We start from the raw sequence: 57671 nt of genomic DNA, 5'->3' as shown, positions 1-57671 counted from the left end.
CACCTCCGTCCTGCTGGCCACCCGGCGCGCCGACATGGTGCCGTTCGCGCTGCGGCAGATCGCCCGCCAGCGCGACGCCCAGCTCGAAGTGGTGCTCGCGCTGCACGGCGTCCCGCGGGAGCACCCGGACGTCGCCGCCGCCCTGGCCGACTTCGGCGGCCCGCTGACCGTGTACGAGGCCGACCCCGCGGCCGTCTTCGGCGAGGTGCTGAACGAGGCCGCCGCCCGGGCCTCCGGCTCGTTCCTGCTCAAGATGGACGACGACGACTGGTACGGCCCCGACTTCCTGGCCGATCTGCTGCTCGCCCACGCCTACTCGGGGGCGCAGGTGGTCGGCACGGTGCCCGAGTTCGTCTATCTGGCCTCGATCGACGTCACCGTGCACCGCAGCCAGGTCACCGAGCAGATCACCAGCTTCGTGGCGGGCGGCACGATCCTGGTGGAGCGTTCGGCGTTCCAGGCCGTGGGCGGTTTCCGGCCGCTGCGCCGCTCGGTGGACACCCAGTTCCAGGAGGCCCTCCAGGCGGCGGGCGGCCAGATCTACCGCACCCACGGCCTGGGCTACATCCTGCGCCGCGGCCCGGCCTCCGCCCACACCTGGCAGGAGCCCATCGGCACGTTCCTGCGCCGCAACCGGCGCCAGTGGCGCGGGTTCCGCCCGAACGCCCTGATGGAGCTGGAGGGGAGCAGCCGCCCATGACCGTCCCGCGCATCCGTGGCAACGACTTCGGCGTCCTCGACCCGCCCGAGCTGGGGGCCTGGGAGCCGGAGCTCGCCGTCACGGTCGTCATCCCGGCGCACGACCGCCAGGAGACCCTGGACCTGACGCTCGCCGCCCTGTCCGCGCAGAGCTACCCGGCGCACCTGCTCGACGTGGTCGTGGTGGACGACGGCAGCGCCACCCCCATCCGCCTGCCCGCCCTCGCCCCGGGCGGCACCAAGCTGATCTCCAGCCCGCCGGGCGGCTGGGGGCGCGCCTGGGCCGTGCAGGCGGGCCTGGACGCCGCCGCCGGCGACGTCGTCCTCGTGCTGGACGCCGACATGGTCCCGCACCGGCGGCACGTCGAGGCCCAGCTCCGGTGGCACCACCTGGCCCCGTACGTGGTGGTGCTGGGCTGGATCGACTTCACCTCGGCCGCCGAGCCGCCCACGCCGGAGCAGGTCGTCCAGGCCCTGCACGCGGGCGCCGAGGACGGCCTGTTCCCGCTGTCGCCGCACCGGCACGACTGGGCCGAGCAGCTCATCCACGACCACGACGGCCTGCGTACGGCGTCCGGCGCGACGGCCGCCCGCGTGCACGTGGGGGCCACGGCGTCGTACCCGGCGGCGCTGCTGCGCTCGATCGGCGGCCTGGACACCTCGCTGGTGCTGGCCGAGGACACCGAGCTGGGGTACCGGCTCGTCCAGGCGGGGGCGGTGTTCGTCCCGGACCCGCAGGCGCGGGCGTGGCACGTCGGCCTGCCGACCGCGATGCGCGACGTCGCCGCGTTGAAGCGGTACAACGACCCCTACGTGGCCGACCGGGTTCCCTACCGGCGGTATCTGCGGACGGACCCGGGGCGGCAGTGGCTGGTGCCGTACGTGGAGGCGGTGGTGCCGGCGGACGGCTACGAGGACACCCGCGCCACCGCGGACGCCCTGCTCGCCTCCTCCATCCCCGACGTGCGCCTCACCCTCACCGGCCCCTGGCCCGCGCTGCCCACCGGACGCCGCTCGCCCCTGCGCGACCCCGACCTGGACCTGCGCCTGCTCAAGGCCACCTTCGAGCACGACCCGCGGGTCCGCCTGGCCTCCGAACCACCCACCGGCACAACGGCCCCCTTCCGGCTGACCGTGCCGCCCGGCTGGACCCTCTCCCCGGACACGCTCGAACGCCTGATCGCCCACCTGGACGAGCACGACCTCGGCAGCCTGTGCCTGGCCCTGGACGAGACCCCGCAGGGCGTGGTCGCCGCCCGCCTCGACCGGACGGCCGCCCTGTCCAGAGCCGCCCTGGTCGCCGCCCCCGGCGACCACCCGGACGACCTGATCGACGCCCTGTACGGCCTGGAATGGGCGGACGGCGCGTCGTGGGGCCTGCGCCGCCGCCCCGACGTCTACCCGCCGCGCCGGCCGCCGGTCGCGGAGCTCGCCCTGCTCACCGCCCGCCACGAGAAGGAGCTGACCCTCCACCGCAAGCGCGTCGCCGCCCTGCGCGCCGAGATCGCCCAGCTGCGCCGGGAGGCCGCCAAGAACGGCAGGGACGCCTCCCGCTGGCGGGAGAAGGCCGAGAGCTGGCGGCGCGAGGCGGTGCGGCTGGCCCGCGAGCAGGACCGCACGGTCCTGAAACGGGCCGTGCGCCGCGTCCGCGACCTGGCCTTCCCCGCCCACTGACCGGGCGGGGCGGCGGGCGTCAGTCGTCGCCCTCCACGCGCATCACGCCGGCGACCGCGCGGACGATGTCGAGCTCGCGCAGCCCCTCCATGGTCGCCGTGAGGGCCGCGTCGGTGGCGCGGTGGCTGACGATGACGAGCTGGGCGTCGTCGCCGTGCCCCTCCTGGCGGACGGTCTGGATGGACACGTCGTGCTTGGCGAACAGGTCGGCCACCCGCGCCAGCACGCCGGGCTTGTCGGCCACGTCGAGCGCCACGTGGCAGCGCGTGACCGTGTCGCCCATCGGGTGGACGGCCAGGTCGGCGTAGGTGGACTCCTCGGGCCCGTGGGTGCCGGCCAGCCGGTTGCGGCCGACGGCCACGAGGTCGCCGAGCACGGCCGAGGCCGTCGGCGCGCCGCCGGCGCCCTTGCCGTAGAACATGAGCTGCCCGGCCGACTCGGCCTCCACGAACACCGCGTTGTACGCCTCGCGCACCCCCGCCAGCGGGTGGGTGCGCGGGATCATCGCCGGGTGCACCCGCACGCCGAACGAGCGGCCGTCGTCGGAGCGCTGGCAGATGGCCAGCAGCTTGATGACGTAGCCCATGGCCTTGGCGGAGGCGACGTCGGTGGCGGTGATCTCGGTGATGCCCTCGCGGTGCACCTTGTCGGCGGTGACCCGGCTGTGGAAGGCCAGGCCGGCCAGGATCGCGGCCTTGGCGGCGGCGTCGAAGCCCTCGACGTCGGCCGTCGGGTCGGCCTCGGCGTAGCCGAGCGTCTGGGCCTCCTCCAGGGCGTCGGTGAAGGACGCGCCCGAGGTGTCCATCTTGTCGAGGATGTAGTTGGTGGTGCCGTTGACGATGCCGAGCACGCGCTTGACGTGGTCGCCGGCCAGCGACTCGCGCAGCGGGCGCAGCAGCGGGATGGCCCCGGCGACGCTGGCCTCGAAGTAGAGGTCGCCGCCGCCCCGGCGGGCCGCCTCGTGCAGGGACGAGCCGTCCTCGGCGAGCAGGGCCTTGTTGGCGGTGACGACCGACTTGCCGCGTTCGAGGGCGGCCACCATGAGCGTGCGGGCCGGTTCGATGCCGCCGATCACCTCGACGACGATGTCGATGTCGTCGCGGGTGACCAGGGACTCGGCGTCGGTGGTCAGCAGCGCCGGGTCGACCTCGATGTCGCGCTTGCGCCCGAGCCTGCGCACGGCCACGCCGGCCAGCTCCAGCGGTGCGCCGATGCGCGCGGCCAGGTCGTCGGCCTGCTCGTGCAGGAGCCTGATGACCTGCGAGCCGACGACGCCGCAGCCCAGCAGAGCCACTTTCAGCGGTTTCACAGCTGCCCCCTCAACAGGTCGTCCTCGGTCTCGCCCGCCACGATCACCCGGGCCGTGCCGTCGGCGACGGCGACCACGGCGGGCCTGGGCAGGTAGTTGTAGTTGCTGGCCAGCGAACGGCAGTAGGCGCCGGTCGCGGCCACGGCGACCAGGTCGCCGGGCGCCAGGTCGGCGGGCAGGTGGAAGTCGCGCACGAGGATGTCGCCGCTCTCGCAGTGCTTGCCGACCAGGCGGCTGAGCATGGGCGCGGCGTCGCTGGCGCGGCTGGCGAGGGTGGCGGTGTACTCCGCGCCGTAGAGGGCGGTGCGCACGTTGTCGCTCATGCCGCCGTCGACGCTGACGTACGTGCGCAGCCCCTCGACGTCCTTGACCGTGCCGACCTCGTAGAGGGTGATGCCGCCCGGACCCACGATGGTGCGGCCCGGCTCGACGGTCAGGCGCGGCACCGGCAGGCCGGCGTCGGCGCAGACCTTGGTGACGATCTCGCGCAGGCCGTCGGCCAGCTCCTTGATGTCGGGGGCCTCGTCGCCCTCGACGTAGGCGATGCCGTAGCCGCCGCCGAGGTCGAGCTCCGGCAGGACGACGCCGTGCTCGTCCTTGATCTGCACCAGCAGCGTGGCCAGCCGTCGCGCGGCCACCTCGAACCCGGCGGTGTCGACGATCTGGGAGCCGATGTGGGAGTGGAGGCCGACCAGGTCGAGCTGCGGCAGCGCGAGGATGCGGCGCACGGCCTCGGCGGCGGCGCCGGTGTTGAGCGACAGGCCGAACTTCTGGTCGTCGTGGGCCGTGGCGATGAACTCGTGGGTGTGGGCCTCGACCCCGGTGGTCACCCGGATCATCACCTTGGGCCGCTTGCCGAGCTGCTCGGCGAGGTAGCCGAGGCGGGCGATCTCCTCGTAGGAGTCGACCACGATGTGCCCGACGCCGCACTCCAGGGCGCGGGTCAGCTCGGCCGTGGACTTGTTGTTGCCGTGGAGGGTGATGCGCTCGGGCGGGAAGCCGACGCTGAGCGCCACCGCCAGCTCGCCGCCGCTGGCGACGTCGAGGCCGAGGCCCTCGTCGGCCAGCCAGCGCACGATCTCCTTGCACAGGAACGCCTTGCCCGCGTAGTGGACCTCGGAGCCCTGGAAGGCCGTGGCGTAGTCGCGCATGCGTGAGCGTACGTCGGCCTCGTCGAGGACGTAGAGCGGCGTGCCGAACTCGCGGGCCAGGTCGCGCACGTCGACGCCGCCGACCGTGAGCGTGCCGTCGGTCCGGGTCGACGTTCGGGGCCAGATCGCGGGGTCGATCCGGTTGAGGTCGGCGGGCGCCATCGGGGGGCGCTCGTGGGGCAGCATCTCGGCGTGCCGGTCCCCGGCTGGATGGACGAAGCTCACCCGATCGAGGCTATCGGAACCGCCGCCCCTTCCAGGACCACCGCCCACGTATCGAGACGCGATCAAGGTCCACAAGCAACATTTTCACGATTTTTCGCGCTTTAGCCGGATATTTTACGATCCATCACAATCTTTCCGGCCCAACCAGTACCCCCCGGACGGCCTCCGCCAGCCGCAACCGCGCCGTGTGCACCGGCCGGACCGGCTCGTCCCCCATCGGGACGGCGGGGGCGTGCTCGTGGGCGTCGTGGTAGGCCAGCGCCAGCCGGACGGAGTAGGCGTCCCAGCCGGGGTCGCGGCTGAGGGCGCGTCCGGGCAGCTCGGCCAGCACCCGCAGCACCCGGCGGTCGTGGGGGCCGTCGAGCAGCTCGGGCCGGAAGCCGGTGAGCGGCACCCCCAGCTCCCCGGCCCACCGCAGCACCGCGCAGGCACGGGCGTGGGCGTACCGGACGACGAAGCCCGGGTTGTCCCACGTGCGCGGGAAGTCGGGCCAGCCGGGCTCGGGAAGGGCGGGCGGGTCCAGGGACTCGACCAGCCGTCCCGGCGCGTCCACGACGATGCGCAGGAAGCCGTTCGGCCGCGCCCGCGCCTCGGTCACCCCGTCCACCGCCCGCACCCGCGCGGCCAGCTCGGCCGGAGGGACGCGGCGGCGCAGCGCGGCGGCCGTCACGTAGACGGCCTCCCGCTCCCAGGTGCCCTCGGGCGCCGGCGGCTCCCCCAGCACCTCCGCCAGCGACTGGGCGAGCAGGTCGGTCATCGGCTCAGCGTAGGCGTCAGATCAGCGCGTGCGGCTCCGCCGAGCCGTACTCGACCAGGTGGGCCGCGCCGAGCAGCCAGCGGTCCTCGTCGCGCACCCGCACGTAGCCGAACCGGTCGGCGGAGAAGACCTTGACGCCGTCGGTGCGGCACTGGCGCATCATGACCTCGTCCCAGCCCTCGGTGAGGTCGGCGAAGCCCACCTCGCGCAGGGCGTTCCTGCGGGCGAGCAGGGTGGCCCCGGCGATCTCGGGGAGGTAGGCGTACTCGGCCTCGGGCTGCTTGAGCAGGGTCGCCTGGGGCTTGCGCAGGTGGGCGTAGAAGGCGGCCTTGCCGACGATGTCGGCCGTGCTGAACAGGAAGGCCCGGCGCAGGTCGGACAGGTAGTGCGGGCCGTAGACGTCCCGCGGGTCCATGACCGCGACCAGGTCGGACTCGCACAGGTCGAGGCCCTTGGCCAGCATCGCGCCCTCGCTCATGGCCGGGTGGGGCCGCCGGTACAGCACCTCGGCGTCGGTCAGCACGTCACGGGCGCGCAGCTCGGCCTCGGGCGGGCCGATGACGATCACCTGGGCCACGCCGGACTGCCTGGCGACCTGGGCCAGCGCGTGCTCCATGAGCGACGGGTCGAGGATCGGCAGCAGCACGGAGGTGTCGAGGGTGGCGCGGGCGCTGGGCAGGCCGATGGCCTCCAGCAGCTCGTCCACGCGCTCGGTCATCGTCCCCGTGCCGTAGGCCCGGCGCAGGGCCACGTGCGCCCGCCGTGAGTCCGGCTCGGTGCCGATCGGCGTGCCGCAGGCGGCGATCTCGGCCAGCCGCCACTGCGGCGTGCCCGGCGGGCAGTCGGCCGCGGCCGGCCAGCGGTAGGAGGTGAGCACGTCGGGATAGGCCAGGTGCGGCGGCAGCAGCTGGTCGAGCGTGAGCACCCGGTCGACCCGCCCGCCGGCCAGCGGCAGCGGGTTGTGCACCCGGGGCTGCACGCCGAAGTGCAGGCGCGGCCACGGGACCGTCATGTCGGTGGTGAAGCGGTGCTCGAACAGCTCGGCCGCGGCGGCGTAGTCGGCCACGTCGCCCTGGGTGTGCCAGAAGACGGTGCGGATGCCGCGCTCGGCGCACCAGGCCAGCAGGGCCCTGAGCCCCTCGCCCGGCTCGCCGGTCAGCTCCTCCAGCCACGGCCCCTGCGTGACGGACTCCACCACGAGCAGGTGGGGCACCTCCAGCGGCAGCACGCGGGCGAAGTCGCGCGGCGTGAACCCGGTCGTCTGGCGCCACTCGTAACGCAGCAGCGCCTCGACGTGCGGATCGGCGACGACGGCCGCGGTCAGGTGCGGGCGGGTGTTGGGCCCGGTGGGGATCCGGTACGGCTTGAGCTTGAACGAGGCCCCGCCCAGCGTCCTGGTCGTGCTGGTGGCCTGGAAGGACGCCCCAGGACGCGCCTCCTTGGCCCCCTGGACGGCCACCGGCCGGCGCTTGGGCGCGCTGGGCCGCTTGACCGGCTTGGCCGCGCCCTTGAGCCCCTTGGCCAGGCGCATCGGGTTGTTCTTGCCGCTCTTGATGGCGTCGCCGAGCCGGTTCCAGCGGGCGACCTTGATCGAGGACAGCTTCCAGTTGGCCACCTCGGCCTGGAAGCGCTGCTCGGCCAGCTCCTTGCGCAGCCTGTCGGCCGCGGCCCGTTCGGCCTCCAGCCGCTCCTCGGTCTCGCTCAGCTGCTCGGCCAGCTTCCTGGCCTCCTCGGCGCTCTCCTCGGCGGCCGCCAGCCTGGACTGCGCGGCGTCCAGCAGCCTGGCCAGTTCGGCCGCGCGCTCGGCCTGCGCGACAGCTTCCCGCAACGCCCGACGCGTGCTTTCCAGCTCGGTAGACAACCGGACCTCCGCTCTCTCAGCCCGGCAAAGGATACTCTTTTGCAGGAAGCGTCTCGAAGGGATGAGATCCGGTGCAGTTCAACGTGCGACCCTACGTATGCGGCGCTCTCGGCCGGATCGACACCTCCATACTGGGCAAACTCACCGCCGCGGGCCCCAAGGTGCGGCCCGCGCTCCAGACGGACGAGGCCGCGCTGTTCAGCTCCGCGCCGCTGCCGCCGTACCACCGGGCGGGCGGCGCGTTCGCGTTCTCGTGGGGCGAGCGCAAGCCCGCCGCCGCCGAGGACTGGATGACGGTCGCGGAGACGTACGAGACGCCCGGCCTGATCGGCGACGGCGCGCGGGTGACGCTGCACGCGGGCGCGCTCGGCCTGGTCGACGTCTACTACGTGCGCCAGGGCGACGCGGTCTACTTCTCCTCGCTGATCCAGCCGCTGCTCAGCCTGGTGCCCATCGAGATCGACTGGGCCGCCTGGGCCTCGATCATCCAGGTGACGTTCCCGCTGGGCGAGGCGACCCCGTACCGGGAGGTCAGGCGGCTGCCGGGGTCGAGCGCGCTGGTGTTCGAGCACGGCCGCCTGGCCACCGAGCGCCGGTTGCCGCGCTGGCTGCGCACCGAGCCGTACGAGGCGTGGACCAGCCCCGAGGAGATCGTCGAGCTGCTGCACCACGTCTACGAGGACTACGACGGCCGCAGGCTGCTCGTGCCGGTCAGCGGCGGCTACGACTCGCGCCTGCTGGCCAGTGTGGCCATGGCCCGCGGCGCCGACGTCGAGTCGTGGACCACCAGCCCCGACGACGGCACCGACACCGACATCGCCTTCGCCAGGGCGATCACCCGCGAGCTGGGCATCCCGCACCGGATCGTCACCCAGGACGCCGCCGCCTACCCCGCCGACGCCGCCGAGGTGGCCCGCCGGCTGGAGTACCTGACGCCGCACCACGCCTGGTACGCGCCGTTCGCCAAGGAGGTGCACGGCTCGGGCCGCATCCTGGTCGACGGCCTGGCCGGCGGCCCGCTGCTGAAGAACTTCATGGTCAGCGGCGCCGCGCTGGAGGCCAGGACGCAGGCCGAGCGGTCGGCGGCGCTGCTGGGCTCGCTGTCGCTGGGCGCGCCCGCGCAGCCGTTCCTGTCCAAGGCGGCCGCGCAGTGGATGGAGGAGACCGTGCGCGAGCAGTTCGCGGCGGCCACCTCGATGCTCCACGGCCACCGGGCCGAGCTGCCGCTGTCGGTGCTGCACACCAGGACCGTGCGCGGCATCGCGCGTTCGGCGGTCAACCTGGTGGGGCCGGAGGCGTCGTTCGCGGCGCCGTTCATCCATCCCGCCTTCTTCGACGCCGCGCTCAGCGTCGGCGTCGCGCGCAAGGACAAGGGCCGCTTCTACCGCGAGGTGCTGCACGCGGCCAACCCGAGGGTGGCCGCGCTGCCGTCCACGAACGTGGTCAAGCAGCCGCTCCAGCGGGTGCCCCTGCGTTCCACGGCCGCGCCGGCGCGGGCGTACTCCCACGCCATGCTCGAAGTCGTGGCCCGCCGCGTGCCCGCGATGCTCTCCGACGAGCTGCACGAGGTGATCGCCGGCGGTCCGGACGCGCTGACCCGGTTCAACGGCTGGAACGACCGTTTCTGGGTGCGCGGACTGGTGCTTTTCGGACTCTGGCTGAACGACTTCGAGAACGACCTCCCGGACGTCACCGCACCTTTTTAGTGAACTCTGGGTAACAGGGCGATTACATACGGATCTCGCGGGTATTACACGTCGCACAGCAGAAGCGGGTTCCGGAAAGCCACCGGGCTGGTAGTGTTCGGCCCGTAAGCGCCGCAACAAACGGGCACCAGATCACAAATCCGGTCTCGTTCGAGGGCATGGAGTTCGCAGGGATGACGACTCCACGCGGCGCGGTCACCAGCTAAGAACGCCGGGGTAACCGGTGACTTCGTCCTGCCCACATCTCTTCCTGTGAGCGACATCATGATCAACGCATCCCCATCACCTGAGTCGATCTCTGAGGCTTTCGTCTCGGAAGATCCGCGATGGTACAAGCGGGCGGTGTTCTACGAGGTTCTCGTCCGGGGGTTCAAGGACTCCAACGGTGACGGCACGGGCGACCTGCGCGGTCTCATCGAGAAGCTCGGGTACCTGGAATGGCTCGGCGTCGACTGCCTCTGGCTGCTGCCGCTGTACGAGTCCCCGCTGCGCGATGGCGGTTATGACATTTCGGACTATATGAAGATCCTTCCGGATTTTGGCGATCTGGGAGACTTCGTCCAGTTGATCGAGGCCGCGCACGAGCGGGGCCTGCGGATCATCACCGACCTGGTCATGAACCACACCAGCGACAGGCACCCGTGGTTCCAGGCCTCCAGGCACGATCCGGAGGGGCCCTACGGGGACTTCTACGTCTGGTCCGACGAGCCCACCGGCTATCCGGACGCGCCGATCATCTTCATCGGCGCCGAGGAGTCCAACTGGACGTACGACCCCGTGCGCAAGCAGTACTACTGGCACCGTTTCTTCCACCACCAGCCGGACCTGAACTATGACAACCCGGCGGTGCAGGAGGCCATGCTGGAGGTGCTGCGGTTCTGGCTCGACCTGGGGATCGACGGTTTCCGCCTCGACGCGGTGCCGTACCTGTTCGAGCGTGAGGGCACGGCGTGCTCCGGGCTGCCCGAGACGCACGCGTACCTGAAGAAGATCCGCTCGGAGGTCGACCGGCTCTACCCCGACCGGGTGCTGCTGGCCGAGGCCAACGGCTGGCCCGAGGACGTCGTGGAGTACTTCGGCGACCCCACCACCGGCGGCGACGAGTGCCACATGGCCTTCCACTTCCCGCTGATGCCGCGCATCTACATGGCGGTGAAGAAGGAGACCCGCGAGCCGATCTCCGAGATCATGTCCCGCACCCCCAAGCTGCCCGACACGGCACAGTGGGGCATCTTCCTGCGCAACCACGACGAGCTCACGCTCGAGACGGTGACCGAGGAAGAGCGCGACTACATGCACAAGGAGTACGCCAAGGACCCGCGCATGCGGGCCTACCTCGGCATCCGGCGTCGGCTGGCGCCCCTGCTGGACAACAACCGGGACCTGATCGAGCTGTTCACGGCGCTGTTGTTGTCGCTGCCCGGTTCGCCGGTCATGTACTACGGCGACGAGATCGGCATGGGCGACAACATCTGGCTGGAGGACCGCGACTCGGTCCGCACGCCGATGCAGTGGAGCCCCGACCGCAACGCCGGGTTCTCCTCGGCCGACCCGGGCCGCCTCTACCTGCCGGCCGTCATGGACCCGATCTACGGCTTCCAGGCGGTCAACGTCGAGGCCCAGCAGCGCCACGCGGGCTCCCTGCTGCACTTCACCCGCAGCATGCTGGAGATCCGCAAGAACCACCCGGTGTTCGGCCTCGGCGCCTACACCGAAATGTGGTCCTCCAACCCGTGCGTGCTCACGTACGTGCGCGAGGACCGCGACGACGTGATGCTCTGCGTCAACAACCTGTCGAAGTTCCCGCAGCCCGTCGAGCTGGACCTGCGCAGGTTCGAGGGCATGGTGCCGGTCGAGGCCCGCGGCGGGGTGCGCTTCCCGAAGATCGGTGAGCTGCCCTACCTGCTGACCCTGCCGGGCCACGGCTTCTACTGGTTCGCGCTGAAGCCCGGGGACTGAGCACAGGCCCCGAGCAGATCAGCGTGACGTGACGGGCACCTGGGCACGGGCCGCGCGGCGGGCGGGAATGAGCGCCACCGCGAGGGCCGTGCCCACTGCCGTCACCACGGCCACTGCCAGCGTCACCGGCGAGGGCGCGCGGCCGATGCCCGCGCCCACGCCGCTCGTGTGACCCTGCAGGTCGATCAGCCCCACCACCACCGACGCCCCCACCGCCGTGCCGGCGCCGACGCCGAGCACGACCAGCAGGCCGGTGCCGGTCACCAGCGTGGCCATGACCTGGCGTGGCGTCAGCCCCATGGCCTTGAGCACGGCCAGGTCGAAGGCGTGGTCGCGCAGGCCGATCGCGCTCGCGGTGAGCAGGTTGGCCAGGCCGATCAGGGCCAGCACGGCGATCAGCGCCACGATCACCACTCTGATGATCGACAGCCGGTCGGCCGGGTTGACCGCGGCCTGCACGTCGAGGTTCTCCCCCGACTCGGCCAGCAGCCTGGCGCGCACCTCCGCCTTGTCGGCGCCCGGCCGCAGGGCCAGCGCGTAGTACTGGGGCGGCACGGAGTCCTTGGCGGCCAGGCTGTCCAGGCCCACCGAGAGCACCTCTCCGTCCAGGTCGGGCTCGACGGTACGGCCCACGATCCGGACGATCAGCGGCGAGCCGCCCACGGTCAGCCGCACCCGGTCGCCGATCCTGACCCCGAGCAGGTCGAGCAGCCCCTGCCCGGCGACCGCCTCGCCGCGCTCGGCGTAGCCCCTGCCCTCCATCACGGGGAACGGGTAGGGGTCGGTCGAGCTGCCGACCGCCCGCACCCGGACCGACCGGGCCTCGCCCGGGGCCAGGGCGTTGACGTCGCTGCCCGGGTAGACAGCGCGCACGTCGCGGTCGCGCTCGGCGATGCGCTGGGCCTCGGCCGACTCCATCTGCTTGCCGGGGCGGACGTACAGGCCGGCGTGCTGGCCGACCTGTTCTGGGTGGCTGAGGAAGTTGTCGAGGGTGGCCCAGACGCCGAGGCCGATCGTGATCATCATCATCGGCACGGCCAGGCCGAACGCCGTCAGGAACGCCGGCACGCGCCGGGTGAAGGCGTCGCGGGTGCCCAGGATCAGGGCGGGCGGGAGGCGTACGAGCAGGCCGAGCCGGGCCAGCCGGGACAGGTGGCCGCGCGGCGGCGAGGCCGGCACGGCGGGGATCGGCGGCGTGCGCGCGCCCCGCCAGGCGGGCACCCCCACCGCCCCCAGGACGACCAGCGCCGTGCCCGCCACGATGGCCAGCACCGGCACCGGCGCGGCCGAGTACGTGCCGAGCACCACCGCCGTGGCCCCCCAGCCCGCCAGCGCGCCGAGACCGACGCCGAGCAGGCCGAGCGCGCCGTGCTCGACCAGGAGCAGCAGGGCGACCTGGCCGCCGGTAAAGCCCATCGACTTGAGCGTGGCCAGGTCGCGGAGCTGGCCGAGCACCCGGCCGCCGGCGGCGTTGGCCAGCGCGAGCGCCGCCGCGACCATGCCCACCACGCCGAACAGCGCGAGCAGCGTGCCGAGCAGCCGGTTGTCCAGCTCCATCGCGGCCCTGACCTCGCGCCAGGTGTAGACGCGCTGGAGCTTGTCCTCCAGCATCACCACGACGCGCTGGGCCACGACCTGGCTGGCGTCGGGGTCGGACAGGCGCAGCCCGGTGACCCATTCGCTGCGGCCCAGCATGGGCTCGACGCGGTCGAGCGTGGCGGGCAGCACCCAGGCCAGCCCGGGCGTCCATTCGGGGTAGAAGCCCTGGTCGGCGGAGTCGGCGATGCCGCGCACGTACAGGGTGTGGCGCTCGCCGTTGAGCGCGATGACGGTGAACGGCGAGCCGATCGCCAGGCCCAGCGACCTGGCGAAGGAGTGTTCGACGACCACGCCGTCGGGCTGCGAGCCGTCGAGCCACCTGCCCTCGGCCAGCACGGGATGGGCCACCCGGGGCGGCGAGGCGGGCATCGCGCGCAGCGACGCGGGCTCCTTCTTGCCCTCCTGCGCCACGGTGACGGGCGCCGAGCGGTAGGGGCCCGCGGTGCCGGTGACGCCGTCGATGCCGCCCAGGGCGACGTCGGGGTCGTCGTCGGTGTAGACCCAGACGTGGGCGCCGTCGGTCTGAGCCGACAGGCTGCGCCACGGGTTGGTGCCGTCCTCCAGGAGGGTCGCCGCGGTGATCAGGGCGGCCACGATCCCGGCCACGACCAGCACGGTGAGCACCGCCTGGCCCTTCCTGGCCCGCAGGTCGGCCTTGATCCACCGGCTTCCGGCCAGGGTGGTGCTCATCGGAGGTCGATCACCTCGCCGGCGGTGCGGGTGCGGCGGCGGGCGATGCGGCCGTCGTCGACGATCTCGCCGTCGAACAGCGACACCAGCCGGTCGGCCAGGCCCGCCACCCGGGCGTCGTGGGTGACCATGACGATCGTCTGCCCCTCTTTGTGCACGTCGCTGAGCAGGCGCAGCACGTCGCGCGTGTTGCGGCTGTCGAGGTTGCCGGTGGGCTCGTCGGCCAGCAGCAGGCTGGGCTTGTTGGCCAGGGCCCTGGCCAGCGCGACGCGCTGCTGCTCGCCGCCGGAGAGCTGGGCGGGCGAGGCCCCGGCGCGGTCGGCCAGGTTGAGCGCGCCGAGCAGGCTCTCGCGCCGCTCGCGGGCCACCTTGGGCGAGGCCCCGGCCAGCAGCGCGGGCAGCTCGACGTTGTCGCCGACGGTCATGTTGGCGACCAGGTTGAAGAACTGGAAGACGAAGCCGACCTTCTTGCGCCGCAGCAGCGCCCAGGCGCTCTCGGAGAGGGTGTCGACCCGCTGCCCGTCGAGCCAGATCTCGCCGCTGGTGCGCGCGTCGAGGCCGCCGAGCATGTGCACGAGCGTGGACTTGCCCGAGCCGGACGGCCCCATCACCGCGACGAACTCGCCCGGCTCGACCTGGAGGTCCACCCCGCGCACGGCCGGCACCGGCACTGCGCCATCTTGGTAGATTTTGACCAGATTGACCGTTTTTAGGACCGAGCTCATGCCAGATCCTCCTGGCATCGCTCCAGCCAGTCAAGATCGGCCTGAAGGTGCAGCATGGCCCCTTCGATCAGCAGCAGGGCCACCCGGTCGGCAGGCTCCGTACGGGAGAGCAGGTCGTTGAGGTCGCCCATGAGCGACAGGTAGTGGCGGCGCTGGCGGCTGATCAGCGCCATCCGGTCGGCGATGCCGGTGAGCGGCGCGAGCACGAGCTTCATGAAGAACTCGTCGCGCACCCTGGGCCCCTCGGTGGGCTCGTCGACCCAGATGGTGAGCAGGTCGCGGCCCTTGGCGGTCAGGTAGTAGACCTTCTTGTTCGGCCGGTTGGACTGTTCGACGTCGACGGCCCTGACCAGCCCGTCCTTCTCCAGCCGGCCGAGCGTCACGTATATCTGCCCGATGTTCGGGGAGGGGTAGGCGCTGCCGAACGTCTGTTCAAGGGCCTGTTTGAGCTCGTAGCCGTGGGCCGGTTCCTTGGCCAGGAGCGCCAGCAGGTGAAGCCGCACGCCTCACCTCCCCGCTTTGTGTTACGTGAGCGTTACGTAGGTATCCGTTGACCATCAGATTACAGGTGTGCATAACATGAATGCATCTACCTAACACGTATGTAACCCCGCTGATTGTGGAGGAAACAGAGTGCTGCGCCCGCTTTCGTTCGCTCTGGTCGTCGTGCTGGCGGCCGGATGCACGGTGGCGGGTGACGAGGGCAGCGGCGAGAAGGGGACGGGCGGCACAGGCCCGATCACCTTCGCCACCGGACGCGACACCACGGCGTACCTGCAACCCCTGCTGGACCGCTGGAACCAGGCCCACCCGGCCGAGAAGGTGACGCTGCTGGAGCTGCCCGAGGCCGCCGACGAGCAACGCGCCCAGATGGTGGCCAACCTCCAGGCCCAGAGCAACCGCTACGACGTGCTGGGGCTCGACGTGGTGTGGACCGCCGAGTTCGCGGAGAACGGCTGGATCATCCCCCTGGAGCGCGGGTTGTTCCCGCTCGACAGGTTCCTGCCGCCCGTCGTGGACACGGCCGTCTACAAGGGCAAGCTCTGGGCCGTCCCGTACACCAGCAACGCGGGACTGCTCTACTACCGGACCGATCTCATCAAGAAGCCGCCGCAGACCTGGGCGGAACTTCGCGATAAAGCGCGAGAAGTAACGAAAAAGCGGGACATCGGAGGCTATGCGGCCCAACTCCTGGCCTACGAAGGCTTGACCGTGAACTTCTCCGAGGCAGTGCAGTCGGCGGGCGGGCAGATTCTCAACCACGACGGCACGGAAGTGACCCTCGATCCGGCCAAGGGGAAGATCGCGCTCGACTTCCTGATGCAAGGGCTGCGGGAGCGCTGGATCACCGGCGACTCCCTGTCCTTCAAGGAGGAGGAGACCCGGCTGGCCTTCCAGGACGGGAAGCTGGCCTTCGCCCGCAACTGGCCGCACGCCTACGGCCCGGCCAGGGCCAAGCTGGGCGACCGCTTCGCGGTGACCCGGCTGCCCGGACTCAACGGTCAGGGATCCAGCTCCCTCGGCGGGATCAACCTGGCCGTCAGCGCCTACTCCAAGCACCAGCAGACCGCACAGCAGTTCATCCGCTACTTCACCAGCCTGGAGAACGAACGCCGCGTCCTCACCGAGGGCTCCTTCCCGCCCGTGTGGACCGAGCTGTACGACGACCCGGCCCTGATCAAGCGGTTCCCGTACCTGCCGGTGCTCAAGGAGAGCATCCTCGCCGCCAAACCACGGCCGGTGAGCGCCAACTACAACCAGGTGAGCCTGGTGATCGCCAGCTCGGTCGCCAAGGCCCTGGCCGACCCCGAGAACGAGTCCGCCGACGACGTCGCGGCCTCCATGAAGTCAGAACTCGAAGAGATCATCAGAACCCAGTGAGGCAAGCCATGCGTAAAGCCAGTGCAGCAGTAGTCCTGGCAGGGCTCGCGGTAGCCGTCGCCGCCTGCGGCAACGCCCCGACGACGACGACCCCCACCGCCTCGGAGTCGGCGCCGGCCAGTTCCGCCGCCGGCGCCAAGACGCTCGAAGGCGTCAAGCTGGAGGTCGCGGCCAAGTGGACCGGCGCGGAGCAGAAGAACTTCGAGCAGGTGCTCAAGGCCTTCTCCGACAAGACCGGCGCCACCGTCACCTACGCCTCCACGGGTGAGGACACCGGCGCCTACCTCGGCCCGCGCATCCAGGGCAAGAACCCGCCGGACGTCGCCATCCTGCCGCAGCCGGGTCTGGTGCAGCAGTACGCCAAGCAGGACGCGCTCAAGCCGCTGTCCGCCGAGGTCACCCAGGAGATCGACACCAACTACACGCCGTACTGGAAGGAGCTCGGCTCCGCCGACGGCAAGGTGTACGGCGTGCTGATCAAGGCCGCGCACAAGTCGCTGGTCTGGTACCGCTCCGAGGCGTTCGAGGAGGCCGGCGTCCAGGTGCCGACGACCTGGGACGAGCTGATCAAGGCCGGGCAGACCATCGCCGACTCCGGCACCCCGCCCTTCTCCCTCTGCGGCGCCTCCGGCTGGACGCTGACCGACCTGTTCGAGAACGTCTACCTGTCCAGCGCCGGCCCGGAGAACTACGACAAGCTCTCCAAGCACGAGATCCCCTGGACCGACGCCAGCGTCGCCACCGCCCTGGAGAAGATCGCGCAGATCGCGGGCAAGAAGGAGTTCGTGCTGGACGGCGCCTCCGGCGCGCTGCAGACCGACTTCCCGACCTGCGTGACCAAGGTCTACGGCAACAAGAAGGCCGCCATGGTCATCGAGGCCGACTTCGTCGCCACCCAGGCCACCCAGGACGGCGCCAAGGTCGGCGAGGGCGCCAAGTACTTCCCGTTCCCGAAGGCCGGCGACACCGCCCCCGTCGTGCTCGGCGGCGACGTGGCCGTGGTCATGAAGGACTCCCCCGGCGCGATGGCCCTGGTGCAGTTCCTGGCCTCCAAGGAGGGCGGCGAGATCTGGGCCAAGCTCCCCGGCTACCTGTCGCCCAACAAGAACGTCTCCCCCGACAACTACCCCGACGAGCTGACCAAGCAGCTCGGCCAGACGATCGTCTCCGCCGGCGACGCCGTCCGCTACGACATGTCGGACCTGGCCCCGAGCGCCTTCGGCGGCACCGACGGCAAGGGCGAGTGGAAGGTCCTCCAGGACTTCCTGCGCAACCCGAGCGACGTCAAGGGCGCCCAGGAGGCGCTCGAGGCCGAGGCCAAGAAGGCCTGGAAGTAAAGAGGTAAGGCCGTGACCGAACGGTTGGACGGCCCGGCGGCCCCGCCCGCGAAGATCGCGGGCGGGCCCTCCGCAGGACCGGCTGAAACCCCCCGTACGAGACGACGCCTCGGCCCATCGCCGGCGGTCGCCATCGCCTTCCTCCTGCCGGCGGCCCTGCTGCTCGGCGTCTGGGTGGTCTACCCCATCGTCTACTCCATCTTCCGCAGCCTGTTCGACGCCTCGGGCAGCGGGTTCGTGGGGCTGGGCAACTATGCCACGATCTTCAGTGACCAGGGCATGCTGGTCACGATCCGCAACAACCTCATCTGGGTGGTCGTGGCGCCGATCGTGGTCACCACGATCGGCCTGATCTTCGCGGTGCTGACCGAGCGCATCAAGTGGGCGACGGCGTTCAAGCTGATCGTGTTCATGCCGATGGCGGTCTCGCTGATGGCCGCGGGCGTCATCTTCCGCCTGGTGTACGAGGAGAGCCCCGACAAGGGCCTGGCCAACGCCGTGCTCACCACCGTGCACGACACGTTCTCCTCCTCCAAGGGCTACCCCGAGGCCCGGCCGCGCGGCGGCGACGAGTCTCCCGTGACCGAGCAGAACGGCGCGGTCGTCACCAAGGAGCCCGCCCAGGCGGGCCGGCCGGTGCTGATCCCGATCGTCGGCGTCAAGCCGCAGACCATGCCGTCCAACGCCCAGACCGCTCGCGCCCCCTCGGGCGACGGCCTGTCGGGGACCGTCTGGTTCGACTTCACCCAGGGCGGCGGCGGCAAGAGCGGCGCGGTCGACCCGACGGAGAAGGGCCTGCCCGGCATCACCGTCGAGGCGGTCCAGAACGGCAAGGTGGCGGGCACCGCCACCACCGCCGACGACGGCACGTTCCGCTTCGACGGCCTGCCCGCGGGCTCCTACGTCGTGCGGCTGCCGGCGTCGAACTTCCAGGCCAGCTACGGCGGCCTGACCTGGCTCGGCCAGACGCTCATCACGCCGGCGATCATCGGCGCGTTCGTCTGGGTGTGGGCCGGGTTCGCGATGGTGCTGATCGCCGCCGGCCTCGCCGCCATCCCGCGGGACGCCCTGGAGGCCGCCCGCATCGACGGCGCGACCGAGTGGCAGGTGTTCCGGCGGATCACCGTGCCGCTGCTGTCGCCGGTGCTGCTCGTCGTCTTCGTGACGATGATCATCAATACGCTGAAGGTCTTCGACCTGGTCTACATCATCGCGCCGGCCTCGGTTCAGCCGCAGTCGAACGTGGTCGCGCTGGAGATGTGGCGCGTGTCGTTCGGCGGCGGGAACAACCAGGGGCTCGGCAGCGCACTCGCGGTGTTCCTGCTCATCCTGGTCCTCCCCTTCATGATCATGAACATCCGCCGGTTCAGAAGGGAAGACACATGACGACCGCGACCGTGAAGGCGTCTCACCGGCTGGAGTCGGGCGCGCCGCGCAGGGGCGTGGCGAGCAGGATCGTGGACCGCCTCGGCGGCGGGGCCGTCCAGGTGATCATGATCGTGCTCGGCCTGTTCTGGCTGGTGCCGACGCTCGGCCTGCTGGTCGTCTCCCTGCGCACGGTGAAGGTGAACAACGCCGAGGGCTGGTGGACGATCTTCACCAAGCCCGCCGAGCTGACCCTGGCCAACTACAAGAACCTGCTGGCCAGCGGCTTCACCTCGTCGTTCTGGAACACAGTGGCCATCACCGTGCCGACCACGATCCTGGTGATCGGCATCGCGGCCATGGCGGCGTACGCGTTCGCGTGGATGGAGTTCCGGGGCCGGGACACGGCGTTCCTGGTCGTGGTGGGCCTGCTGATCGTGCCGATCCAGATCGCGCTGATCCCGGTCGCCGCCTTCTACGGCGGTGTCGGGATCTTCGGCACGATCCCCGGCGTGGTGCTGTTCCACACCGCGTTCGGCCTGCCGTTCGCCATCTTCCTGCTGCGCAACTTCTTCGTCGGCATCCCGGCCTCCCTGTTGGAGGCGGCCAGGATGGACGGCGCACCCGAGTGGAAGATCTTCGCCCAGGTCGTGTTCCCGCTGGGCAAGCCGGCCATCGCCTCGCTGGGGATCTTCCAGTTCCTGTGGGTGTGGAACGACATGCTCATCGCGCTCGTGTTCGCCAACACCGACAACCAGCCGATGACCAAGGCCCTGCAGTCCCAGATGCGGCAGTTCGGATCGAACGTCGACATCCTCTCCTCGGGGGCGTTCCTGTCACTGATCATCCCGCTGGTGCTGTTCTTCGCCTTCCAGCGGTACTTCGTCCAGGGCATGATGGCCGGTTCCGTCAAGTAGGCCATTCCCGGCGGGCGCCCGCCTCCCGAGGGGGGCAGGCGGGCGCCCGTAACACGTCCTTCCGGACCTCCGATGATTGTTCATGAAGCGTCTTCTCGCCCTCGCCGCAGCAGCCTTCATCTCCCTCCCCCTCACCCCCGCCGCCGCGCTCGGCGGCACCCCGGGCTCGCCCGGGGCGGGCGACCCGTACTTCCCCGGTCAGGGGAACGGCGGCTACGACGCCGGCCACTACGACCTCGCCCTCGACTACGAGCCCTCCTCCAACGTCCTGACCGGCGTCGCCACCGTCAACGCCCGCGCCACCCAGGCGCTCAGCCGCTTCGACCTCGACCTGTCCGGCTCGCTGTCCGTACGCTCGGTCACCGTGGACGGCCGGCCCGCCGCCTTCACCCGCAGCGGCGACGAACTGGTCGTCACCCCCGCCGCCGCGCTCGCCTCCGGGCAGGGCTTCTCCGTCGTCGTCCGGTACGACGGCAGGCCCACCCACGTCCTCGACCCCGACGGCTCCAGGGACGGCTGGATCAGGACCAGCGACGGCGTCTTCAACGCCAACGAGCCGCAGGGCGCGATGACCTGGTACCCCGGCAACCATCACCTGTCGGACAAGGCGACGTACCGGTTCTCGGTGACCGTGCCCAGCACCAGGGTCGCGGTGGCCAACGGCGACCTGGTGGCCAGGACGTCGGCCGGCGGCCGGACCACCTACGTGTGGGACGCCCGCGAGCCCATGGCCAGCTACCTGACCACCGTGTCGATCGGCAAGTTCCAGCTCACCGACACCAGGTCCGGCGGCTACCGGGTGATCACCGCCGTGGACCCCAAGCTCGCCGGCACGGCGACGGACTTCGCCGCCCGTCACGCCCCCGTCCTGGACTACTTCAGCTCGCTCTTCGGCCCGTACCCCTTCTCCTCCACCGGCGGGATCGTGGACCACGAGCCGAACGTCGGCTACGCCCTGGAGACCCAGACCCGGCCCATCTACCCCGTGGTGCCCGGCGAGTCGCTGCTCGCGCACGAGCTGGCCCACCAGTGGTTCGGCGACTCGGTGACGCCCACCTTATGGCGGGACATCTGGCTGAACGAGGGCTTCGCGACGTACGCGGAATGGCTCTGGCTGGAGAAGATCGGCAGCCGTACCGTGCAGACGTCCTTCGACGGCGTCTACGCCAGGCCCGCCGACGACGAGTTCTGGCAGACGCCCACCGCCGACCCCGGCGGCGCCGCCGCGCTCTTCCACGACCCCGTCTACGACCGCGGCGCGGCGACCCTGCACGTCCTGCGCCGGACCGTCGGCGACAACGCGTTCTTCACGATCCTGCGCACCTGGGCGAACGACCACAAGTACGGCAACGCCGACACCGCCGCCTTCGTCGCCCTGTCCGAACGCGTGTCCGGCAGGCAGCTCGACGCCCTCTTCGACGCCTGGCTCTTCCAGCCCGGCAAGCCGTCGTTGTGATCATTCCGGTACGGCCTGCGCGTGCGTTTGGGCGGCAAGCCGTACCAGACCTAGATAAGCTTCACGGCCATGGCCGGTCGTCCTTTGCATGAAGTCGTCGAAGCCGGATGGGCTCAGGCTCTTGAGCCCGTATCCGAGCAGATCTCCTTGATGGGTGAGTTCCTGCGCAACGAGATCGCCGAGGGCAGGCAGTACCTGCCCTCGGGCCCCAACGTCCTGCGGGCGTTCAGCCAGCCCTTCGACGACGTCAAGGTGCTGATCGTGGGCCAGGACCCCTACCCCACGCCCGGCCACCCCGTCGGGTTGTCGTTCTCGGTGGCGCCCGAGGTGCGGCCGATCCCCGGGAGCCTGCTCAACATCTACAAGGAGATGGAGTCCGACCTCGGCCTCCCCCGCCCCGCCAACGGCGACCTGACCCCGTGGGCCGAGCAGGGCGTGCTGCTGCTCAACAGGGTCCTGACCGTCATGCCCGGCAAGCCCGCCTCCCACCGGGGCAAGGGCTGGGAGCTGGTCACCGAGCAGGCCATCCGCGCCCTCGTGGCCCGCGACAAGCCGATGGTCGCCATCCTGTGGGGCCGCGACGCCCGCAACCTCGCGCCCATGCTCGGCAGCGTGCCGCGCATCGAGTCGGCGCACCCGTCCCCGCTGTCGGCGCGCAGCGGCTTCTTCGGCTCGCGGCCGTTCAGCCGCGCCAATGAGCTGCTCACCCAGCAAGGCGCCGCACCTGTCGAGTGGAAGCTGCCCTAGCATCGTCGCCATGAGTGATGAACCGAAATACCTGCGCCTTACGGTCGAGCTGACCGTGGAGGTGCTCGACGTGAACGCGCTGCAGGCGGCGGCGCTGGCCGAGATCCGGCATCCCGACGCCGACCTCAGCGACGAGGAGCGCTCCGAGCAGGCCGACCTCGTCAACTCCGACGAGACCGGCGCCTCGGCGCTGCAGTGGCTGATCGAGCCGGACCACGTGCTGCAGCTCGTGGACCACATCACCGAGATCGAGCCGCGTGAGGCCGTTCTCGGGGTGGAGCCGTCCGAGGGGCCGAGCGAGGACGAGGACGAGGACCACCACGACCACGACCACGCGTGACCTCTCGCACGTGACGTGGTGTGGCGTGACGTGACCTGACGTGGTGTGGCGTGACGTGACCTGACGTGGTGTGGCGTGACGTGACGTGACATACGCCGACCGGCCACGACGCCCCACCGCGCCGCGGCTCCGACGTACGCCGACGGGCCACGACGCCCCGCCCAGGTGGCGACTCCGACGTACGGCGATCAGCCACGACGCCTCATCGCGTCGTGATCTGCGACGTACGCCGACCGGCCACGGCGCCCCATCGCGTCGTGACCTGCGACGTGCGGCGACCGGCCACGGCGCCCCATCCGCGCCGCGGCTCCGTTGTACGGCGCCCATCACGTCGTGACCTCTGACGTACGGCGATCAGCCACGGCGCCCCACCCGCGTCGTGGCTCTTCGCCCCGGCTACGATCGTCTCGTCCGGGCTCTTTCCGTTCTCCGAGGGATCTGTCGCCATGATCGTGGCCTTCTCCATCACCCCGCTGGGCGTCGGCGAAGGGGTCGCCGAGCCGGTCGCCCGCGCCGTCAAGGTGGTCCGCGAGAGCGGCCTGCCCAACCGCACGGACGCGATGTTCACCACGATCGAGGGCGAGTGGGACGAGGTCATGGACGTCGTCAGGCGCGCGGTGGACGCCGTCTCCGAGGTCGCCCCGAGAGTCAGCCTGGTCCTCAAGGCCGACCTGCGCCCCGGCGTGACGGACGGCATGACCACCAAACTCCAAAGCCTCGAACGCCACCTCCCCTGACCCCGCCTTCCCACGCAGAAAACGCCAGCCCCAAGCAAGACACCTCCCCCCAGCGCCTCCCCCAGGCCGCCCGCAGCCAGCACCCCGCCACCTGAGCGCGGCCGCCCAACAGCCGCCCGCCCCCGGCCCATGCCCAGCACCCCACCACCGCCCCAGTAGCCGCCCCCATCGGCCAGCGCCTGAGCGGCGGCCCTGGAAACCGTCCCCAGCCAGCACCCCGACACGGGGCACAGCTGCCCAAAAGGCCGTCCCCGCCCCATGCCCAGCACCCCACCACCGCCCCAGTAACCACCCCCATCGGCCAGCGCCTGAGCGGCGGCCCTGGAAACCGTCCCCAGCCAGCACCCCGACACGGGGGGCACAGCTGCCCAAAAGGCCGTCCCCGCCCCATGCCCAGCACCCCACCACCGACCCAGTAGCCGCCCCCATCGGCCAGCGCCTGAGCGGCTCCCCTGGAAACCGTCCCCAGCCAGCACCCCGACACGGGGGCACAGCTGCCCAAAAGGCCGTCCCCGCCCCATGCCCAGCACCCCACCACCGACCCAGTAGCCGCCCCCATCGGCCGGCGCCTGAGCGGCGGCCCGAGAACCGACACCCGGCCCGCACCCGGCCCGCAGCCGCCCGCCTGCCCGCCTGCCCGCCCCGAAGCTGACACTCCGCCTGCACTTCGACAGCTGAGCGCCCCCAGAAGCGGTATGCCATCGGCATCTGGCCATCCGGTTCGGGAAGGCGATAGTCGGCCTGCGACTGCGACAGCCCGCACCGCACAGGAACTCCCGGCCGCACCCTCGTACCGTGAAGCCCACGATCTGCGGATGCCGGCTGAGCACGCAGCTGGGCGCACGGTGAGGAACCTCCCACAGTCGGATGTGGCGAGGAACCCCGTAGGGGCACGCGGCGCGCAACCGTCCCGTCGCGGACACACAACGGGAAGCCCCGCAGCCGGCACGCAACGCACATCCCCCAAAGCGGGCACAGGGCAGGAACCTCCCGTGGCGGACACGGGACGAGGAGCCCCGCAGCAGGCACGCAACGCGCAGCCCCTACGGCAGCACAAGGCAGGAAACCTCCCATAGCGGGCACATGGGTGAAGAGCCCCGCAGCGGGCATGCGGCGCGCAGCTCTGCGGCGCTCACATGGCGCGGAACTGTCCACGGCGAGACGTGGCGAAGGACCGCGCAGCAGGCATGCGGCGCGCGCCCGTCCCGTAGCCGACACATGGCACGGAGCCGTCCATAGCTGGGCGTGGCGAGGAGCCGTGCAGTACGACGTGGCGCACAACCCTGCGCGTAGCGGGCACATGGTCGGGGCGGCACATGGTCGGGGCGGCACATGGTCGGGGCGGGCACCCGGCGCACAACCCCCACGGCGGTCACAGGGCTCGGAGCCCCAGGAGCGGGCGCGTGGCGTGGAGCCGCGCAGCGGGCACGCGGCGCGGCCCCCACGGTCGGCACAGGGCAGGAAACCTCCCGTAGCTGGCACGTGATGAGGAGCCCTGCAGCGGGCACGCCGCGCACAGCAGCCCCTGCGGCAGACACATGGCGCAGAGCCCTTGTAGCGCACACGTAGCCCGGAGCCCCGTAGCGCACACTTAGCCCGGAGCCCCGTAGCGCACACTTAGCCCGGAGCCCCGTAGCGGACGTGGCCGGGAGCCCTCGTAGCCGAGGATGGCGAATAATCCCGTAGCGGGTACGTGGCGCCGAAGGTTGGATTCAAGCGCAACCGCTCGACCTTCTGGTGATGCCGGCGCTGGGCGGGCTTGCGAGCGGGGCGGGCAGCGGCCGTTTGGCCTCGCGCCCAGACTGCGGCGTGCTCCTTTCAGGGAGCGCAGAGCTCCGATGAATGTCGGGATTCGCGATATGTCTTGACCGTCTCCGTAAACGCGACATATCGTGTCGCTTGATCGGAGAACGCGATACTACTCGTGCCCGGAGGTGGAGGCAATGAGACAAGAGCGAGTGCCCGTGCTGGTGGTCGGCGGCGGGTACGCGGGCCTGAGCGCTGCCGCGCTGCTGGCGTGGCGCGAGGTGCCCGTCATTCTGGTCGAGCGGCACCCGAGCACGTCCATCCAGCCCAAGGCGTTCGGCATGGGACCGCGAGCCGTCGAGCTGCTGCGGCCGCTGCCGGGGATCGAGCAGACGTTCGCCGACATCTGGATCGGCATCGGCGACTCCATGCGCATCGCGATCGCCAAGACGCTGGCCGACCCCGATCCGGAGATGATCTTCGAGGACACGGGCGAGTTCGACGCCCTGGCCGACCTCACCCCCGTGCCCCGCGTGGGCGCCCCTCAGTCGGAGGTCGAGCGGGTGCTGCGCGCCTACGCCGACGAGCTCGGCGCCGACCTGCGCTTCTCCACCGAGCTGATCTCCCTCGACCAGGACGACGACGGCGTCACCGCCGTGATCCGCGCCGCCGACGGCGAGGAGAGCGTCGTACGGGCCGACTACGTGGTGGCGGCCGACGGCCACCGGAGCCCGCTGCGCGAGCGGCTGGCCGTGCCCACCTCCGGGAGGGGCGACCTGGTGCAGATGCGCTCGATCATGTTCGACGCCGATCTGACCGGCCTGGTGAACGAGCGCGAGGTCATCGTCTGGTACCTCCACAACGACGCGTTCACCGGCGTCATCGTGACCGGCACGGGCGTCGGCGCGCACGTGCTCGGCATCAACCAGAACCCCTCCCCGGACGGCGGCGCAGACGCCCTCACCGACGAGCGCTGCGTCGAGCTCATCCGCGCCGGAACCGGCATCCCGGACCTGGACGTGCAGGTGCTGGACACGGCGACGTTCAGCCTGGCGCACGTCGTGGCCGACACCTTCCGCGCCGGACGCGTCTTCTTCGCCGGCGACGCCGCCCACACCATGCCGCCCACCGGCGGCCAGGGCGGCAGCACCGCCCTCCAGGACGGCTGCGACATCGCCTGGCGCCTCTGGCTGGTGCTCAGCGGACAGGCCGGCCCCGGCTTCCTGGACACCTACGACGCCGAACGCCGCCCGATCGGCGCCCTGACCGCCGACGCCCAGCTCGCCAACCTCAGCGTGCGGATGCCCGTGGACGAGCGCTCCGACTACCCCGAGCCCCTGGAGGACTTCCTGCAGGCGATGCTCGGCTACCGGTACCACTCCGCCGCCGTCCTGGAGGAGCCCGGCGACGACGGCTCGCTCCTGGAGGACCCGCGCGTCCCGAGCGGCCGGCCCGGCAGCCGCGCCCCGCACGTCGTGCTCGACTGGGAGGGGCAGCGCATCTCGACCATCGACCTGTTCGGCTCGGGTTTCGTCCTGCTGGCCGACAAGTGCGGCGGCCAGGTCTGGATGGACGCCGGCCGCGTGGTCAAGGAGCGACTGGGCGTGCAGCTCACCCGCATCCTGGTGGACGACGAGCTGGTGGACGTGGAGGGCCGCTGGCGGGAACGGTACGGGGTGCGGGAAGGCGGCGCTGTCCTGGTGCGGCCAGACGGGTACGTGGCCTGGCGCGCCCCTCGCCCCACGTCGGACCCCCTGTCCACGCTCGACCAGGCCCTCACCCGGATCCTGCATCGCTGACCACCTGCCTTTCGCCGGACCGGGCCCGATGGCCTTCGCCGGGGTCGTGAAACGTGCGCATGGGCGGGGAGGCACGTACGTGCTCCATGGGTCTGGCCGTCTCGCGGGGGCGAGGGTCAGGCGGCGAGGGCCGGGCGTGCGGGATGGTCGGCGGAGGTCAGGTCGAGGCTTCCGGCGACGCGCAGCCAGTCGTTGACCGAGCCGGTGAAGCCGGACGGCGGCCCCACCTTGAGACAGGTGAGCCGGCCGCTGCCGGGGGCGGGGCCCACCTTCAGGCGGCGGATGGCGCCCGAGCTACCCAGCTCGCCAAGGCCGGCGAGGTCGCCGGGGACGCCGGGGACGCCGGGGACGCCGGGGACGCCGGGGACGCCGGGGACGCCGGGGACGCCGAGGTCGGCGTCGCACGGGGTCAGCCGTACGCCGAACGGCGGGACGCCCCGCAGAGCGCCGGACGGCTGGATCCGCAGGAGGTCGTCGATCTCGTGGCAGCTGGCCAGCGGGTGCACCCGCAGGTGGGCGAGCTGGTCGGCGACCAGGCGATGGGCCACCAATCGGAGGAGGGCGGTCGCGCAGAGGCTGTGGGCGCAGGCGGCGCCGTCGAGGGTGATCTCCGGGAGCGCGAAGCGGCGCAGGCCGCGCGAGGTGACGCGCAGGCAGTCGCAGGCGGCCGTCTCGGACGGGTCCCACGGCGGACAGGTGGCGTCGTCGCGCATCTGCACGTCCCAGGTGAGCCAGTCGTCGCCGAGGCGGAAGTCTTCCGGCTCGCCCGGCGACCTCGGGCAGGCGGGCACGGCCGAGGCGGTGGACGGGTCGATCAGCAGGCCGTCGCACTGGCGGGCGAGGGCGCGGGCGACGGCTCTGGCGGTCTGCACGTTGCCTGGCAGGCGGCGTGGGGGCGCGGTGGTGGACACCAGCACGTGTTGCCCGGCCCGGCGCAGCCGCCGTCGTTCGTCGCCCGTGAGGGTGAGGCCGGCCGGTCGCCAGGGGGCGGGGACATGGGTGACGGCCAGGGAGGGCGGGGTGTCGAGCGCGTCACGGGCCGCCTTCCGGTACGGCCCGGGGACGCGCCAGGGGACGAAGGTGTCGACGTCGAACGGCAGGTGCTCCACGGCTACGACGAACAGTGAGGTCAGCATGGCGGGGAGCGGCAGAACGATCTTCATGAGGTGCCTCGCCTTCGAAAACGTGGTGAGGCACCCAGGATCCGGAACCGGGCCGGCCGCGGTGCGGCCGAACCCGGTTCTGGGGACGAACCCGCCGACCGGCCCCACCCTGTGGACAACCACCGGGGAAGGCGGAGGCAGGAGATTCAGGGGCTGGCGCGGGTGAGGGCGGAGGTCTGACCGGGAGGCGGAGGCCGTCCAGTCAGGGGGTGGCGAGGCCGGAGAGGCGGAGGACCTCCGGCAGGGGGGTGCGGGTGATGGCGAGGGTCTGGCCGGGGAGGCGGAGGCCGTCCGGTCAGGGGGCGAGGGCGGGGAGGCGGAGAGCGGTCGGTCAGGGGCGAGGGCGGGGAGGCGGAGAGCGGTCGGTCAGGGGGTGGTGCGGGTGATGGCGAGGGTTTGGCCGGGGAGGCGGAGGCCGTCCGGGCCGGCGGCGACCGGGTCGTCCGAGGCCAGGAGGAGGGTGGCGCCCGCCGGCGGCAACGTCAGCGTCTCCGGGGAGAAGTTGACGCTGACGCACACCGTCCCGCGCCACATGACCAGCCACCTGCCCTCCGGATCGGCCTCCACCCGCACCCGGTCCAGCCGCGGATCCGACAGCTCCGGCAGCGCCTTGCGCAGCGCGATGAGGTCCCGGTACCAGCACAGCAGGGACCAGTTCTCCTCCTCCTTCAGCTCGCTCCAGTCCAGCTTGGAACGGAGGAACGCCTCCTCGTCGGACGGGTTCGGCGCGTCCCAGGCGTACCCGAAGCCGTCGAACTCGCGCTCGCGCCGCGTCCCCTCGCTCTCCCGCAGCTCGGGCTCCACGTGGTCGGAGAAGAACAGGAACGGCGTGCCGGCCCCCCACTCCTCCCCCATGAACAACATCGGCGTGAACGGCGAGGTCAGCAGCAAACCGGCCCCGAGCCTGAGCGCGGACACGGGCAGGCGGTCGCCGCCGGGCCGGTTGCCGATCTGGTCGTGGTTCTGCAGGCAGGCGACCAGCCGGTGGCCGGGCACGCCGGTGAAGGGCTGCCCGTGCGCCCGGTCGCGGAAGCTGGAGTAGCCGCCGTCGTGCAGCACGCCCCGGGTCAGCACCCTGGCCAGCGCCGACGGGTCGGCGAAGTCCTCGTAGTAGCCGTGGCTCTCGCCGCTCACGGCGGTGTGCAGGGCGTGGTGGACGTCGTCGTTCCACTGCGCGGTCATCCCGAGGCCGCCGGCCTCCAGCGGGCGTACCATGCGCGGGTCGTTGAGGTCGGACTCGGCGATCAGCGACAGCGGCCGGCCGAGCGAGCAGGCCAGCGCGTCGACCTCCTCCGACAGCTCGGCCAGCAGGTGGCGGGCGCGCCGGTCGTGCAGCGCGTGGACGGCGTCCAGCCGCAGCCCGTCGATGTGGTAGTCGCGCAGCCACTGGACGGCGTTGCCGACGAAGTACCGGCGGACCTCGTCGGACCCCGGCCCGTCCAGGTTGACCGCTTCGCCCCAATAGCTACCAGCAAAGCCGGAAAAATACGGACCAAAGGGGTGGAGGAAGTTGCCCGACGGCCCCAGGTGGTTGTAGACCACGTCCAGGATGACGCCGATCCCGGCCCGATGGCACGCGTCCACGAACGACTTCAGCCCGTCGGGCCCGCCGTACGTCTCGTTGACCGCGTAGAGGTCGACGCCGTCGTACCCCCAGTTGCGCCCGCCGGGGACGGGGGCGACCGGCATGATCTCCACGAAGTCCACGCAGAGCTCGACCAGGTGCTCCAGCCGCTCGATCGCCGCGGCGAACGTCCCCTCGCCGGTGAACGTGCCGACGTGCAGCTCGTAGATCACCGAACCGCGCAGGTCGCGGCCCTTCCAGTCGTGGTCGGACCAGGTGAAGCGGTCGTGCTCGTAGACCGCGCTCGGCCCGAACACCCCCTCGGGCTGCCGCCGGGAGCGCGGGTCGGGGTAGGGCCCGCCGCCGTCGAGGACGAAGGCGTACCTGGTGCCGTGGCCGGCCTCGGCGACCTCGGCCCACCACCAGCCTCTCTCCCCCTGGGACATCGGCCGGCGTCCGTCCAGAACGTCGACCTCGACAGCCGTGGCCTTCGGTGCCCAGACCTCAAAGATCATGTCGCTCCAGCAGTGAGACGGGGTACTGATCGAGCAGCCGGGCCAGCGGAACCGTCCCCGAGTGCGGCTCGCCGGTGAGCAGGTCGCGCCAGGATCCGCCGGGCAGCGTCAAGGTGGTGTCGCCCCACACCGAGTGGCCGGCGACCGCGGAGCGGCGCGCGAGGCGTACCGGCAGCCTGGTGGCGACCGCCACCGCCCGCGGGCCCTCGCCCCGGGCGAAGGCGATCGCGTGCTCGGCCGCCTCCCCCTCCGCCCGCAGCGGCAGGTACGGCGCCGCGCCCCCGAGCCGCCTGCGCAGCCGCAACGCCTGCGTCGTGACCAGGAGCTTGGCGGCGTCCCAGGAGGTCTCGGGCTTGCGCGGGTACGTCACGGGCCGCCGGTTGTCCGGATCGACCAGCGAGAAGTCGGTGGTCTCGTTGCCCTGGTACACGTCGGGCACCCCGGGCATCATGAGCTGCACCAGCTTGGCCCCGAGCGAGTTCGACATCGCGAACGGCTCGATGCGCTCGGTGAACTCCTCCACCGGCAGCCGCACGGCGGCCTGCGCGAACTCCCGCAGCCGCCGCTCGTAGCCGGCGTCCGGACGCACCCACGAGATCGCGGTCTTGGCCTCGCGAGCCGCCTTGAGCAGGTAGTCGGTGAAGCGTTCCGCGGAGATCGGCCAGGCGGCCATGAGGTTCTGCCAGGCCAGGTAGTCGAGATGGGGGTCGAAGGAGAGCTCCCGCGACCACTCCGACACCACGGACGCCCACTCCCGCGGCATCTCCGACAACACCGACAACCGGGCCCGCACGTCCTCTGACCGCTTGGTGTCGTGCGTGGACAGGGTCGTCATCGTGTACGGAGACATCTCCCCGCAGAAGTCATGGAACTCCTCGACCGAGACGCCGAACACGTCCGGCTCGCCGCCCACCTCGTTGAGGCACGACAGCGGGAACCACCGGTACAGCGCGGTGTCCTCCACGCCCTTGGCCATGACAGGCCCGCACGTCTGCTGGAAGCGCACGATCGCCTCCGGCGAGCCGTACAGGACCTCTCGGACGAGCGGCCGCACGGCGGGCGAGCACTCCGCGGCGGCCAGCTCGACGATCTCCACCGACTCGGGCGGCGGCTCCTCCCCCGGCACCAGGTACGCCCGGTAGAGCGGCATCGCGGCCAGCAGCTCCGACACCGCGGCGGGTGCGCAGCCGGTGACCCTGGCCAGCCGGTCGATCTCCGCCCCGAAGAACAGGTCGAGCACCTCGCGCTTGGCCTGCGTCATGACCGGACGGTAGTCGTCGGGCTGCCCGGTCAGCTCGCTGAACAGCCGGACCAGCGGCTCCTTGCCCGAGGGGTCGACGAACAGGCCGTTGACCCGGTTGAGCACCTCGTAGCCGGTCGTGCCGTCGCAGGCCCAGTCGGGCTGCAGCCGCTCGGGGCCGATGAGGATCTTCTCCACGACCGTCCAGGGGCCGCCGGTCCGCTCGCGCAGCCGGTCGAGGTAGCCGCGGGGGTCGGCCAGGCCGTCGGGGTGGTCGATGCGCAACCCGTCGACCAGGCCCTCGTCGAGCAGCCAGAAGATCACCTCGTGCGTGGCGGACAACACCGCCGGGTCCTCCACGCGCAGCCCGATCAGCGAGGAGACGTCGAAGAAGCGCCGGTAGCCGGGGCCCTCGCGCCAGTCGACCAGCCGGTAGTGGCCCGGGTGGGGGAAGGCGTGCTCGTGGTAGCGCAGGACGTCGCCGTCGACCACGGGCTCGGTGTCGTCGCCGAGCACCGGCAGCGCCACCTTCCCCTCCACCCACTCGATGTCGAACCAGTTCGCGTACGGCGAGGCGGGCCCGTCCTTGAGCACCGACCAGAACTGGGCGTTCATCGTGTTCATGTGGTTGGGCACGATGTCGATGACGATGCCCAGGTCGTGCGCGGCCAGTTCCTGGGCCATCTCGCGGAAGCCGGTGGCCCCGCCGAACTCCTCCCTGATCCTGGAGTGGTCGACGACGTCGTAGCCGTGCCGCGAGCCGGGCGTGGCCTGCAGCACCGGCGACAGGTAGACGTGGCTGACGCCGAGGTCGCGCAGGTAGCCGGCGATCTCGGCGACCTGCGCGAAACCGAAGTCGGGGGTGAGCTGCACCCGGTACGTCGAGGCCGGCCTAGACACGGCGCAGCACCCGCACGCTGCGTCCGGGGACCTCGATCGCCTCGCCCGCGCGCACCATCCGCACGTCGAGCCTGATGGGCATCGCGGTGTCGATCTCGGTGTGCCACATCTCGCCGTAGTCCTGGGGGATCGTGAACTTGATCGTGTCGTGGTGGGCGTTGAACAGCAGCAGGAAGGAGTCGTCCCGGATCGGGCGGCCGCGCCGGTCGGGCTCGGTGATGGCGTCGCCGTTGAGGAAGACGGCCAGCGACTTGGCGTAGCCGACGTTCCAGTCGCTGTCGGTCATCTCCTCCCCGGACGGGGTGAGCCAGGCGATGTCGCTCAGCCCGCGGACCGGCCTGCCGTAGAAGAACCTCCTGCGCCGGAAGACCGGATGTTTCTTCCGCAGCGCCGCGAGCTCCTGGGTGAACTCCAGCAGCAGCCAGTTCTCCCTGATGTCGGACCAGTCGACCCAGGTCAGCTCGTTGTCCTGGCAGTAGCCGTTGTTGTTGCCCTTCTGGGTGCGGCCCAGCTCGTCGCCGTGCGAGAGCATCGGCACGCCTTGCGACAGGAACAACGTGGTGAGGAAGTTGCGTTTCTGCTGCTCGCGCAGCGACTCGATGGCCAGGCTCGCCGGGCCCTCCTCGCCGCAGTTCCACGACCGGTTGTCGTCGGTGCCGTCGCGGTTGCCCTCTTTGTTCGCCTCGTTGTGCTTGTCGTTGTACGCGACGAGATCCTGCAGGGTGAAGCCGTCGTGGCAGGTCACGAAGTTGATGGAGGCGGCCGGGCGGCGGCTGTCGTCCTTGTACAGGTCGCTGGACCCGGTCAGGCGGGAGCCGAACTCGGGCAGCGTGGCGGCCTGCCCGCGCCACAGGTCGCGGATCGTGTCGCGGTAGCGGCCGTTCCACTCGGTCCAGCGCGAGGGGAAGTTGCCGACCTGGTAGCCGCCGGGGCCGACGTCCCAGGGCTCGGCGATGAGCTTGACCTGCGACAACACCGGGTCCTGCTGCACCAGGTCGAAGAACGCGCTCAGCCGGTCGACCTCGTGCAGCTCGCGGGCGAGGGTGGAGGCGAGGTCGAAGCGGAACCCGTCGACGTGCATCTCGATGACCCAGTAGCGGAGCGAGTCCATGATCATCTGAAGGACGTGCGGCGAGCGCATGAGCAGGCTGTTGCCGGTGCCGGTGGTGTCGACGTAGTAGCGCTTGTCGTTCTCGACCAGGCGGTAGTAGTTGCTGTTGTCGATGCCCCTGAACCCCAGCGTCGGCCCCAGGTGGTTGCCCTCGGCGGTGTGGTTGTAGACGACGTCGAGGATGACCTCGATGCCCGCCTCGTGCAGGCTGCGCACCATCGCCTTGAACTCCAGCACCTGCCCGCCGCGCTGCCCGGTGCTGGAGTAGCGGTTGTGCGGGGCGAAGAAGCCGATGGAGTTGTAGCCCCAGTAGTTGGACAGGCCGCGCTGCTCCAGGATGTGGTCGGTGACGAACTGGTGCACCGGCATCAGCTCCAGCGCCGTCACGCCGAGCTTGGTGAGGTGGTCGAGGATCTCGGGGTGGCCGAGCGCCGCGTACGTGCCGCGCAGGTGCTTGGGGATCTTGGGATGGCTTATCGTCAGCCCGCGCACGTGGGCCTCGTAGATCACCGTGTCGTGGTACGGCGTCGCCGGCGGCCGGTCGTGCCCCCACCCGAAGAACGGGTTGATCACGATGGACCGCGGCACGTACGGGGACGAGTCGGCGTCGTTGCGCGTGTCCGGCTGGCCGAACCGGTAGCCGTAGACCGCCTCGTGCCAGTCGACGCCGCCCTCGATCGCCATCGCGTACGGGTCGAGCAGCAGCTTGTTGGGGTTGCAGCGCAGCCCGCGCGCCGGCTCGTACGGCCCGTGCACGCGGTAGCCGTAACGCTGGCCGGGGCCGATGCCCGGCAGGTATCCGTGCCAGATGAACCCGTCGACCTCCGTGAGCGGCACCCGCGACTCGACGTTGTCCTCGTCGAACAGGCACAGCTCCACCGCCTGGGCGACCTCGGTGTAGAGCGAGAAGTTCGTGCCCGCGCCGTCGTACGTCGCCCCGAGAGGATAGGGGTCTCCAGGCCAGATCTCGATCATCGAGGCTCCCTTGCGGTCTCTCCCCATGTTCCGTTCCCCCGGTCCGCCGGACAAGGCCACCCTGTTCCTTCCCACGCGTCCGTCCGGAATACTCCGAAAAATCGAGTGAGCCGCCTCCGACGGCGCGGTGTCGAAGGCGGCTCACGTGTTCGGCCCGGTGGGGGGTGCGGCGAGGTTCACGGATCCGGTGCGCGGCCCCCGCGCACCGGATCCGCACCCGCGATCGGGCGACGCGACGCTGCGTCCCCGATCCCCCGCGATCAGGACGGTCGATCCTCGCTCTGGCAGGAGCGAACGATCGTCGCAGCCGGGCCGACGAGCCCCCGTCGGCCCAGCCTTATGTGACGGACGGCCTCTGGTGAGCCATCACGTCAGGGAATGAACGCGGCATTTCGATCTCTGGTGGTTTGATCAAATCAGCCCCAGGGCATCCCCCTCTCTTACGGCTTGGCTGACTTTTACCCTCCGACACCGGAAACCCACCCCGAATTGGCACTTGCCATAGGAACGTGCCGGTGACGATTACCTACCGCACATGCCTTCGAAACCGAACCCGGGGGTACGCTCCGGGGCAACCGGCCACCGCGCGGGAAGGGAGTGCGGCGATGACCATCCCCAACCCGACGCTCCGCCAGCGGCAACTGGCGATGCGCTTACGCGAGCTGCGCAACGAGAAGAACCTCAGCATCGCCGAGGTCGCCCAGCTCCTCCTGTGCTCCCCGGCCAAGATCAGCCGGATCGAGACCGCCCAGCGCGGCGTCAGCCTGCGCGACGTGCGCGACCTGTGCCGCCTGTACGAGGTCTCCCCCGCCGAGTCCGCCCAGCTCATGACGCTGGCCAAGGACGCCAGGCAGAAGGAGTGGTGGCAGTTCTACGACAACCGCGAGCTGCGGCAGATGCTCGGCCTGGAGGCGGAGGCCAGCGCCATCACCGAGTACGAGATCACCACCGTGCCCGGCCTGCTCCAGACCGAGGACTACGCCCGCGCGGTGATCCGCGGCTGGCTGCCCCGCATCGCGCCCGACGTGCTCGACGACCGGGTCAGGGTGCGGATGAAACGCCAGGAGTGGCTGCACCGGCACGACACCCTGCGCTACTGGGTCCTGCTGGACGAGTCGGTGCTCTACCGGCACGTGAGCAGCCGGCGGACCATGCGCGAACAGCTCGACCGGCTCATCGAGCTGAGCGAGCTGCCGCACGTCACCATCCAGGTGATCCCGTTCACGGCGGGGGCGCACGTGGGTTTCGACAGCACCTTCCGGCTCATGGAGTTCGACCATGACTCCGGCATCGCCGACACCATTTTCGTGGAACATCAAATGGGCCTTTTCTACCTGGAGGCCGATAAGGTGGTCCGGCGATTTCGCGAGATCATCGACCATCTGCGGGCCGAGGCCCTGGGCATCCAGGAATCGAAGCGGCGAATTACCGAGATGGCCGCAACCTTCGCTTAACACTTCGTCACGAGATCATCTCTTTTCTCCGGTCACCTGGCATGATGCCTCCGACACATCGGGACCTCGCTCCCGTGGCAAGTGCCAGGTGCTACTGTTCATCCATTGGGACACTTTCGCTCTCCACGTGAGATCGCCGGTGTCCGACCACCACCGTTCCAGCGCGCCCGGCGAGGTCCGACCGCCGCCGCGCCCATTGTCGATGCACGAGGGGGAGACAATGACGTCCCACCACCCTGACGTCCAGGCGGGTCCGCGGTGGCGGGCCGCGTCGCGCTGCAACAACGGAGAATGCGTCGAGGTCGCGTTGCTGTCCGCCGGCGAGATCGGCGTGCGGGACAACAAGAACCCGGCCGGCCCCGTCCTCACGTTCAGCGCCCGGGAATGGGACGCGTTCCTGCACGGAATACGTCAGTCCGGCTGAGCGCGCGGCGCTTTTTTCCGGCGGTCGTCCCCACGGACGCCCGCCTTTTGTTTTGTCCGGCGCCGACGGTTGCACTGCCCCTTTTGTCGCCTGGTCATCCTCTGCTGTCAAGGTAAAATCACCTTCGGCTCAATACCTCTACAGCCGCCTTCAGGAGGTAATGGATGAAACGCCCACCTGCCCTTGACCAGGCACGCTGGCAACGGTGCAACAATGGCGACTGCGTCGAGGTCACCATGCTCGCCGACCGGGTCTGGGTGCGGGGAAGTCAGGACGCCAGCGGTGCCGTCCTGTCGTTCACCACCGACGAGTGGGCCGCGTTCCTCGACGGCGTGCGGCGCGGCCGCTTCGATCTCGAACGGCTCGCGCCCCAGGTCTGACCGGCCACGACGTTCTCCGTCGGGCTCTGTCGGGGGCCATCGGGGTTTCAGGCCGCGGCCCCCGGCAATATGCCGACTCCATGGGCGGTTTCAAGAAGTTCTTACTCCGAGGCAACATCGTCGAGCTGGCCGTCGCCGTCATCGTCGGGGCGACCTTCAGCGGGCTCGTCCAGGCACTGGTCACCGATCTCATCACCCCGCTCATCGGCGCGGTGACCGGCGGCCGGCAGCCGAATTTCGCCGAATACTCCTTCACGATCAACGGCAGCCAGTTCAAGTACGGCGACTTCCTCAACCACCTGCTGACCTTCCTGGTCATCGCGGCGGTCGTCTACTGGCTGGTCGTGGCCCCGATGACGCGGCTGATCCACCTGTTCGACCGCGACAAGGCGGCGACGACCAAGGAGTGCCCCGAGTGCCTGTCCGACATCCCCGCCGAGGCCAGCCGGTGCGCCCATTGCACGGTGGAGCTGGTGCCCCAGTCCGAGAAACCGCGCTGAACCGTACATCACGGACTCTTGACCCCAGTGGCGCACCGGCACGGTGGACGTTCGGCAAGATGGACCGATGAGCGTTGAGTTGATGGTCTGGGACGAGCCCGTGCCGATCAGCAGGGATCAGGCCCGGACCACGTATCTGGCGGTGAAGCGGAGCGACCCCGTCGAGGGGGACGTGCCCGACGTCGCCAAGGAGCTGCCCGGGCAGGTCACCCTGTACCCCGGGCACGTCCTGGTGACGATGGACCTGGACACGATGGACGAGAGCTCGGCCCAGGTGTTCACCACCGCCCGTGCGCACGGCCTGGTCTGCTACGACCCCCAGCGCGATCTGGTGCACAACGTGGCCCCGCTCGGCGTGTACGAGGGCATGCAGCTCCACACCGGCGACGGGATGGTCGTGCACGACCCCGACCTCGGGCTGGTCCAGGACGTCCTGGCCACCCTGTCGCCGCAGAACCCGTTCGTCGCCCTGGTGAACTTCGGCCGGCACTTCCTCCAGGTCTCCCCCGGCTACGAGCTGGAGTACAAGGAGGGCGCGATGGTCCGCGCGGTGGTGTCCGAGCTGGCCGAGGTGCAGCAGGCCTTCCACGAGTACGCCACCGGCGAGCGCGGCTTCCTCACCCGCCACGCCTGGGCTCAGGCGTAGACCTGGGCGAACAGCTCCGGATCGACGTTCCCCCCGGACAGCACGGCCACCGTGCGCCCGGCGGGGACGCGGCCCGACAGCAGGGCGGCCGTGGTCGCCGCGCCGCTGGGCTCGGCCACCAGCCGGGCCGTGCGCGCGATGTGCCGCATGGCCGCCCGCAGCTCGTCCTCCGCGACGGTGACGATGCCTTCGAGGTGTTCGCGCAGGTGGGCGAAGGTCAGCTCGGACACCTGGTTCACGCGCAGCCCGTCGGCGATGGTCCGGAACGTGCGGGTGGTCTCCCAGGCGACCACGTGCCCGGCCGCCAGGCTCTCGGCGGCGTCGGCGGCCAGTTCGGGCTCCACGCCGTACACGCGGACGTCGGGCCGCAGCGCCTTGACCGCCGCCGCCACGCCGGCGGCCAGCCCGCCGCCGCTGACCGGCACGAGCACCGCCTCGACGTCCGGCAGGTCCTCGACGATCTCCAGCCCGATCGTGCCCTGCCCGGCGATGATCGCGCGGTGGTCGTAGGGCGGCACCAGCGTCAGGCCGCGCTCGCCGGCCAGCCGCTCGGCCGTCACCTCGCGCTGGTCGGGCGGCACGACCACCAGCTCGGCGCCCCACCCCTCGATCGCCGCCGCCTTGACCGCCGGGGTTCCCTCGGGCACGACGACCACGCACGGCACGCCGAACTGCGCCGCCGCGAACGCCAGCGCCTGGCCGTGGTTGCCGGAGGAGTGCGTGACGACGCCGGCCGGACGCAGCGACGCCAGCGCGTTGTAGGCGCCGCGGATCTTGAACGACCCGACCGGCTGCAGGCTCTCGGGCTTCAGCCACGCCTCGCCCATCCTCAGGAGCGGCGTGCGCACCGCGGTTCCGTTGATCCGCCCGGCCGCCGCGCGGATGTCGTCGATCGTCACCAGGTCCATACGGTCACTCTAGGCGCGGACCGGCACAATTCGGCCAGCTCCTGCTCCATGGCAGGATCGCGAGACATGAGAACTCTGTACCCGCCCATCGAACCCTACGAGTCCGGCCTGCTCGACGTGGGTGACGGCAACCAGATCTACTGGGAGGTCTGCGGCAACCCCGACGGAAAGCCGGCCGTCATGCTGCACGGCGGGCCGGGCGCCGGGTGCAGCGCCAACCACCGCCGGCAGTGGAACCCCGAGCTGTACCGCATCGTCCTGTTCGACCAGCGCAACTGCGGGCGCAGCCTGCCGCACGCCAGCACGCCGGGCACGTCGCTGGCCGCCAACACCACCTGGAACCTGGTGGCCGACATGGAACGGCTGCGCGAGCACCTGGGCATCGAGCGGTGGCAGGTGTTCGGCGGGTCGTGGGGCAGCGCGCTGTCACTGGCCTACGCCCAGACCCACCCCGACCGTACGACCGAGCTGGTGCTGCGCGGCATCTTCACGCTGCGCCCGCACGAGCTGCGCTGGTTCTACCAGGAGGGCGCGAGCTACCTGTTCCCCGACCTGTGGGAGTCGTACCTGGCGCCGATCCCCGTCGAGGAGCGCGGCGACCTCATGGCCGCCTACCGCGCCCGGCTCGAAGGCGACGACGACGCGGTCCGGCTGGCGGCGGCCAAGGCGTGGTCGCAGTGGGAGGGCGCCACGATCACGCTGCTGCCCGACCCGAGCCTGGTGGCGGAGTTCGGCGAGGACAAGATGGCGGTGTCGTTCGCCAGGATCGAGAACCACTACTTCCACCACGGCGGCTGGTTCGAGCCCGAGCAGCTCATCAGGGACGTCGACCGCGTCCGGCACATCCCGGCCGTGATCATCCAGGGCCGCTACGACGCCTGCACGCCCATGGCCACCGCCTGGGACCTGCACAAGGCCTGGCCCGAGGCCGACTTCCAGGTGGTGCACGACGCCGGGCACGCGGCGACCGAGCCCGGCATCGTCGACCGGCTCATCGCGGCGACAGACGGCTTCGCGCGAGCCTGACCGCGGGGGTGACCGCGCCGACCAGCAGCAGCGCGAACAGCGGCGCGAGCACCAGGCCGAGCAGGAAGCCGCCGGCCACGTCGTGCGGGTAGTGCACGCCGACGAACACCCGGGAGAAGCCCATCAGGGCGGCCAGCGGCAGCACCACCCAGGCCAGGGCGCGCCAGACCAGGATGAGCGTGCCCGCCGCCCCGGCGGCGATGACGGTGTGGTTGCTGGGGAAGGACCAGTCCGTGGAGGGCGGGCAGGCCGCGATCGTGGCGATGCCGCCGCGGCACGGCCGGTCCTCCCGGACCAGCAGCTTCACGCCCTCGCTCACGATGTACGCGCCCACCACCCCGGCCGGACCGGCGATGGCGAGCGCGAGGTCGCGGGCGGGGGCCTGGCGGGCCCGCCACCAGCACACGAGGAACAGCGCCGCGAAGATGAACAGGCCGGCGTCCGTGCCGAACTCGGCGAGGGCGTGCAGCCACCCGGGCGTGGTCAGAGCGAAGTCGACGATGTCGCGGTACACAGGTGTCCAATCCGTGAACGGGTAGTGGACACGACCTTATGAACTTTGATCGTCAAATGCTTCGACCGAAAGGGCGATTCCGGTCCTTACCCAAGATACTGGCGCACGAGGAGGGCGCGCCTCTGCTCCAGCTCGCCTTCGGTGATGAGGCCGCGGTCGAACGCCTCGGCGGTGGCGTCCCGCTCGGCCATGTAGTACGCGGCCATGATCTCGCTGCGCAGCGGGGTGAAGCCGCGCTCCACGCAGTCGGAGAAGACGGTGACCTTCTGCTCGACGACGCCGGCGGGGACGGTGCACGTCAGGTCGTGCGCCTTGAGGTGCTGAACCGCTTCACGAAGGGTGACCGGGCCGAGGGACCCGTTGATACGGGTGTCAAGGGTGATCTTCACTGTTTTTACGCCTCCAATCGTTGCAAACGCATCGACAGAGACCGCGTATTCCCAGCTCAGAGCGGGTAAGGAGGCAAACGTGATCGGAGAGCACGTGATCGTCGGCTACAGCAACGACCCCGGTGGGCGGGACGCCCTCGCGCTCGGGGCCGCCATCACCCGGCTGACCGGGGGCGAGCTCACGGTGGCGTCGATCTATCCCCCGGGCAGCCCGGGGCTGGCCGTCGAGGCCCAGGCCAACCTGGCGCACGCGGGTGAGGAACTGGGCGTCGTCCCGGCCGAGTACATGGCGTTCGAGAGCCGGGGCACCGGCCGCGGGCTGTCGGTGCTGGCCAGCAGGATCAGGGCCGACCTGATCGTGGTCGGCTCGGCGAGCGGCGGCCAGTACGGCCGCATCGCCGTCGGCAGCACCGCCGACCACCTGCTGCACCTGTCGCCGGAGGCGGTGATGCTGGCGCCCTCGGGCTACGTGCCGCCCGACGAGCCCGCCCGGCTCACCCTCGCCTACGTCCACCGGCCGCAGTGCGACGCGGCGGTCGAGCGGGTGGCCCAGGCGGCGCTCCGGCTCGACGTGCCGCTCCGGCTGATCACTCTCGACCTGCGCACCGAGAACCAGGGCAAGCTGCGCGACGACCTCGCCCTGGCCGTACGGCTGGCCTGGGAGAGCACCGGCATCGAGGCCGAGTCGGAGGTGGCCGAGGGCCACGACGTGCAGGCCGCGCTCAAGGACGTCGAGTGGCTGCCCGGCGAGCTGCTGGTCTGCGCCGCCGGCGAGGACGCCCAGCCCCACCGGGTGTTCCTGGGCGAGCTGGCGATGAAGGTGCTGCGGTCGTCGTCCTGCCCGGTCACCGTGCTGCCGCGGGGGTTCTCCTAAGCTTCTGGGCGTGCGTGTCGCCCGATTGATCGTCGTCGTGGTGCTGGCCTCGCTGGCCGGCGTCTACGTGGTGGCCGGCGCCTGGGGGGCGCTGCCGGTGCTGGCCGTGCAGTGCGCCTTCACGCTGCGGGCCAGGTGGGGGTGGCTGCTCGCCGTCCAGGGCGTGCTGGTCTACGCGGTGACGCTGGGGCAGGGCGCGTCCGTCGCGATCCTCGGCTTCCTCGCCGGGTCGCTGCTGGTGACGCGCTGGTGGGCGCTGGCGCCCGCGGTGGCCTTCAGCGGCGTCGTGATCCACCACTGGCGCAACGCGGGCGACGCGGTCTCCACGACCGACCTCGCGATCACCACGGTGCTGGTGTCGCTGGTCGTGTTCGGCCTGATCCGGCTGGTCGAGCGGGTGGCCGAGATGGAGGCCACCCGTCCCGCGCTGGCCGCGGCGGCGGTGGCCGAGGAGCGGCTGCGCATCGCCGCGGAGCTGAGCGACGGCCTCGGCCGCGGCCTGGCCACGATCGGCGCGGGCGCGCGGCGGGCGCTGGCCGCGCCGCGGGACGCGGCCGGAACGCTCGGCGAGGTGGTCGCGACGGCACGGCTGTCGCTGGCGGACGCGCGCGCCGCGGCGGCCGGCTACCGCGCGATGTCCCTGGCCCCCGAGCTGACCACCGCCCGCGCCCTGCTGGAGGCGGCCGGCGTCGGCGTGGAGGTGCGCGCCGCCCACACCGAGCCGCTGGGCCCGGCGGGCGCGCTGCTCGCCTCGGTGCTGCGCGAGGCGGTCACGGACGTCGCCCGCCGCGGCACCGCCACGGTGTGCGTGATCGAGACCTGGGAGGAGCCGGAACGAGCCCAGGTGCACCTGCGCGTGGCCGACGACGGCCGCCGCACGGCCGAGGACGACGACGCCGGCGGGCTCGCCGGCCCGGCGGAGCTCACCCGCCAGGTGGCGGCGGCGGGCGGCACGCTCACCCGCGGCCTGTCCGGCCGGGGCCGGTACACGGTGGATGCCGTGCTGCCCGCCCCGCGCCCGCCCGCGGCGGCCCGGCGCGAGCCGCCCGACGTCTCGGTGGTCCTGCTGGCCGCCGTGCTGGTCGGGTTCAGCGTCAAGGCGCTGCTGCAGATCCCGGCCGGGCTGCTGGTCCCCGCGGTCGCGGCGCTGGCCGTGATCGTCGTCATGCAGCTGCGCTCGGTCGCCGGCCGCCACATGGTGGCGCTGGGGGTGATGGCGGCGCTCACCTTCGCCCCGATCCCGGTGTTCGGGCCGATCTGGCTGGGGACGGCGGGCTTCCTCGCCGGTCCGGTGCTGCTCGCCTTCCGCCCGCGGACGGCCTGGCCCCTGACGGCCGCGATCCTGGCCGCGGTCTGGACGGTCGCCTCCCTGTACGAGCTGCCCGGCCGCGTCAACATCACGGTGAGCACGCTCACCACCGGCGTGGTGGTCTACAGCCTCCTGCGCCTGGCCCAGCTGGCCAAGGAGCTGCACGCGGCCAGGGAGAGCCTGGCGCGTTCGGCCGTCGTCGAGGAGCGCCTGCGGGCCGCCCGCGACCTGCACGACCTGCTCGGCCACAGCCTGGCCGCCATCCTGCTCACCTGCGAGCTGGCCCGCCGCCTGCCCGACCCCGTCCGGGAGCTGGAGAACGTCGTCACCATGGCCGAGCACGCCCAGGACGACCTGCGCTCGGTCACCGGCGAGCAGCGCGAGCTGTCCTTCGCCGCCGAGGCCGAGTCGGCAGGCAAGGTGCTGGCGGCGGCCGGGGTCGAGGTCACCCTGCGGCTCGCGCACCCCGAGCTGCCGGCCGAGGTCGAGACCGTGCTCAGCACCGTGCTGCGCGAGGCCGTGACGAACGTCCTGCGCCACAGCGCCGCGCGGGCCTGCGTGATCTCCACCTCCGTGGTCGGCGGCGAGGTCGGGCTGCTCGTCCGCAACGACGGCGCGGGCACGGCGGCCGCCCGTCGCGGCTCGTCCGGGCTGGGCAACCTCACCACCCGCCTGGCCACGCTGGGCGGCCGGCTCACGACCGCCGCCGTGGACGGCTGGTTCCGGCTCGACGCGCGGGCCCCGCTAGATCCAGCCGGCCTCGGTGGCGATGCGCACGGCGTCGGTGCGGTTGCGCGCGTTTAGCTTGGCCACGATGGCCGTCAGGTAGTTGCGCACGGTCCCGGCGGTCAGGTGCAGCCGCCGGGCGATGTCGGGGGCCTCGGCGCCGCCCGCCACCAGCCGCAGCACGTCGGCCTCGCGCGGCGTGAGCGGGTTGTCGGCCAGGTCCCAGGCGGTGACCGCGAGCGACGGGTCGAGCACCCGGCCGCCCCGGGTGACCTCCCTGATCGCCGCGACCAGGTCCTCCGGCGGCGCGGTCTTCAGCAGGAAGCCGTCCACCTGGGCGGTCAGGGCCCGCTTGAGATGGCCGGGTTTGCCGTAGGCGGTGAGCATGAGCGTGCGGCACGAGGGCACCCTGGCCCGGATCTCCGCCGCGGCGGCCAGCCCGTCGAGGGTGCCGGGCATGTCGATGTCCAGCACGGCCACGTCCGGCCGGTGCGCGGCGGCCGACGCCAGGGCCGCGTCACCGGACTCGACCGCGGCCACGATCTCGAAGTCGGCCTCCAGGCCGAGCAGGGTCGCGAGCGCGTGCCTGATCACGGCCTGGTCCTCGGCCAGAAGTACGCGAATCATCGGACATGTCTATCAGTCGGCGCGCAGCACCCGGTCGTACAGGTCCAGGTAGCGGTCGGCCATCACGCCGGGCGAGAAGCGGCGCATCGCCTCGCGGCGGCACTCCTCCGGATCGATCTCGTCCACCCGCTGGACGTACTCGGCCAGCTCCTCCTCGGTGTCGGCGAGGAAGCCGGTGCGGCCGTGATCGATGATCTCGGGCAGGCAGCCGCGGCGCAGGCCCACCGGCGGCACCCCGAGCGCCAGGGCCTCGACGACTGCCGTGCCGCCCGGCTCGTCCCACTGGATGGGGAAGAGCGCGGCACGGGCCGAGGCGTACAGCTCGTCCCTTTCCTGGCCGCCGACCGCGCCGACCCACCTGACCAGGTCGCCGTCGAGGTAGCGGGACACCTGGTCGAGGTGGTAGCGCACGTCGGGGTGACTGTGCAGCGGGTGGTAGGGGTCCTGCAGGATGACGTCCAGCTCGGCCTGGCTGTCCCGGCCGCAGACCGGGCCGGCCACGACCAGCGGCAGGCCGAGTTTCTGGCAGACCCGGGCGGCCACGTGCTGGCCCTTGAGCCCGCAGATCCGTCCCATGATCACCAGGTGCTCGCCGCGCTCGGCTCGGACGTCCTGGCCGGCCAGCGGCGTGGCCAGGTGGATGGCGCCCAGCGAGGCCGCGCGCAGAGCCTCGGGCGCGCGGGCGAGCTGCGAGTCCGACACCCCGTTGACCGCGATCGAGCGCGGGAAGGCGCCGTAGAACGCCGGGTGTTTGCGCAGGTCCCAGTGGAGGGTGTGGAGGACCGGCGGCCCGCCCAGCGCGGCCAGCACCGCCGGCCCGACGACCTCCACGTGGTCGTGCACGAGGTCGATGTCGTCGCGGCCGCGCAGCTCGGCGGCCACCCGCGCCTGGTGCGCGTGCGCGATCCCCATGACCTGGTTGTACGGCTTCTGCAACTCCGCGAACTGGCCCTCGTCGTAGACGGCGATCAGCTCGTCGGCCTCCAGCGTGCTCGACGCCACGGAGGCCAGCACGACCTCGACGCCGCGTTCGCGCAGCGCGGGGACCAGGGTGGCGACCACGTTCTCGATGCCGCCGTAGCCGGGCGGCGGGACCGCCAGCCACGGTCCCGCGTTGATCAGCACCTTCACGCGACGTCCTCCTCCAGCATGAGCGAGGCGAGCGGCGGCCGTTCCGCCACTCCCACGTCCACCAGGCCGGCCCGCCCGTCGAGACCGAACTGCAGCAGCGTGTGAGCCGGGGGCACCGAGGACACCACGCGGCCCTGGCGCTCCAGCCGGGACCACGCGGTGAGCATGATCTGCCCGGCCATCCGGCCGAGCGCGTGCACGGACTGGTGGCCGTGCGCGCGGGAGCCCAGGTCAACCTGGGCCATCGCGTCGAGTCCCACCAGTTGGAGGAGGTCGACGAGGAGGCCGAACTCCACGCCGTACTCGGTGACGAAGGGGACCTGTTCCAGCACGTCGCGCCGGGCGGCGTACTCGCCGCCGAGGGGTTGGCGAAAGCCCGCCAGCTCCGGCCAGAACAGGTTGAGCAGGGGCCTGGCCACCAGTTCGGTGACCCGGCCGCCCGCGCCGCGCCGGGGCACGCCGTCCTCGCCCGTGAAGGGCCGTTCGTACGTGGCCTTGACGAAATGGGTGCCCGGGTTCACCAGCAGCGGACCGACCAGCCCCGACACGAAGTGCGCGCCGAAGTTGAGCAGGTCCGAGTCGACGAAGGCGACGATGTCGCCGTGGGAGGCGGCCAGGCCCTTCCACAGCGCCTCCCCCTTGCCCGACAGGCGCGGCAGGTGGGGCAGCACCTCGTTCTGCGCCACGACGCGCGCGCCCGCCGCGCGTGCCCGTTCCGCCGTCGCGTCGGTGGAGTTGGAGTCGACGACGAGGATCTCGTCGACGAGTGGCGCCTGCTCCACCAGTTCACGTCTGATCACGGTGACGATGTCCCCGACCGTGCGCTCTTCGTCGCGCGCCGGCAGGACGACGCTCACCGTTGTGTTGCCCTTGGCCTCGATTAAGGCATCCACCGGCCATTCCGCGGCCGTACTGGAATGCGGGCCGCACCACTCCTGGGCCCTGGCAAAGGCTCGCACATCTGTCTCCATGCAGTCAGCCCCATCTCATAGGGGCACGACCCCTGCCCGATCTATGCGCCTTCGAACATCCTTGTTTGTTAACCCCTAGACGTGGCATATGTCGGGTTGTGTCCCCAATTACCCGTGTCGGCATCATTGGTGCCGGAAATGTCGCCGCTCGCCACGCAGATGTCCTGTCCGGCTTCCCCGATGTGACGATTGCCGGGGTGGCCGACACCGATCTCCACAAGGCTGAGGCGTTGGCCTCCGCGCACGGCGCCCCCGCCTACGGCGACCATGCCGGCCTGCTGGAGGCCGGCGGTCTCGACGCTGTCTACGTCTGTGTGCCTCCTTTCGCGCACGGTAACCCTGAATACGACGTCTTGTCGTGCAATCTCCCGATTTTTGTGGAAAAACCCCTTTCTCTCGACCTCAAAACCGCAGAAAACATCGCAGCCGAAATCGACCGGCGCGGGCTGCCGTCCGCCGTCGGCCACCACTGGCGCTACCTCGACATCGTCGACCGGGCCCGGGAACGGCTCGACGGCCGTCCCGTGCAGCTCGCGCTCGGGCACTGGCTGGACAAGGTCCCGCCGGTCGGCTGGTGGCTGAAGGCGAGCATGTCGGGCGGCCAGATCCTGGAGCAGGCGGTCCACGTCCTGGACCTGGCCAGGCTGCTGGTGGGCGAGGTGTCGATGGTGCACGCCGTACCGGCCGGGAACGCGGTGGACGGCGAGATCGACCGGGCCACGTCGGCCGTCATGAGCTTCGCGGGCGGCGCGACCGGCCTGCTGGCCACCTCCTGCCTGCTGCGCCACAAGCACCGGGTGGGGCTGGAGGTGTGCGCCGACGGCATCGCGCTGGAGCTCAGCGAGACCCGGCTGCTCGTGGACGGCGAGGAGGCCGTCGAGGACGGCGGGCACGCCAAGACCCTCGTGGACCGCGCGTTCATCGACGCGGTGCGCGGGAAGGACGCCGACGTGCGCGCGCCGTACGGCGAAGCCCTGCGAACCCACCGCCTGGCCGTCGCCCTGGCGCGCTCCGCGGCGGAACGGAGGCCGGTGATGCTGGATGACTGAGGCGACGAGCACGATCCTGAGCATCGAGGCGCCCGGCGAGGTGCGCCTGGTCGAGGAGAAGCTGGCCGGCCTGCCCGACGGCGGTTTCATGGTCGCCACCACGCACAGCGGCGTCTCGGCGGGCACCGAGCTGACCTATCTCAAGGGCGCCAACCCCTACCTCACCTCGGCCTGGGACCCGGCGCTCGGGCTGTTCCTGCCGGGCACGCCGTCGGTGGCGTACCCGGTGCGCGGCATCGGCTACATGCAGGTGGGCGTGGTCGCCGAGACCCGCACGCGGGCCGTGGCCGAGGGCGCGCGGGTCGCCATGGCCTACGGCCACCGCACGGCGTACGTGGCCGACCCGATGGCCGACCGGTTCGTCGTGCTGCCCGGCGACCTCGACCCGCTGCTCGGCATCTACGTCGCCCACATGGGCCCGATCTGCGCCAACGGCATGCTGCACGCGGCCGCCGACCTGCACGGCCCGGCCGTCCAGCACCTGGGCGACGGCGTGCGCGGCCGCCGCGTCGCGGTGGTCGGGGCGGGCGTGGTGGGGCTGCTGACCGCGTCCTTCGCCCTGTCCTGCGGGGCCGCCGAGGTGGTGGTCGTGGACGAGACCCGGGCCAGGCTCGCGGTGGCCGAGGCGATCGGCACGCAGGTCCTGGCCGAGCCCGACGACGACCCGGCGGTGACGCTGAAGCGCCGCTGGCGGCACGCCCCGAACGACCGCGGCGCGGACCTGGTCTTCCAGTGCCGCGGTCAACCGCGGGCGCTGGCCCTGGGGCTGCGGCTGCTGCGCCCGCAGGGCACGCTGATCGATCTGGCGTTCTACACCCAGGGCGCCGACGAGGTGCGGCTCGGCGAGGAGTTCCACCACAACGGGCTGGCGCTGCGCTGCGCCCAGATCGGCCGGGTGCCGCGCGGCCTCGCGCACGCCTGGGACCGGGAACGCCTGTCGCACGAGACGATCGGCCTGCTCAGGGAGCGCGGGAGGCTGCTACGCGAGCACCTGGTCACCGATGTCGTCGGCTTCGGGGAGGCCCCCGAACTTCTGACCGATCTCGCGGCCCGACGGCGGCAGGCCGTCCAGGCCGTGCTCAGCCACGACGTCGAGGATGAGGGCCGCTGACCAGCTGAAGTCCCGGCACCCGTGGCCGCGCAGCGTGAACGGGTTGAAGTACTCGCGGAAACCGGAGTGGGCGACGGCGTGGATCATGCCCTCGGCGAGCAGGTCGGCCAGGTCGGGACGGCGGTCCCGGAGCCCCTGCCAGACCAGCCAGGTCAGGTTGATCCAGCTCGGCCCGCGCCAGTAGCGGGCCGGGTCGAACTCGGCCGTGGCCGGGGCGTGGCTGGGCAGCACGCCGTCCTTGAGCGAGAACTTGTCCAGGGCCGTGCCGATCAGCGCCTCGGCGATCTCCGGCGGCAGCCCCGGGAGCATGAGCGGCACCAGGCCGGCCGCGCTGCCCGAGCGGATCAGCCGGCCGGTGCGCAGGTCGCGGGGGCGGAAGTGGCCGTCCTGGTAGAGGTGGTCGACCATGGCGGCGGTGACGGCGGCGGCCTCGCGCCGGTGGGGGCCGGGGTCGTGGCCGCACACCTGCGCGATCTCCGCGAGCGCCGACTCGGCCACGCCGTACGCGGCGTTGAACAGCGGGTCCTCGATCTCGAACGAGCCGGCCCGCCGGTAGCCGCTGTCGCGGTAGGCGCCGGCCAGGGCGACGTACCGCTCGTAGTCGCGGTCGGTGGGGCGCTCGTCGGCGCTGACGGTGTTGAGGTCCCGGCGGACGAAGCCCGTCGCGCCGGTCTCGACCGCCCGCAGCGGAAGGTCCCAGGCCGGGCTGTTGTCCATGCCCGACTCCCACGGGTGGACGATCGAGATCAGGCCCTCGGGCGAGCGGCGGGAGGCGCGCAGGAACTCCTGCTGGGCGACGAGCTTGGGATAGATCCTGGCCAGGAACGCCGGGTCGGGCTCGGCCTGGTGCACCTTCCAGGCGGCCAGCGCGTGCACGGGCGGCTGCACGATGCCGGAGGTCGCCGAGCCGGACGGCGCTCGGGCGCCCCAGAACTGCGGGCCGGGGAAGTAGGCGCCCTCGGGCACGACGGGGTTGAACACGATGTGCGGCACCCGGCCGTCGGCCCACTGGGCGCCGAACAGCGACAGCAGCTCCGCCCTGGCCCGCCGCGGCGACCAGCGGGCGTTGCCGATCGCGATGAAGGCGGAGTCCCAGCTCCACTGGTGGGGGTACAGACGACGGGAGGGAACCGTGTGGCTGCCGTCCCAGTTGGCGACGAGCACGCGTACGGCGTCGCGGAGGATCACAGGAATTTCCTGATGAAGGCCGCCGTCTGCGGGAGCACGATCTCGGGCTCGCCCCGCAGCCGGCATTCGAGGGCGAGGTAGCCGTCGAAGCCGACGGCGTCGAGCGTGGCGAGCTGCGCGCCCCAGTCGAGGTGGCCGGTGCCGGGCTGGTTCCTGTTGGACTCGCTGATCTGCATGTGCGCGAGGTACGGGGCCGCCTCCGCCAGGGCCCGGCAGGGGTCGTCCTCCTCGATGTTCATGTGGTAGGTGTCGCCGACGATCCTGATCGAGTCCATCGAGCAGTACGAGACCGCGTCGGCCAGCGTGTTGACCATGTGGTTCTCGTACCGGTTGAGGGGTTCGAGCATGATCAGCACGCCGTTGCGCTGGGCGTGCTCGCCGAGGATGCCGAGCGCCTCGGCCAGCACCTCCCGGTCGTCCGCGGCGGTGCGCGGCGGCTCGAACGGCGGCAGCCGGAGCGAGAACTGGCCCCACGAGGCCGGGGTCATGACGCCGATGCCGCCCAGCTCGGCGATCACCGTGAGCTGCGACCTGAGCTGCTGGATGGCGTCCTTGCGCTTGGCCGGGTCGAAGTCGCCGATGAAGTGCGGCATCTCGACGCACACCGTCGGCATCACGACGCCGTCGGCCAGCGCCCGCTTGAGCTCGGTCAGCCGGCCGGCGAAGTGGAAGTCGCCCTTCCCCCTCAGCTCGATCGCGTCGAACCCGGCCTCCACCGCGAACGCGAACTTCTCCTGCAGGCTGCGGCCGGGCAGAAGCTGCTCCTGGGCGGCGAGCTTCATCGTGACTCCTCGAAGGTGAAGACGAGCTGGAGCACCTCGGACTGGTGCTTGTCGATCAGGTCGAACGCCTCGGCCGCCTGCTCGACCGGCACGAGGTGGGTGACCAGGTCGCCGACCTCGACCTCGCCCCGGTGCACGAGCTCCATGAACGTGCGCTGGAGGCGTTCGACGTCCCAGCGGTGGGCCAGCCAGGAGGCGACGCCGCCGATCTGGGAGGAGACGAGCTGCACCTGGTTGTGGTGGAACTCCTCGCCCAGCCGCAGCCCGATGCCGTCGCCCTGGTAGAAGCCGGCCGCCACGACCCGGCCGCCCTTGCGCACGCTCCTGATGGCCTCCTGGAGGCCCAGGTGGTTGCCGCTGAGCTCGATCGCGGTGTCGGCGCCCTCGATGCGCTTGCGCAGGAACTCGGCGACCGACCCCGACCGCACGTCGAACGTCTCGGCGGCGCCGAACTTCCTGGCGAGTTCGAGCCGGTCGGGGATGGCGTCGGCGGCCACCACCCGGGCGCCGCTGAGCACCGCCATGCGGGTGGCGAGCAGGCCGATGACGCCCTGGCCGAAGATCGCGACCTGGTCGCCCAGGTGCACGTCGGCGGCGTGGACGGCGTTGAGCGCGATGGCGCCGACCCGGGCGAAGACGCCCGCGACGGGGTCGGCCCCCGGCGGCAGGATGTGCCCGGCCAGCTTCTCGGCGGGGACGACGGCCTCGGCGCGGTGGCCCCAGATGCCCCACACGAGGCTGCCGACGGGCGGCTCGGCGACGTCGGGGGCCGCCTCCACCACCTCGCCGACCTCCTGGTAGCCCCAGCCGGACAGGGGGTAGGCGTGCGTCTGGCCTTCGAGGAAGAGCCGGCGCTCGGTGTCCCACTTACGGGTGAGGTAGGGATTGGTGCCGCGATATGCGGTCAGCTCGGTGCCCGCGGAGACCCCGGAATAGAGGGTCCGCACCCGGACGGAGCCCGGCACGAGTTCGGCGGGCGACTCCAGGCTGACGCTGACACGGCCTGGCTCTTGGAAGGTGATGACGCGCATACCCCACACTTACGCTTTTTGATCAATCAAAAGTCAGAGATTTAGTGTTTGTTTGCACACCATAGTTGCGCTCGAAACACTCGTAAGTCTACGACTTCCGTCGATCGCGGCCGATGGAATCCAGGTTTCCGGTAGGGCGCGTTCTGGAAAGAGACCTTACCGACATGTCACGCCCCGTCTGTCCACCTGATCCGGAAGCGCCAGAAGTGCTTGCCCGGGCAGCAGCCGGATGACCGAAATGACATCAGACCAGATCGTTTCGAGGTGGGCGTCCGTGATCGGTTATGGGGAAGATTTGCCGCAACGCCGAGCAACCTTTTACCGAAGGCCCTGGTGACGTGCGGCGGCGGCACGGCGAGAGAACGGACCGGTCTCGTTCTCGCCTACGCCAGGTGCCTGCCCCTTTTCTACGGGTAAGTGCGGCATATCCCCAACCAGAGGAGCGTGCCATGCCGAACCGGGTCACCGCCGTCCTCTCCGTCGCACTGCTGGCCTCGGCCGCCCTCACGGCCTGCGGCGACGGCGGCGAGCAGCAGTCCGGCGCCAACCAGATCACCGTCTGGACCGAGGAGAACCTCGGCGACCGGATGGCCGTGCAGAACCAGATCATCGCCGAGTTCACCAGGAAGACCGGGATCAAGGTGAAGCTGGTCGGCGTCGGGGAGGACCAGTTCAGCCAGACCGTGACGGCCGCCGCCGCCGCGGACGACCTCCCCGACGTCATCGGCGCGCTGCCGCTGGCCTCCGTCCGCGAGCTGGAGGCCAACGACCTGCTGGACACCGAGACGCCGGGCCGGATCGTGGACGGGCTCGGCAGGGACTCCTTCTCGCCGCGCGCGCTCGAACTGGACTCCTCGGGCGGCAGGCTGCTGGCCGTGCCCAGCGACGGGTGGGCGCAGCTCCTGCTCTACCGCAAGGACCTGTTCGACAAGGCCGGGCTGGCGCCGCCGGACACCTACGAGGCGCTGGAGGCGGCGGCGGCGAAGCTGAACGCGGGCGGGGTGGCGGGCATCACGCTGGCGATCGCGCCCAAGGACTCCTTCACCGCGCAGAGCTTCGAGCACGTGGCGCTGGCGAACGGCTGCCAACTGGTCGACAATTCCGGAAATGTCACGCTAGGCAGCCCACAGTGCGTGAAAGCCTTCGATTTCTACGCAAAGCTGGCGAAGAACTACTCGGTCAAGGGCAAACAGGACGTCGACTCCACCAGGGCCACGTACTTCTCCGGGAAGGCGGCCATGATGATCTGGTCGTCGTTCATCCTCGACGAGCTGGCGGGGCTGCGTAAGGACGCGCTGCCGAGCTGCGCCGAGTGCCGCGCCGACCCCGAGTGGCTGGCGAAGAACACCGGCGTGGTCACGGCGCTGAAGGGCCCCGGCGCGAGCGCGCCCGCCCAGTACGGCGAGATCGTCTCCTGGGCGGTGCTGCGCGGCGCCGCCGCCGATCCGGCCGCCAAGTTCGTCAGGTACATGATGGACGAGGGATACGAGCGCTGGATCGGGATGGCGCCCGAGGGCAAGTTCCCCACCCGCAAGGGCTTCGCCGACAAGTGGAAGAAGCTGCCCGCGGGCGTGGACGCCAAGAAGCCGCTGTCGGAGGCCTACCCGGCCGACGTGCTGGACGCGCTGCGCAAGAGCCCCGACACCTTCGCCCGCTGGGGCATCCCGCAGGGCCAGGGCAAGCTGGTCGGCGCCACGATGGGCGAGCTGCCCGTGCCCAAGGCCCTCAGCCAGGTGGCCGACGGCTCGCTGACCCCGCAGGCCGCCGCCGTCCAGGCCAAGAAGGACGTGGAGACCATCAAGCGCGGGATCCGGCAATGAGCGCACCCCGCACCCTGCGGCAGCGGGAAGGGCGGGCCGGGCTGGCGTTGATCTCGCCCACGCTGGTCATCACGCTGGTCGTGGTGGTGCTGCCACTGCTGTGGGCGATCATGCTGGCCTTCCAGGACGTCCGGCTGATCAACATCCGCCGGGCCGGCGTCTTCGGGCACTACACGCTGGAGAACTTCACGTACGTGATGTCCGAGCCGGGCTTCTGGGCGTCGCTGGTCAACACCCTGATCTACACGGTGGCCGGCACGGCGTTGTCGATCGCGATCGGCCTGGTGACCGCGCTCGCCCTGCGCGACCGGTTCCCCGGCCGCACCCTGGTCAGGGCCTCGATCCTGATCCCGTACGTGGCGCCGGTGGTGGCCGTGGCCTTCCTGTGGGAGACCATGCTGAACCCCCAGTACGGCATCGTGAACACCTGGCTGAAGGAGCCGATCGCCTTCCTCACCCAGGCCCAGGGCGACTTCCTGGGGCTGAAGGTGCCGGTCGCGCTGCTCACGGTGATCGCGTTCGAGGCGTGGCGGTACTTCCCGTTCGCGTTCCTGTTCATCCTGGCCCGGCTGCAGGCCCTGCCGGCCGAGCTGGAGGAGGCCGCGGTCGTGGACGGCGCCACCCCCACCCAGCGCTTCCGGCACGTGATCATGCCGCAGCTCTGGCGCATCGTGGCGCTGCTGGCGGTGCTGCGGTTCGTGTTCACCTTCACCAAGTTCGACGACGTCTACCTGCTGACCGGCGGCGGCGCCGGCACCGAGGTGGTCAGCGTGCGCGTCTACAACTTCCTGACCGCCCGCGACGACATCGGCGCCTCGGCCGCGCAGGCGATCGTGCTGGCCGTCGTCCTCGTCGTCCTGCTGGCCGTGTACCTGCGCTTCTTCTCGGGAGGCGACCGTGAGCAGGGATAGGTTCGAGCGCGCGCTGTTCGCGGCGCTGCGGCCCGTGGTCATCGTGTTCCTCTTCGCCGTCACCGGGCTGCCGTTCCTGTACATGGTGACGCTGTCCGTACGGGACATCCAGGAGCTCATCCTGGAGCCCGGCTCGGTGTGGCCGCGGCACTTCACCCTGGACACGTACGTGAACGTGCTGACCACGCAGGGGTTCCTCACGTTCATCAGGAACAGCGCGGTCGTGGCGGTCGCCTCGGTGGCCGCCACGCTGCTGATCTCGATCCCGGGCGCCTACGCCGTCGCGCGGCTGCGCTTCTTCGGCCGGCGGCAGGTGCACTTCCTGTTCCTCGCCGTCTACCTGTTCCCGGCGATCGTGCTGGCCATCCCCCTGTTCGTGCTGTTCACCATGCTGGGCCTCAGGGGATCTCTGGTCGGACTGATCCTGGTTTATATCGCGCAGACCGTGCCCGTCACGGTATACATGCTGCGCAACTACTTCGAGACCGTGCCGCAGAGCGTGGAGGAGGCGGCCGCGATCGACGGCTGCTCGCGGCTGTCGACCATCTGGCGGGTGGTGCTGCCACTGTCCAAGCCCGCGCTCATGGCAACCGGCCTCTACGCGTTCATGATCGCGTGGAACGAGTTCCTGTTCGCCCTGCTGTTCCTCGTGGAGCGGCGGGAGAGCTGGACGGTCTCCCTGGGGCTCTCTCAGCTGGCGGGGAGCATAGAGATCCCCACGACGGTGCTGATGGCAGGATCCGTGGTGCTGACGCTGCCCATCGTGATCGTGTTCTTCGCCAGTGAACGCCTGCTGACGGAGGGCCTCACGGCAGGAGCGGAGAAGGGATAGACATGCTGACGGCAGGGCAGGTCCTCCAGCTCATCCGCGATGGCTCCTGCCGTACCCGCAAAGACCTGATCGAGTTCACCGGCCTGTCCCGGTCGACCGTCACCGACCGGGTCGACCGGCTCATCGCCGCCGGCTACCTGCACGAGTCCGGCGTCGGCGCCTCGGGCGGCGGCCGGCCGCCCTCGGTGCTCGACGTCGACGCCGCCCGGCGGCTGATCCTCGTGGCCGACCTGGGCGCCACCCACGCCAGGGTGGCGCTCACCGACCTCGCCGCCCGTCCGATGGCCGAGGAACGCGCCGAGATGCGCATCGACCGCGGGCCCGAGCCCGTGCTGACGTGGGTGCGCGAGGCGTTCCAGCGCCTGCTGGACAGGGCCGGGCGGCCGGCGGGCGACGTGTGCGGCATCGGGCTCGACCTGCCCGGCTCGGTCGACCACACCGGCGGACGGGTGATCAGGTCGTTCCTGATGCCGGGCTGGGACGACCACCCGATCAGGGAGGCCGTCGGGCGCACGTACGACGTGCCGGTCCTGGTGGAGAACGACGCCAACGCGATGGCCCTCGGCGAGTGGTGGTCGTCCTGGCGGGAGACCGACTCGCTGATCCTGGTCAAGGTGTCCACCGGCATCGGCACCGGCATCGTCCTCGACGGGCGGATCTACCGGGGCGTCGAGGAGGCCGCGGGCAACATCGGGCACGTCCGCATCCGGGAGACCGACGACCGGGTGTGCACCTGCGGCTCGCGCGGCTGCGTGGCCTCCCTGGCCAGCGGGCACGCGATCGCGGCCGACCTGGGCCGGGAGACCAGCCGCGACGTCGTGCGCCTGGTGCAGGCCGGCGACCCGGCGGCGATCGCGCGCGTCCAGGAGGCGGGCCGCACGCTCGGCGTGGTGCTGGCCACCGCGGTCAGCCTGCTCAACCCCGGCGTGCTGGTGCTGGCCGGGGACATGGCCCAGACGGAGGAGCACTACCTGACCGGGATCAGGGAGATCGTCTACCGGCGGAGCCTGCCGTACACGACGCGCAACCTGGAGATCGTCACCAGCAGGCTCGGCGACCGGGCCGGGATCGTGGGCATGGCGGTGATCGTGATGGAGCACGTGCTCTCCCCCGCGGCCGTGGACGCCGCCCTGGCCGCCGTCGGCTGATCAGGCCAGCGCGCGCGGCAGGGCGGTGGCGGCCTCGGTGAGCGAGGGGCCGTACCAGGTCAGCAGGCGGCCGCTGACCAGCGCGCAGTCCAGGCCGGGGAACGCCTCGGGGCCGTCGTCCGCGCTGAAGGCGTAGGGCTCGTCGGGCAGGACGACCAGGTCGGGGCGGTTGCCGGTCAGCTCGGGCAGGGGGATCTTCGGATAGCGGTCGGGGTGGGCGGCGTACAGGTTGTCCACGCCGAGGTGGCGCAGCACGTCCCCGGTGAAGGTGTCGCGGCCCACGACCATCCAGGGGCGGCGCCAGATCGGGACGATCGCGGTGCGGCGCGGGCCGTGCGCGGGGGCTCCCCACGCCCGGCGGGCCTCCGCCAGCCAGTCCGGGCGGTCCGTCCGGCAGGCGTGCGCGAACATGCGCTCCAGCGAGGCGAACGCCTGCTCCAGCGTCTCGATCCTGGTCACCCACACCGCCACGCCCGCCTCGCGCAGGGCCTCGACGTCGGGCGCGCGGTTCTCCTCGGCGTTGGCCAGGACGACGTCCGGGCGCAGGCGCAGGACGGCGTCGAGGTCGGGGTTCTTGGTGCCCCTGACCCGGGCCACGTCCAGGTCGGCCGGGTGCGTGCACCAGTCCGTCGCCCCGACCAGCGCCTCCGGGACGGTCGCCGCCACGGACTCGGTCAGCGACGGCACCAGCGACACGATCCGCCGGACGGTCTGGGGTACCTCCACAGGGATCCCTGTGTCATCGTGGACCACGGCACCACCTTAGGTTGCGTTTTCCTGAAATATGCGTAGCACCACTCTTATGTCGGTATAGATCCGTAGAATCCCGGTAAAGATCGTTAAAACTCTGTGATCGGGGGCTCGACGGTTGGAGCACGAGGCATCGGATTTCGATCCGAACACGCCGAACGTGGCACGGCTCTACGACTACTACCTCGGCGGCAAGGATCACTTCCCGGTCGACCGCCAGGCGGCCGAGCGCATCCTCGCGGTGGCGCCCGAGGTACGGGCGGCGGCGCGGGCCAACCGCGCCTTCCTCGGCCGCGCCGTACGCCACCTCGCCGAGTCCGGGATCAGGCAGTTCCTCGACATCGGCACGGGGCTGCCGACCCAGGGGAACGTGCACGAGGTGGCCGCCAAGGTCGCCCCGGGCTCCCGCGTCGTCTACGTCGACCGTGACCCCGTGGTGCTGGTGCACGCCAGGGCGCTGCTCACCGGCCACGGCGAGGACACCACGGTGGTGGAGGGCGACCTGCGCAACCCGGGCGACATCCTGCGCGACCCGGAGGTGCTGCGGACCATCGACTTCAGCCGGCCGGTCGCCGTGCTGCTGGTGGCGATCATGCACTTCATCGAGGAGTCCGACGCCCCGGAGCGGATCCTGAAGACCCTGCGTGAGGCCATGGCGCCGGGTAGTTACCTGGTCATGTCCCACGGCACCAGCGACGCCCGTCCCGACGCGGTCAGCGCGGGCACCGAGGTCTACCGCAACGCCACCGCGCGGCTGGCGCTGCGCAGCCGAACCAGGATCAGGGAGCTGTTCGAGGGGTTCGAGCTGGTGGAGCCCGGTCTGGTGTGGCTGCCCGAATGGCATCCCGACCAGGCGGACACGATCGACTTCATGGACCGCCCCGAGTCGTCGCTCATCGTGTGCGGCGTGGCCAGGAAGGTCTAGGACGCGCCCATGGACCTCGGCCTCGCCGTCCCGCAGTACGGCAGGTTCGCCGCGCTGGGCAGCGTGACGCGGGTGGCCCGCGAGGCCGAGGCGATGG

48 protein-coding genes and 1 pseudogene (1 of these 49 running past the window's edge) are annotated in these 57671 nt (G+C 71.2%); 28 read left to right on the top strand and 21 right to left on the bottom strand.

Translation table 11 applies throughout. The features are described from left to right. Together ACWEJ6_RS19290 and ACWEJ6_RS19285 are read left to right on the top strand one after the other, a co-directional pair. Positions 1-700, top strand: partial view of a glycosyltransferase gene (locus ACWEJ6_RS19290; RefSeq protein ID WP_452425085.1) — the final stretch only. It extends 1358 nt beyond the left edge of the window; the window shows 700 of its 2058 coding nt (coding positions 1359-2058); its start codon lies beyond the left edge, outside the window; it ends in the stop codon at positions 698-700. Then, positions 697-2373 carry a glycosyltransferase gene (locus tag ACWEJ6_RS19285; protein ID WP_452425083.1) on the top strand — a complete coding sequence of 559 codons (1677 nt, stop codon included), beginning with the start codon at positions 697-699 and terminating at the stop codon, positions 2371-2373. Before ACWEJ6_RS19290 ends, ACWEJ6_RS19285 begins: the two co-directional genes overlap by 4 nt. A gap of 19 nt (positions 2374-2392) precedes the next feature. On the opposite strand, the gene ACWEJ6_RS19280 is transcribed toward ACWEJ6_RS19285, so the two are convergent. From ACWEJ6_RS19280 to ACWEJ6_RS19265, 4 genes are all read right to left on the bottom strand, one after another. Then, on the bottom strand, positions 2393-3682 hold the full coding sequence (locus ACWEJ6_RS19280) for a homoserine dehydrogenase (RefSeq protein WP_364324867.1): 1290 nt from the start codon (positions 3680-3682) through the stop codon (positions 2393-2395). After that, positions 3679-5019, bottom strand: a complete 1341-nt coding sequence (lysA, locus tag ACWEJ6_RS19275; RefSeq protein WP_452425211.1) for a diaminopimelate decarboxylase — start codon at positions 5017-5019, stop codon at positions 3679-3681. The genes ACWEJ6_RS19280 and lysA overlap by 4 nt, the downstream gene beginning before the upstream one ends. A gap of 163 nt (positions 5020-5182) precedes the next feature. Continuing rightward, on the bottom strand, positions 5183-5815 hold the full coding sequence (locus ACWEJ6_RS19270) for an anticodon-binding protein (RefSeq protein ID WP_452425080.1): 633 nt from the start codon (positions 5813-5815) through the stop codon (positions 5183-5185). A 16-nt stretch (positions 5816-5831) separates the two neighbouring features. Then, a complete protein-coding gene (locus ACWEJ6_RS19265) occupies positions 5832-7643 on the bottom strand; it encodes a hypothetical protein (RefSeq protein ID WP_452425078.1) in 1812 nt (603 codons plus the stop codon). 116 nt (positions 7644-7759) lie between these two features. Here ACWEJ6_RS19265 and ACWEJ6_RS19260 point away from each other — a divergent pair, with 116 nt between their 5' ends. Together ACWEJ6_RS19260 and treS are read left to right on the top strand one after the other, a co-directional pair. Next, complete coding sequence (locus tag ACWEJ6_RS19260) at positions 7760-9382, top strand: asparagine synthetase B family protein (protein WP_452425076.1); 1623 nt, start codon at positions 7760-7762, stop codon at positions 9380-9382. A 264-nt stretch (positions 9383-9646) separates the two neighbouring features. Beyond that, positions 9647-11341: a maltose alpha-D-glucosyltransferase gene (treS, locus tag ACWEJ6_RS19255; protein ID WP_358283394.1), complete on the top strand. Its 1695-nt coding sequence runs from the start codon at positions 9647-9649 to the stop codon at positions 11339-11341. 18 nt (positions 11342-11359) lie between these two features. Here treS and ACWEJ6_RS19250 read toward each other — a convergent pair whose 3' ends face one another. From ACWEJ6_RS19250 to ACWEJ6_RS19240, 3 genes are read right to left on the bottom strand one after another with little or no spacing between them, the layout of a single operon-like run. Continuing rightward, positions 11360-13630, bottom strand: a complete 2271-nt coding sequence (locus ACWEJ6_RS19250) for an ABC transporter permease (RefSeq protein ID WP_387646026.1) — start codon at positions 13628-13630, stop codon at positions 11360-11362. Further along, complete coding sequence (locus ACWEJ6_RS19245; RefSeq protein WP_352349946.1) at positions 13627-14355, bottom strand: ABC transporter ATP-binding protein; 729 nt, start codon at positions 14353-14355, stop codon at positions 13627-13629. The genes ACWEJ6_RS19250 and ACWEJ6_RS19245 overlap by 4 nt, the downstream gene beginning before the upstream one ends. Further along, on the bottom strand, positions 14352-14858 hold the full coding sequence (locus ACWEJ6_RS19240) for a PadR family transcriptional regulator (RefSeq protein ID WP_387668059.1): 507 nt from the start codon (positions 14856-14858) through the stop codon (positions 14352-14354). Before ACWEJ6_RS19240 ends, ACWEJ6_RS19245 begins: the two co-directional genes overlap by 4 nt. Positions 14859-14988: 130 nt before the next feature. Between ACWEJ6_RS19240 and ACWEJ6_RS19235 the strand changes: the two genes are divergently transcribed. The 9 genes from ACWEJ6_RS19235 (at position 14989) to ACWEJ6_RS19195 (ending at position 26680) form a co-directional block, all read left to right on the top strand. Then, a complete protein-coding gene (locus ACWEJ6_RS19235; protein ID WP_387668062.1) occupies positions 14989-16236 on the top strand; it encodes an ABC transporter substrate-binding protein in 1248 nt (415 codons plus the stop codon). An 8-nt stretch (positions 16237-16244) separates the two neighbouring features. After that, positions 16245-17573, top strand: a complete 1329-nt coding sequence (locus ACWEJ6_RS19230; protein ID WP_358283386.1) for an ABC transporter substrate-binding protein — start codon at positions 16245-16247, stop codon at positions 17571-17573. A 12-nt stretch (positions 17574-17585) separates the two neighbouring features. After that, positions 17586-18959 (top strand): ABC transporter permease subunit, encoded by a 1374-nt coding sequence (locus tag ACWEJ6_RS19225; protein ID WP_452425072.1) that lies wholly within the window; start codon positions 17586-17588, stop codon positions 18957-18959. Then, positions 18956-19855: a carbohydrate ABC transporter permease gene (locus ACWEJ6_RS19220; RefSeq protein WP_387668068.1), complete on the top strand. Its 900-nt coding sequence runs from the start codon at positions 18956-18958 to the stop codon at positions 19853-19855. Before ACWEJ6_RS19225 ends, ACWEJ6_RS19220 begins: the two co-directional genes overlap by 4 nt. Positions 19856-19937: 82 nt before the next feature. Further along, positions 19938-21311: a M1 family metallopeptidase gene (locus tag ACWEJ6_RS19215; protein ID WP_449915951.1), complete on the top strand. Its 1374-nt coding sequence runs from the start codon at positions 19938-19940 to the stop codon at positions 21309-21311. A 69-nt stretch (positions 21312-21380) separates the two neighbouring features. Continuing rightward, positions 21381-22058, top strand: coding sequence for a uracil-DNA glycosylase (locus ACWEJ6_RS19210; RefSeq protein ID WP_387668073.1), 678 nt, complete (start codon positions 21381-21383; stop codon positions 22056-22058). 10 nt (positions 22059-22068) lie between these two features. Further along, positions 22069-22398 (top strand): hypothetical protein, encoded by a 330-nt coding sequence (locus tag ACWEJ6_RS19205; protein WP_352320347.1) that lies wholly within the window; start codon positions 22069-22071, stop codon positions 22396-22398. A gap of 446 nt (positions 22399-22844) precedes the next feature. Beyond that, a complete protein-coding gene (locus tag ACWEJ6_RS19200) occupies positions 22845-23135 on the top strand; it encodes an MTH1187 family thiamine-binding protein (protein ID WP_352320345.1) in 291 nt (96 codons plus the stop codon). A gap of 1943 nt (positions 23136-25078) precedes the next feature. Beyond that, positions 25079-26680, top strand: coding sequence for an FAD-dependent monooxygenase (locus tag ACWEJ6_RS19195; protein ID WP_452425068.1), 1602 nt, complete (start codon positions 25079-25081; stop codon positions 26678-26680). Positions 26681-26796: 116 nt separating this feature from the next. Here ACWEJ6_RS19195 and ACWEJ6_RS19190 read toward each other — a convergent pair whose 3' ends face one another. The 4 genes from ACWEJ6_RS19190 to glgX form a co-directional block, all read right to left on the bottom strand. Beyond that, entirely contained in the window at positions 26797-27843 is a 1047-nt protein-coding gene (locus ACWEJ6_RS19190; RefSeq protein ID WP_452425066.1) for a hypothetical protein, read from the bottom strand. Positions 27844-28209: 366 nt separating this feature from the next. Next, a complete protein-coding gene (gene treZ / locus ACWEJ6_RS19185) occupies positions 28210-29922 on the bottom strand; it encodes a malto-oligosyltrehalose trehalohydrolase (RefSeq protein ID WP_452425064.1) in 1713 nt (570 codons plus the stop codon). Then, complete coding sequence (gene treY, locus ACWEJ6_RS19180) at positions 29912-32062, bottom strand: malto-oligosyltrehalose synthase (protein ID WP_452425062.1); 2151 nt, start codon at positions 32060-32062, stop codon at positions 29912-29914. The genes treZ and treY overlap by 11 nt, the downstream gene beginning before the upstream one ends. Then, positions 32055-34148, bottom strand: coding sequence for a glycogen debranching protein GlgX (gene glgX, locus ACWEJ6_RS19175; protein WP_352349923.1), 2094 nt, complete (start codon positions 34146-34148; stop codon positions 32055-32057). The genes treY and glgX overlap by 8 nt, the downstream gene beginning before the upstream one ends. Positions 34149-34753: 605 nt before the next feature. On the opposite strand from glgX, the gene ACWEJ6_RS19170 reads away from it, so the two are divergent. From ACWEJ6_RS19170 to ACWEJ6_RS19150, 5 genes are all read left to right on the top strand, one after another. Further along, complete coding sequence (locus ACWEJ6_RS19170; RefSeq protein ID WP_452425060.1) at positions 34754-35602, top strand: helix-turn-helix domain-containing protein; 849 nt, start codon at positions 34754-34756, stop codon at positions 35600-35602. Positions 35603-35822: 220 nt separating this feature from the next. Next, positions 35823-36026, top strand: a complete 204-nt coding sequence (locus tag ACWEJ6_RS19165) for a DUF397 domain-containing protein (protein ID WP_352349919.1) — start codon at positions 35823-35825, stop codon at positions 36024-36026. Between the two features lie 164 nt (positions 36027-36190). Then, positions 36191-36406, top strand: coding sequence for a DUF397 domain-containing protein (locus ACWEJ6_RS19160; RefSeq protein ID WP_387668089.1), 216 nt, complete (start codon positions 36191-36193; stop codon positions 36404-36406). Between the two features lie 80 nt (positions 36407-36486). After that, on the top strand, positions 36487-36906 hold the full coding sequence (gene mscL, locus ACWEJ6_RS19155) for a large conductance mechanosensitive channel protein MscL (protein ID WP_352349915.1): 420 nt from the start codon (positions 36487-36489) through the stop codon (positions 36904-36906). 67 nt (positions 36907-36973) lie between these two features. Next, positions 36974-37552, top strand: a complete 579-nt coding sequence (locus tag ACWEJ6_RS19150) for a hypothetical protein (protein WP_452425057.1) — start codon at positions 36974-36976, stop codon at positions 37550-37552. Here the strand turns inward: ACWEJ6_RS19150 and ACWEJ6_RS19145 are convergent. Next, positions 37543-38460 carry a threonine ammonia-lyase gene (locus tag ACWEJ6_RS19145; RefSeq protein WP_452425055.1) on the bottom strand — a complete coding sequence of 306 codons (918 nt, stop codon included), beginning with the start codon at positions 38458-38460 and terminating at the stop codon, positions 37543-37545. The genes ACWEJ6_RS19150 and ACWEJ6_RS19145 overlap by 10 nt on opposite strands. 66 nt (positions 38461-38526) lie before the next feature. On the opposite strand from ACWEJ6_RS19145, the gene pip reads away from it, so the two are divergent. Then, positions 38527-39486 carry a prolyl aminopeptidase gene (pip, locus tag ACWEJ6_RS19140; protein WP_358283358.1) on the top strand — a complete coding sequence of 320 codons (960 nt, stop codon included), beginning with the start codon at positions 38527-38529 and terminating at the stop codon, positions 39484-39486. Here pip and ACWEJ6_RS19135 read toward each other — a convergent pair. After that, on the bottom strand, positions 39452-40000 hold the full coding sequence (locus ACWEJ6_RS19135; protein WP_358283356.1) for a phosphatase PAP2 family protein: 549 nt from the start codon (positions 39998-40000) through the stop codon (positions 39452-39454). The genes pip and ACWEJ6_RS19135 overlap by 35 nt on opposite strands. An 86-nt stretch (positions 40001-40086) precedes the next feature. Next, entirely contained in the window at positions 40087-40389 is a 303-nt protein-coding gene (locus ACWEJ6_RS19130; protein WP_452425052.1) for a hypothetical protein, read from the bottom strand. A 79-nt stretch (positions 40390-40468) separates the two neighbouring features. Here ACWEJ6_RS19130 and ACWEJ6_RS19125 point away from each other — a divergent pair, with 79 nt between their 5' ends. Both ACWEJ6_RS19125 and ACWEJ6_RS19120 read left to right on the top strand, forming a co-directional pair. Continuing rightward, the gene (locus tag ACWEJ6_RS19125; RefSeq protein WP_352349903.1) at positions 40469-41263 is read left to right on the top strand and encodes a universal stress protein; all 795 of its coding nucleotides are present in this window, start codon (positions 40469-40471) and stop codon (positions 41261-41263) included. A 10-nt stretch (positions 41264-41273) separates the two neighbouring features. Then, complete coding sequence (locus ACWEJ6_RS19120) at positions 41274-43376, top strand: histidine kinase (protein WP_452425050.1); 2103 nt, start codon at positions 41274-41276, stop codon at positions 43374-43376. On the opposite strand, the gene ACWEJ6_RS19115 is transcribed toward ACWEJ6_RS19120, so the two are convergent. From ACWEJ6_RS19115 to ACWEJ6_RS19105, 3 genes are read right to left on the bottom strand one after another with little or no spacing between them, the layout of a single operon-like run. Then, positions 43317-43925 carry a response regulator transcription factor gene (locus ACWEJ6_RS19115; protein ID WP_358283350.1) on the bottom strand — a complete coding sequence of 203 codons (609 nt, stop codon included), beginning with the start codon at positions 43923-43925 and terminating at the stop codon, positions 43317-43319. The two genes, ACWEJ6_RS19120 and ACWEJ6_RS19115, sit on opposite strands and share 60 nt — an antisense overlap. Positions 43926-43937: 12 nt before the next feature. Beyond that, on the bottom strand, positions 43938-45056 hold the full coding sequence (locus ACWEJ6_RS19110; RefSeq protein WP_452425047.1) for a glycosyltransferase: 1119 nt from the start codon (positions 45054-45056) through the stop codon (positions 43938-43940). Then, a complete protein-coding gene (locus tag ACWEJ6_RS19105; RefSeq protein WP_358283346.1) occupies positions 45053-46027 on the bottom strand; it encodes a glucosyl-3-phosphoglycerate synthase in 975 nt (324 codons plus the stop codon). The genes ACWEJ6_RS19110 and ACWEJ6_RS19105 overlap by 4 nt, the downstream gene beginning before the upstream one ends. A 98-nt stretch (positions 46028-46125) precedes the next feature. Between ACWEJ6_RS19105 and ACWEJ6_RS19100 the strand changes: the two genes are divergently transcribed. Together ACWEJ6_RS19100 and ACWEJ6_RS19095 are read left to right on the top strand one after the other, a co-directional pair. Beyond that, the gene (locus tag ACWEJ6_RS19100) at positions 46126-47076 is read left to right on the top strand and encodes a Gfo/Idh/MocA family protein (RefSeq protein WP_358283344.1); all 951 of its coding nucleotides are present in this window, start codon (positions 46126-46128) and stop codon (positions 47074-47076) included. After that, positions 47069-48187 (top strand): zinc-binding dehydrogenase, encoded by a 1119-nt coding sequence (locus ACWEJ6_RS19095; RefSeq protein ID WP_452425045.1) that lies wholly within the window; start codon positions 47069-47071, stop codon positions 48185-48187. Before ACWEJ6_RS19100 ends, ACWEJ6_RS19095 begins: the two co-directional genes overlap by 8 nt. Before the next feature lie 9 nt (positions 48188-48196). Here ACWEJ6_RS19095 and ACWEJ6_RS19090 read toward each other — a convergent pair. The 3 genes and pseudogenes from ACWEJ6_RS19090 to ACWEJ6_RS19080 form a co-directional block, all read right to left on the bottom strand. Then, positions 48197-49441: pseudogene (locus tag ACWEJ6_RS19090) on the bottom strand (MGH1-like glycoside hydrolase domain-containing protein); the annotation flags it as partial. Next, on the bottom strand, positions 49372-50157 hold the full coding sequence (locus ACWEJ6_RS19085; protein ID WP_358283340.1) for a sugar phosphate isomerase/epimerase family protein: 786 nt from the start codon (positions 50155-50157) through the stop codon (positions 49372-49374). The gene ACWEJ6_RS19085 and the pseudogene ACWEJ6_RS19090, both read right to left, overlap by 70 nt. Beyond that, positions 50154-51188 (bottom strand): zinc-binding dehydrogenase, encoded by a 1035-nt coding sequence (locus tag ACWEJ6_RS19080; RefSeq protein ID WP_358283338.1) that lies wholly within the window; start codon positions 51186-51188, stop codon positions 50154-50156. Before ACWEJ6_RS19080 ends, ACWEJ6_RS19085 begins: the two co-directional genes overlap by 4 nt. Positions 51189-51637: 449 nt before the next feature. On the opposite strand from ACWEJ6_RS19080, the gene ACWEJ6_RS19075 reads away from it, so the two are divergent. The 4 genes from ACWEJ6_RS19075 to ACWEJ6_RS19060 are packed head-to-tail and all read left to right on the top strand — an operon-like array spanning position 51638 to position 55899. After that, positions 51638-53008 carry an ABC transporter substrate-binding protein gene (locus tag ACWEJ6_RS19075; RefSeq protein WP_452425042.1) on the top strand — a complete coding sequence of 457 codons (1371 nt, stop codon included), beginning with the start codon at positions 51638-51640 and terminating at the stop codon, positions 53006-53008. Then, positions 53005-53919 carry a carbohydrate ABC transporter permease gene (locus tag ACWEJ6_RS19070; RefSeq protein ID WP_387668114.1) on the top strand — a complete coding sequence of 305 codons (915 nt, stop codon included), beginning with the start codon at positions 53005-53007 and terminating at the stop codon, positions 53917-53919. Before ACWEJ6_RS19075 ends, ACWEJ6_RS19070 begins: the two co-directional genes overlap by 4 nt. Beyond that, positions 53906-54751 carry a carbohydrate ABC transporter permease gene (locus ACWEJ6_RS19065; RefSeq protein ID WP_352349881.1) on the top strand — a complete coding sequence of 282 codons (846 nt, stop codon included), beginning with the start codon at positions 53906-53908 and terminating at the stop codon, positions 54749-54751. Before ACWEJ6_RS19070 ends, ACWEJ6_RS19065 begins: the two co-directional genes overlap by 14 nt. A gap of 2 nt (positions 54752-54753) precedes the next feature. Continuing rightward, complete coding sequence (locus ACWEJ6_RS19060) at positions 54754-55899, top strand: ROK family transcriptional regulator (protein WP_397162425.1); 1146 nt, start codon at positions 54754-54756, stop codon at positions 55897-55899. Here ACWEJ6_RS19060 and ACWEJ6_RS19055 read toward each other — a convergent pair whose 3' ends face one another. After that, positions 55900-56625, bottom strand: a complete 726-nt coding sequence (locus ACWEJ6_RS19055; protein WP_452425039.1) for a helical backbone metal receptor — start codon at positions 56623-56625, stop codon at positions 55900-55902. A 142-nt stretch (positions 56626-56767) separates the two neighbouring features. On the opposite strand from ACWEJ6_RS19055, the gene ACWEJ6_RS19050 reads away from it, so the two are divergent. Next, on the top strand, positions 56768-57574 hold the full coding sequence (locus tag ACWEJ6_RS19050) for an SAM-dependent methyltransferase (RefSeq protein WP_452425037.1): 807 nt from the start codon (positions 56768-56770) through the stop codon (positions 57572-57574). Positions 57575-57671 lie beyond the last annotated feature (97 nt).

The sequence above is a fragment of the Nonomuraea sp. NPDC004702 genome (genome assembly GCF_053601695.1).
Note: the sequence above shows the minus strand (reverse complement) of the source record. Positions and strands in the feature narration are given on the sequence as shown.

Coding starts and splice junctions, on each gene's coding strand:
- ACWEJ6_RS19285 (WP_452425083.1), top strand. CDS start 697: ATGACCGTCCCGCGCATCCGTGGCAACGACTTCGGCGTCCTCGACCCG.
- lysA (WP_452425211.1), bottom strand. CDS start 5,019: ATGCTGCCCCACGAGCGCCCCCCGATGGCGCCCGCCGACCTCAACCGG.
- ACWEJ6_RS19270 (WP_452425080.1), bottom strand. CDS start 5,815: ATGACCGACCTGCTCGCCCAGTCGCTGGCGGAGGTGCTGGGGGAGCCG.
- treS (WP_358283394.1), top strand. CDS start 9,647: ATGATCAACGCATCCCCATCACCTGAGTCGATCTCTGAGGCTTTCGTC.
- ACWEJ6_RS19250 (WP_387646026.1), bottom strand. CDS start 13,630: ATGAGCACCACCCTGGCCGGAAGCCGGTGGATCAAGGCCGACCTGCGG.
- ACWEJ6_RS19245 (WP_352349946.1), bottom strand. CDS start 14,355: ATGAGCTCGGTCCTAAAAACGGTCAATCTGGTCAAAATCTACCAAGAT.
- ACWEJ6_RS19230 (WP_358283386.1), top strand. CDS start 16,245: ATGCGTAAAGCCAGTGCAGCAGTAGTCCTGGCAGGGCTCGCGGTAGCC.
- ACWEJ6_RS19220 (WP_387668068.1), top strand. CDS start 18,956: ATGACGACCGCGACCGTGAAGGCGTCTCACCGGCTGGAGTCGGGCGCG.
- ACWEJ6_RS19215 (WP_449915951.1), top strand. CDS start 19,938: ATGAAGCGTCTTCTCGCCCTCGCCGCAGCAGCCTTCATCTCCCTCCCC.
- ACWEJ6_RS19210 (WP_387668073.1), top strand. CDS start 21,381: ATGGCCGGTCGTCCTTTGCATGAAGTCGTCGAAGCCGGATGGGCTCAG.
- ACWEJ6_RS19205 (WP_352320347.1), top strand. CDS start 22,069: ATGAGTGATGAACCGAAATACCTGCGCCTTACGGTCGAGCTGACCGTG.
- ACWEJ6_RS19200 (WP_352320345.1), top strand. CDS start 22,845: ATGATCGTGGCCTTCTCCATCACCCCGCTGGGCGTCGGCGAAGGGGTC.
- ACWEJ6_RS19195 (WP_452425068.1), top strand. CDS start 25,079: ATGAGACAAGAGCGAGTGCCCGTGCTGGTGGTCGGCGGCGGGTACGCG.
- ACWEJ6_RS19190 (WP_452425066.1), bottom strand. CDS start 27,843: ATGAAGATCGTTCTGCCGCTCCCCGCCATGCTGACCTCACTGTTCGTC.
- treZ (WP_452425064.1), bottom strand. CDS start 29,922: ATGATCTTTGAGGTCTGGGCACCGAAGGCCACGGCTGTCGAGGTCGAC.
- glgX (WP_352349923.1), bottom strand. CDS start 34,148: ATGATCGAGATCTGGCCTGGAGACCCCTATCCTCTCGGGGCGACGTAC.
- ACWEJ6_RS19170 (WP_452425060.1), top strand. CDS start 34,754: ATGACCATCCCCAACCCGACGCTCCGCCAGCGGCAACTGGCGATGCGC.
- ACWEJ6_RS19165 (WP_352349919.1), top strand. CDS start 35,823: ATGACGTCCCACCACCCTGACGTCCAGGCGGGTCCGCGGTGGCGGGCC.
- ACWEJ6_RS19160 (WP_387668089.1), top strand. CDS start 36,191: ATGAAACGCCCACCTGCCCTTGACCAGGCACGCTGGCAACGGTGCAAC.
- mscL (WP_352349915.1), top strand. CDS start 36,487: ATGGGCGGTTTCAAGAAGTTCTTACTCCGAGGCAACATCGTCGAGCTG.
- ACWEJ6_RS19150 (WP_452425057.1), top strand. CDS start 36,974: ATGAGCGTTGAGTTGATGGTCTGGGACGAGCCCGTGCCGATCAGCAGG.
- ACWEJ6_RS19145 (WP_452425055.1), bottom strand. CDS start 38,460: ATGGACCTGGTGACGATCGACGACATCCGCGCGGCGGCCGGGCGGATC.
- pip (WP_358283358.1), top strand. CDS start 38,527: ATGAGAACTCTGTACCCGCCCATCGAACCCTACGAGTCCGGCCTGCTC.
- ACWEJ6_RS19115 (WP_358283350.1), bottom strand. CDS start 43,925: ATGATTCGCGTACTTCTGGCCGAGGACCAGGCCGTGATCAGGCACGCG.
- ACWEJ6_RS19105 (WP_358283346.1), bottom strand. CDS start 46,027: ATGGAGACAGATGTGCGAGCCTTTGCCAGGGCCCAGGAGTGGTGCGGC.
- ACWEJ6_RS19095 (WP_452425045.1), top strand. CDS start 47,069: ATGACTGAGGCGACGAGCACGATCCTGAGCATCGAGGCGCCCGGCGAG.
- ACWEJ6_RS19085 (WP_358283340.1), bottom strand. CDS start 50,157: ATGAAGCTCGCCGCCCAGGAGCAGCTTCTGCCCGGCCGCAGCCTGCAG.
- ACWEJ6_RS19080 (WP_358283338.1), bottom strand. CDS start 51,188: ATGCGCGTCATCACCTTCCAAGAGCCAGGCCGTGTCAGCGTCAGCCTG.
- ACWEJ6_RS19075 (WP_452425042.1), top strand. CDS start 51,638: ATGCCGAACCGGGTCACCGCCGTCCTCTCCGTCGCACTGCTGGCCTCG.
- ACWEJ6_RS19070 (WP_387668114.1), top strand. CDS start 53,005: ATGAGCGCACCCCGCACCCTGCGGCAGCGGGAAGGGCGGGCCGGGCTG.
- ACWEJ6_RS19060 (WP_397162425.1), top strand. CDS start 54,754: ATGCTGACGGCAGGGCAGGTCCTCCAGCTCATCCGCGATGGCTCCTGC.